Annotated in this window: 58 protein-coding genes (2 of these 58 cut by a window edge); 26 read left to right on the forward strand and 32 right to left on the reverse strand. The window is 73.3% G+C overall.

Annotated elements, in window-relative coordinates; genetic code table 11:
• Positions 1-748, forward strand: the 3' portion of a protein-coding gene (locus tag MRBLML1_RS16445; protein ID WP_364517860.1) for a LysR family transcriptional regulator. Its footprint begins 140 nt before the window's first position; only the last 748 of its 888 coding nucleotides appear in the window; its start codon lies beyond the left edge, outside the window; its stop codon occupies positions 746-748.
• Here MRBLML1_RS16445 and MRBLML1_RS16450 read toward each other — a convergent pair.
• Positions 735-1238 (reverse strand): acyl-CoA thioesterase, encoded by a 504-nt coding sequence (locus MRBLML1_RS16450; RefSeq protein WP_364517862.1) that lies wholly within the window; start codon positions 1236-1238, stop codon positions 735-737. The genes MRBLML1_RS16445 and MRBLML1_RS16450 overlap by 14 nt on opposite strands.
• Positions 1239-1261: 23 nt before the next feature.
• Between MRBLML1_RS16450 and MRBLML1_RS16455 the strand changes: the two genes are divergently transcribed.
• Together MRBLML1_RS16455 and MRBLML1_RS16460 are read left to right on the forward strand one after the other, a co-directional pair.
• Complete coding sequence (locus MRBLML1_RS16455) at positions 1262-2458, forward strand: LCP family protein (RefSeq protein WP_364517864.1); 1197 nt, start codon at positions 1262-1264, stop codon at positions 2456-2458.
• A gap of 16 nt (positions 2459-2474) precedes the next feature.
• Positions 2475-3338 (forward strand): crotonase/enoyl-CoA hydratase family protein, encoded by an 864-nt coding sequence (locus MRBLML1_RS16460; RefSeq protein ID WP_364517866.1) that lies wholly within the window; start codon positions 2475-2477, stop codon positions 3336-3338.
• Positions 3339-3347: 9 nt separating this feature from the next.
• On the opposite strand, the gene MRBLML1_RS16465 is transcribed toward MRBLML1_RS16460, so the two are convergent.
• The 5 genes from MRBLML1_RS16465 to MRBLML1_RS16485 all read right to left on the reverse strand — a co-directional run bounded on the left by MRBLML1_RS16465 (position 3348) and on the right by MRBLML1_RS16485 (position 7134).
• Positions 3348-3491 (reverse strand): DUF1059 domain-containing protein, encoded by a 144-nt coding sequence (locus tag MRBLML1_RS16465; RefSeq protein WP_364517868.1) that lies wholly within the window; start codon positions 3489-3491, stop codon positions 3348-3350.
• Positions 3492-3601: 110 nt separating this feature from the next.
• Entirely contained in the window at positions 3602-4180 is a 579-nt protein-coding gene (locus MRBLML1_RS16470) for an LPXTG cell wall anchor domain-containing protein (protein WP_364517870.1), read from the reverse strand.
• Between the two features lie 95 nt (positions 4181-4275).
• A complete protein-coding gene (locus MRBLML1_RS16475) occupies positions 4276-5070 on the reverse strand; it encodes a class E sortase (RefSeq protein ID WP_364517872.1) in 795 nt (264 codons plus the stop codon).
• 116 nt (positions 5071-5186) lie between these two features.
• Positions 5187-5753, reverse strand: a complete 567-nt coding sequence (locus MRBLML1_RS16480; protein ID WP_364517875.1) for an LPXTG cell wall anchor domain-containing protein — start codon at positions 5751-5753, stop codon at positions 5187-5189.
• A 226-nt stretch (positions 5754-5979) separates the two neighbouring features.
• Positions 5980-7134, reverse strand: a complete 1155-nt coding sequence (locus MRBLML1_RS16485; protein ID WP_414691267.1) for an acyl-CoA dehydrogenase family protein — start codon at positions 7132-7134, stop codon at positions 5980-5982.
• Positions 7135-7221: 87 nt separating this feature from the next.
• On the opposite strand from MRBLML1_RS16485, the gene MRBLML1_RS16490 reads away from it, so the two are divergent.
• Both MRBLML1_RS16490 and MRBLML1_RS16495 read left to right on the forward strand, forming a co-directional pair.
• Entirely contained in the window at positions 7222-7902 is a 681-nt protein-coding gene (locus MRBLML1_RS16490) for a TetR/AcrR family transcriptional regulator (RefSeq protein ID WP_364517879.1), read from the forward strand.
• A 41-nt stretch (positions 7903-7943) separates the two neighbouring features.
• On the forward strand, positions 7944-8318 hold the full coding sequence (locus MRBLML1_RS16495; RefSeq protein WP_414691268.1) for a CoA-binding protein: 375 nt from the start codon (positions 7944-7946) through the stop codon (positions 8316-8318).
• Between the two features lie 4 nt (positions 8319-8322).
• On the opposite strand, the gene MRBLML1_RS16500 is transcribed toward MRBLML1_RS16495, so the two are convergent.
• From MRBLML1_RS16500 to MRBLML1_RS16530, 7 genes are all read right to left on the reverse strand, one after another.
• Positions 8323-9507: an acyltransferase family protein gene (locus tag MRBLML1_RS16500; RefSeq protein WP_364517883.1), complete on the reverse strand. Its 1185-nt coding sequence runs from the start codon at positions 9505-9507 to the stop codon at positions 8323-8325.
• 60 nt (positions 9508-9567) lie between these two features.
• The gene (purE, locus tag MRBLML1_RS16505) at positions 9568-10056 is read right to left on the reverse strand and encodes a 5-(carboxyamino)imidazole ribonucleotide mutase (RefSeq protein ID WP_364517885.1); all 489 of its coding nucleotides are present in this window, start codon (positions 10054-10056) and stop codon (positions 9568-9570) included.
• 129 nt (positions 10057-10185) lie between these two features.
• On the reverse strand, positions 10186-11343 hold the full coding sequence (locus MRBLML1_RS16510; RefSeq protein ID WP_364517887.1) for a 5-(carboxyamino)imidazole ribonucleotide synthase: 1158 nt from the start codon (positions 11341-11343) through the stop codon (positions 10186-10188).
• Between the two features lie 19 nt (positions 11344-11362).
• Positions 11363-11686, reverse strand: coding sequence for a winged helix-turn-helix domain-containing protein (locus tag MRBLML1_RS16515; protein WP_364517889.1), 324 nt, complete (start codon positions 11684-11686; stop codon positions 11363-11365).
• A gap of 81 nt (positions 11687-11767) precedes the next feature.
• Positions 11768-12730 (reverse strand): adenylate/guanylate cyclase domain-containing protein, encoded by a 963-nt coding sequence (locus MRBLML1_RS16520; protein ID WP_364517891.1) that lies wholly within the window; start codon positions 12728-12730, stop codon positions 11768-11770.
• Positions 12723-13244, reverse strand: coding sequence for a PH domain-containing protein (locus MRBLML1_RS16525; protein ID WP_364517893.1), 522 nt, complete (start codon positions 13242-13244; stop codon positions 12723-12725). The genes MRBLML1_RS16520 and MRBLML1_RS16525 overlap by 8 nt, the downstream gene beginning before the upstream one ends.
• 24 nt (positions 13245-13268) lie before the next feature.
• A complete protein-coding gene (locus MRBLML1_RS16530) occupies positions 13269-14093 on the reverse strand; it encodes a biotin--[acetyl-CoA-carboxylase] ligase (protein ID WP_364517895.1) in 825 nt (274 codons plus the stop codon).
• 68 nt (positions 14094-14161) lie between these two features.
• Here MRBLML1_RS16530 and MRBLML1_RS16535 point away from each other — a divergent pair, with 68 nt between their 5' ends.
• The 3 genes from MRBLML1_RS16535 (at position 14162) to MRBLML1_RS16545 (ending at position 16430) form a co-directional block, all read left to right on the forward strand.
• The gene (locus MRBLML1_RS16535; protein WP_364517897.1) at positions 14162-15766 is read left to right on the forward strand and encodes an acyl-CoA carboxylase subunit beta; all 1605 of its coding nucleotides are present in this window, start codon (positions 14162-14164) and stop codon (positions 15764-15766) included.
• On the forward strand, positions 15763-16011 hold the full coding sequence (locus tag MRBLML1_RS16540) for an acyl-CoA carboxylase subunit epsilon (protein ID WP_364517899.1): 249 nt from the start codon (positions 15763-15765) through the stop codon (positions 16009-16011). The genes MRBLML1_RS16535 and MRBLML1_RS16540 overlap by 4 nt, the downstream gene beginning before the upstream one ends.
• Before the next feature lie 68 nt (positions 16012-16079).
• A complete protein-coding gene (locus MRBLML1_RS16545; RefSeq protein ID WP_364517901.1) occupies positions 16080-16430 on the forward strand; it encodes a DUF4345 family protein in 351 nt (116 codons plus the stop codon).
• Between the two features lie 89 nt (positions 16431-16519).
• Here MRBLML1_RS16545 and MRBLML1_RS16550 read toward each other — a convergent pair whose 3' ends face one another.
• Positions 16520-17638, reverse strand: a complete 1119-nt coding sequence (locus MRBLML1_RS16550; RefSeq protein WP_364517903.1) for an epoxide hydrolase family protein — start codon at positions 17636-17638, stop codon at positions 16520-16522.
• A gap of 54 nt (positions 17639-17692) precedes the next feature.
• Between MRBLML1_RS16550 and MRBLML1_RS16555 the strand changes: the two genes are divergently transcribed.
• Both MRBLML1_RS16555 and MRBLML1_RS16560 read left to right on the forward strand, forming a co-directional pair.
• The gene (locus tag MRBLML1_RS16555) at positions 17693-18670 is read left to right on the forward strand and encodes a helix-turn-helix transcriptional regulator (RefSeq protein ID WP_364517905.1); all 978 of its coding nucleotides are present in this window, start codon (positions 17693-17695) and stop codon (positions 18668-18670) included.
• A 10-nt stretch (positions 18671-18680) separates the two neighbouring features.
• Positions 18681-20351: a DUF885 domain-containing protein gene (locus tag MRBLML1_RS16560; protein ID WP_364517907.1), complete on the forward strand. Its 1671-nt coding sequence runs from the start codon at positions 18681-18683 to the stop codon at positions 20349-20351.
• A gap of 42 nt (positions 20352-20393) precedes the next feature.
• On the opposite strand, the gene MRBLML1_RS16565 is transcribed toward MRBLML1_RS16560, so the two are convergent.
• Positions 20394-20810: a hypothetical protein gene (locus MRBLML1_RS16565; protein ID WP_364517909.1), complete on the reverse strand. Its 417-nt coding sequence runs from the start codon at positions 20808-20810 to the stop codon at positions 20394-20396.
• A 57-nt stretch (positions 20811-20867) separates the two neighbouring features.
• On the opposite strand from MRBLML1_RS16565, the gene MRBLML1_RS16570 reads away from it, so the two are divergent.
• The gene (locus MRBLML1_RS16570) at positions 20868-21467 is read left to right on the forward strand and encodes a Maf family protein (protein WP_364517911.1); all 600 of its coding nucleotides are present in this window, start codon (positions 20868-20870) and stop codon (positions 21465-21467) included.
• The gene (locus tag MRBLML1_RS16575) at positions 21443-22801 is read left to right on the forward strand and encodes a hypothetical protein (protein ID WP_364517913.1); all 1359 of its coding nucleotides are present in this window, start codon (positions 21443-21445) and stop codon (positions 22799-22801) included. Before MRBLML1_RS16570 ends, MRBLML1_RS16575 begins: the two co-directional genes overlap by 25 nt.
• A gap of 106 nt (positions 22802-22907) precedes the next feature.
• Here MRBLML1_RS16575 and MRBLML1_RS16580 read toward each other — a convergent pair whose 3' ends face one another.
• Positions 22908-24107 (reverse strand): acyl-CoA dehydrogenase family protein, encoded by a 1200-nt coding sequence (locus MRBLML1_RS16580; protein WP_364517915.1) that lies wholly within the window; start codon positions 24105-24107, stop codon positions 22908-22910.
• Between the two features lie 125 nt (positions 24108-24232).
• On the opposite strand from MRBLML1_RS16580, the gene MRBLML1_RS16585 reads away from it, so the two are divergent.
• Entirely contained in the window at positions 24233-24829 is a 597-nt protein-coding gene (locus tag MRBLML1_RS16585) for a class I SAM-dependent methyltransferase (protein ID WP_364517917.1), read from the forward strand.
• 26 nt (positions 24830-24855) lie between these two features.
• Here the strand turns inward: MRBLML1_RS16585 and MRBLML1_RS16590 are convergent, their stop codons facing one another.
• The 3 genes from MRBLML1_RS16590 to MRBLML1_RS16600 are packed head-to-tail and all read right to left on the reverse strand — an operon-like array spanning position 24856 to position 27619.
• Positions 24856-25605 (reverse strand): class I SAM-dependent methyltransferase, encoded by a 750-nt coding sequence (locus tag MRBLML1_RS16590; RefSeq protein ID WP_364517919.1) that lies wholly within the window; start codon positions 25603-25605, stop codon positions 24856-24858.
• The gene (locus MRBLML1_RS16595; RefSeq protein WP_364517921.1) at positions 25602-26582 is read right to left on the reverse strand and encodes an NAD-dependent epimerase/dehydratase family protein; all 981 of its coding nucleotides are present in this window, start codon (positions 26580-26582) and stop codon (positions 25602-25604) included. The genes MRBLML1_RS16590 and MRBLML1_RS16595 overlap by 4 nt, the downstream gene beginning before the upstream one ends.
• A complete protein-coding gene (locus tag MRBLML1_RS16600; RefSeq protein WP_364517923.1) occupies positions 26579-27619 on the reverse strand; it encodes a glycosyltransferase in 1041 nt (346 codons plus the stop codon). The genes MRBLML1_RS16595 and MRBLML1_RS16600 overlap by 4 nt, the downstream gene beginning before the upstream one ends.
• A 110-nt stretch (positions 27620-27729) precedes the next feature.
• Between MRBLML1_RS16600 and MRBLML1_RS16605 the strand changes: the two genes are divergently transcribed.
• From MRBLML1_RS16605 to MRBLML1_RS16620, 4 genes are all read left to right on the forward strand, one after another.
• On the forward strand, positions 27730-29949 hold the full coding sequence (locus MRBLML1_RS16605) for a hypothetical protein (protein ID WP_364517925.1): 2220 nt from the start codon (positions 27730-27732) through the stop codon (positions 29947-29949).
• Positions 29946-31169 carry a hypothetical protein gene (locus MRBLML1_RS16610; RefSeq protein WP_364517927.1) on the forward strand — a complete coding sequence of 408 codons (1224 nt, stop codon included), beginning with the start codon at positions 29946-29948 and terminating at the stop codon, positions 31167-31169. Before MRBLML1_RS16605 ends, MRBLML1_RS16610 begins: the two co-directional genes overlap by 4 nt.
• 68 nt (positions 31170-31237) lie before the next feature.
• Positions 31238-33010 (forward strand): acetyl/propionyl/methylcrotonyl-CoA carboxylase subunit alpha, encoded by a 1773-nt coding sequence (locus MRBLML1_RS16615; protein ID WP_414691269.1) that lies wholly within the window; start codon positions 31238-31240, stop codon positions 33008-33010.
• Positions 33011-33040: 30 nt separating this feature from the next.
• Positions 33041-33937, forward strand: a complete 897-nt coding sequence (locus MRBLML1_RS16620) for an alpha/beta hydrolase (RefSeq protein ID WP_364517931.1) — start codon at positions 33041-33043, stop codon at positions 33935-33937.
• A 10-nt stretch (positions 33938-33947) separates the two neighbouring features.
• Here the strand turns inward: MRBLML1_RS16620 and MRBLML1_RS16625 are convergent, their stop codons facing one another.
• Complete coding sequence (locus tag MRBLML1_RS16625; RefSeq protein WP_364517933.1) at positions 33948-35111, reverse strand: GGDEF domain-containing protein; 1164 nt, start codon at positions 35109-35111, stop codon at positions 33948-33950.
• 162 nt (positions 35112-35273) lie between these two features.
• Here MRBLML1_RS16625 and MRBLML1_RS16630 point away from each other — a divergent pair, with 162 nt between their 5' ends.
• Genes MRBLML1_RS16630 through MRBLML1_RS16640 form a run of 3 tightly spaced genes read left to right on the forward strand, consistent with a single transcriptional unit; the run spans position 35274 to position 37596 of the window.
• On the forward strand, positions 35274-35756 hold the full coding sequence (locus MRBLML1_RS16630; protein ID WP_364517935.1) for a PH domain-containing protein: 483 nt from the start codon (positions 35274-35276) through the stop codon (positions 35754-35756).
• Positions 35753-37204, forward strand: a complete 1452-nt coding sequence (locus MRBLML1_RS16635; protein WP_364517937.1) for a PH domain-containing protein — start codon at positions 35753-35755, stop codon at positions 37202-37204. The genes MRBLML1_RS16630 and MRBLML1_RS16635 overlap by 4 nt, the downstream gene beginning before the upstream one ends.
• Positions 37201-37596 (forward strand): type II toxin-antitoxin system PemK/MazF family toxin, encoded by a 396-nt coding sequence (locus MRBLML1_RS16640; protein WP_364517939.1) that lies wholly within the window; start codon positions 37201-37203, stop codon positions 37594-37596. The genes MRBLML1_RS16635 and MRBLML1_RS16640 overlap by 4 nt, the downstream gene beginning before the upstream one ends.
• A 13-nt stretch (positions 37597-37609) precedes the next feature.
• On the opposite strand, the gene MRBLML1_RS16645 is transcribed toward MRBLML1_RS16640, so the two are convergent.
• Positions 37610-38302 carry a TetR/AcrR family transcriptional regulator gene (locus tag MRBLML1_RS16645; RefSeq protein ID WP_364517941.1) on the reverse strand — a complete coding sequence of 231 codons (693 nt, stop codon included), beginning with the start codon at positions 38300-38302 and terminating at the stop codon, positions 37610-37612.
• Between the two features lie 111 nt (positions 38303-38413).
• Between MRBLML1_RS16645 and MRBLML1_RS16650 the strand changes: the two genes are divergently transcribed.
• Positions 38414-39349, forward strand: coding sequence for an NAD-dependent epimerase/dehydratase family protein (locus MRBLML1_RS16650; RefSeq protein WP_364517943.1), 936 nt, complete (start codon positions 38414-38416; stop codon positions 39347-39349).
• On the opposite strand, the gene MRBLML1_RS16655 is transcribed toward MRBLML1_RS16650, so the two are convergent.
• Positions 39339-40259: an AurF N-oxygenase family protein gene (locus MRBLML1_RS16655; protein ID WP_364517945.1), complete on the reverse strand. Its 921-nt coding sequence runs from the start codon at positions 40257-40259 to the stop codon at positions 39339-39341. The two genes, MRBLML1_RS16650 and MRBLML1_RS16655, sit on opposite strands and share 11 nt — an antisense overlap.
• A 64-nt stretch (positions 40260-40323) precedes the next feature.
• On the opposite strand from MRBLML1_RS16655, the gene MRBLML1_RS16660 reads away from it, so the two are divergent.
• Both MRBLML1_RS16660 and MRBLML1_RS16665 read left to right on the forward strand, forming a co-directional pair.
• On the forward strand, positions 40324-41010 hold the full coding sequence (locus tag MRBLML1_RS16660; protein WP_364517947.1) for a TetR/AcrR family transcriptional regulator: 687 nt from the start codon (positions 40324-40326) through the stop codon (positions 41008-41010).
• Positions 41007-41285 (forward strand): DUF4873 domain-containing protein, encoded by a 279-nt coding sequence (locus MRBLML1_RS16665; RefSeq protein ID WP_364517949.1) that lies wholly within the window; start codon positions 41007-41009, stop codon positions 41283-41285. The genes MRBLML1_RS16660 and MRBLML1_RS16665 overlap by 4 nt, the downstream gene beginning before the upstream one ends.
• A 4-nt stretch (positions 41286-41289) precedes the next feature.
• On the opposite strand, the gene MRBLML1_RS16670 is transcribed toward MRBLML1_RS16665, so the two are convergent.
• Positions 41290-41805 (reverse strand): helix-turn-helix domain-containing protein, encoded by a 516-nt coding sequence (locus MRBLML1_RS16670; protein WP_364517951.1) that lies wholly within the window; start codon positions 41803-41805, stop codon positions 41290-41292.
• A 65-nt stretch (positions 41806-41870) separates the two neighbouring features.
• On the opposite strand from MRBLML1_RS16670, the gene MRBLML1_RS16675 reads away from it, so the two are divergent.
• Entirely contained in the window at positions 41871-43022 is a 1152-nt protein-coding gene (locus MRBLML1_RS16675) for a benzoate/H(+) symporter BenE family transporter (RefSeq protein ID WP_364517953.1), read from the forward strand.
• On the opposite strand, the gene MRBLML1_RS16680 is transcribed toward MRBLML1_RS16675, so the two are convergent.
• Together MRBLML1_RS16680 and MRBLML1_RS16685 are read right to left on the reverse strand one after the other, a co-directional pair.
• A complete protein-coding gene (locus tag MRBLML1_RS16680) occupies positions 43019-44197 on the reverse strand; it encodes a calcium-binding protein (RefSeq protein WP_364517955.1) in 1179 nt (392 codons plus the stop codon). The two genes, MRBLML1_RS16675 and MRBLML1_RS16680, sit on opposite strands and share 4 nt — an antisense overlap.
• Before the next feature lie 44 nt (positions 44198-44241).
• On the reverse strand, positions 44242-45390 hold the full coding sequence (locus MRBLML1_RS16685; protein ID WP_364517957.1) for a SpoIID/LytB domain-containing protein: 1149 nt from the start codon (positions 45388-45390) through the stop codon (positions 44242-44244).
• A gap of 59 nt (positions 45391-45449) precedes the next feature.
• On the opposite strand from MRBLML1_RS16685, the gene valS reads away from it, so the two are divergent.
• Entirely contained in the window at positions 45450-48080 is a 2631-nt protein-coding gene (gene valS, locus MRBLML1_RS16690) for a valine--tRNA ligase (protein ID WP_364517959.1), read from the forward strand.
• Positions 48077-48355 carry a hypothetical protein gene (locus MRBLML1_RS16695; RefSeq protein ID WP_364517961.1) on the forward strand — a complete coding sequence of 93 codons (279 nt, stop codon included), beginning with the start codon at positions 48077-48079 and terminating at the stop codon, positions 48353-48355. Before valS ends, MRBLML1_RS16695 begins: the two co-directional genes overlap by 4 nt.
• On the opposite strand, the gene MRBLML1_RS16700 is transcribed toward MRBLML1_RS16695, so the two are convergent.
• The 7 genes from MRBLML1_RS16700 to tig all read right to left on the reverse strand — a co-directional run.
• Complete coding sequence (locus tag MRBLML1_RS16700; RefSeq protein WP_364517963.1) at positions 48356-49441, reverse strand: PQQ-dependent sugar dehydrogenase; 1086 nt, start codon at positions 49439-49441, stop codon at positions 48356-48358.
• Positions 49442-49493: 52 nt separating this feature from the next.
• A complete protein-coding gene (clpX, locus tag MRBLML1_RS16705; RefSeq protein WP_364517965.1) occupies positions 49494-50774 on the reverse strand; it encodes an ATP-dependent Clp protease ATP-binding subunit ClpX in 1281 nt (426 codons plus the stop codon).
• 135 nt (positions 50775-50909) lie between these two features.
• Positions 50910-51515 carry an ATP-dependent Clp protease proteolytic subunit gene (locus MRBLML1_RS16710; protein ID WP_364517967.1) on the reverse strand — a complete coding sequence of 202 codons (606 nt, stop codon included), beginning with the start codon at positions 51513-51515 and terminating at the stop codon, positions 50910-50912.
• A gap of 11 nt (positions 51516-51526) precedes the next feature.
• Positions 51527-52132, reverse strand: coding sequence for an ATP-dependent Clp protease proteolytic subunit (locus tag MRBLML1_RS16715; RefSeq protein ID WP_364518188.1), 606 nt, complete (start codon positions 52130-52132; stop codon positions 51527-51529).
• A gap of 114 nt (positions 52133-52246) precedes the next feature.
• Positions 52247-52720 carry an SRPBCC family protein gene (locus MRBLML1_RS16720; RefSeq protein WP_364517969.1) on the reverse strand — a complete coding sequence of 158 codons (474 nt, stop codon included), beginning with the start codon at positions 52718-52720 and terminating at the stop codon, positions 52247-52249.
• Positions 52721-52734: 14 nt separating this feature from the next.
• Complete coding sequence (locus MRBLML1_RS16725; protein WP_364517971.1) at positions 52735-53916, reverse strand: hypothetical protein; 1182 nt, start codon at positions 53914-53916, stop codon at positions 52735-52737.
• Positions 53917-53979: 63 nt separating this feature from the next.
• Positions 53980-55147: the 3' portion of a trigger factor gene (gene tig / locus MRBLML1_RS16730; protein WP_364517973.1), read on the reverse strand. It continues 215 nt past the right edge of the window; the window shows 1168 of its 1383 coding nt (coding positions 216-1383); the start codon falls outside the window, past its right edge; its stop codon occupies positions 53980-53982.

Genomic DNA, 55147 nt, shown 5'->3' on the forward strand with positions numbered 1-55147 from the left:
GCTGCTGCAACGGGTCGGCCGGGGCGTGCGGCTCACCCCCGAGGGCCTGCTCCTGGCCCGTCGCGGCGAGGAGGTCCTGGGCCTGCTCGGGCGCGCGGAGGCCGAGCTCGCCGCCGCGACCAGCCTGCAGGCCGGCCGGGTCCGGCTCGCCGCGTTCCCGTCGGGCGCGGCCACCCTCGTCCCGGACGCGCTCGCGCTCCTGGCGACCCGCCACCCGGGCATCGACCTGGAGCTCACCGAGGCGGAGCCGCCAGAGGCCTACGAGCTGCTGCGGGCCGGCAACGTCGACCTCGCGCTCACCTTCGCCTATCCCGACCAGCCCGAGCCCGACCAGATCACCTCGGTGCCGGTCCTCGACGACCCGCTGCACCTCGTGGAGCGCGCCGGCGCCGACACCCCCGTCGACACCCCCGTCGACCTCGGCGCGCTCGCCGAGGACGACTGGATCGCCGGCTGCGAGCGCTGCCGGCGCGAGCTGCTCGCGCTGTGCGCGGACGCCGGGTTCACCCCCGCGATCGCCTTCGCCAGCGACGACTACGTCGCCGTGCAGTCGCTCGTCGCCGCCGGTCTCGGCGTGACGGTGCTGCCCGGGCTGGTCCTGCGCGCCCACCAGCACCCGGGGGTCGCGTCGCGCCGGTTGGCGGCGCACCGCAGGGTCCAGCTGTCGACGTACGGCGCCCCGCCCCGGCCGGCCGCCGTGGACGCGGTCGCCGCGGCGCTGGGCGAGGTGGCCCTCAGGACCGCCTGACCGCCTCGATCTCCCGGCGCTTGGCGAGCCGGTGCGCCCGGCGGATCTCCGCCTCGCGCATCCGGCGCCGGTCCTCCTCGGTCTCCGCCTCCAGCGCGGGCACCGGGCGGGCCAGGCCGGCGCCGTCGATCGCCACGAAGACGAAGTACGCCGAGCCGACGTGCCGCAGCTCGGTCGTGGCGTCCCACGGCTGGGTCTCGATCCGCACCCCGATCTCCATCGAGGAGCTGCCGACCCAGTTGATCTGGCCGAAGGTGCGCACGATGTCGCCGACCCGCACCGGCTCGAGGAAGGCCATCTCGTCGAGGGCCGCCGTGACGGCCGGTCCCCCGCTGTGCCGCTGCGCCACCACGCCCGCGGTGGAGTCGGCGAGCTTGATCACCTCACCGCCGTGGATGTTGCCCAGCAGGTTGGCCTGGGCGCGCGAGGTCACCGACGCCAGCTCGATCCGGGAGTACGACGGCGTGCGTGCCGCAACGATCTCGCTCACGCCCTGACGGTAGCGTCCCTCTCATGGCTGGCAAGGACGGCACCGGGGACGACGACCCGGACTACGACTGGATCTACGGTTCCGGCTCGGGCACCGGCTCCGCGCGCCCCCCGCGCGGCGACGACCCCGAGCCGACCCGGCGGATCCCGGTGCAGCCGCGTCCGGGCACCCCGCCCCCGCGGCGGCCCGACCGGCTCCCGCCGGCGCAGCAGTACGGCGCCACCCCCGAGCCCGCCGGCCGCCCCGCGTCGCCGTCCTGGGCGCCGCGCACCAGCCGCTGGAAGCGACCGCGCACCTACGTGCGCCTGGTCGTGCTGCTGCTCGTGGTGTGGCTGGCGTTCCTCGTCGCCGTCCCGCTGTTCACCTGGAGCAAGGTGGACAAGGTGGCCTTCGAGCCGAAGGGCGACCGTCCCGCGGACCAGCCCGGCACGACGTACCTGCTGGTGGGCAGCGACTCACGCGCCGGGCTCTCGCCAGCGGAGCGCAGGAAGCTGCACACCGGGAACGCCGCCAGCGAGCTGACCGACACGATGATGCTCCTGCACACCGGTGACGGCCCGACGACGCTGGTCTCCATCCCGCGCGACTCCCCGCTCGACATCCCCGGCCACGGCGTGTCCAAGGTCAACTCCGCGTTCAGCAAGGGCGGCATCCCGCTGCTGGTGCAGACCCTGGAGAAGGCCACCGGCGTGCGCATCGACGGCTACGTCGAGATCGGCTTCGGCGGGCTGGTCGGCGTCGTCGACGCGGTCGGCGGCATCGAGATCTGCCCGAAGCGGAACATCCGCGACAAGCCCTCCGGCCTCAACGTCAAGAAGGGCTGCCAGGAGGTCGACGGCGCGACCGCGCTCGCCTACGCGCGGGCCCGCAAGTACAGCCCGATCTCCGACCTCGCCCGCGTGCAGCAGCAGCGCGAGGTGGTCGCGGCGGTCGGCAAGAAGGTGCTCTCACCCTGGTCGGTGGCCAACCCGGTGCGCTACTGGAGGCTCAACGCCGCCGTGCCCGACTTCTTCCGCTTCGGCGAGGGCATGGGCCCCTGGGGTGCCGCGCAGTGGGCGCTGGCGATGACCGACACCCCGAAGTCCTGCACCGTGCCGCTGGCCGGTGCGGACGCCTCGTGGGACCGCAAGCGCGCGGGCCAGCTCTTCGACATCATCGCCGAGGACCGCACCGACGACATCACCCCCCAGCTGTGCACCGCCACCGGCCTGGCCGACTGAGACCGAAGGAACACCCGTGTACGAGACCCTGACCTGGGAGGTCGACGCCGACGGCGTCGCCCTGCTCACCCTCCACCGCCCCGACGCGCTCAACGCGTTCAACCTGACGATGGCGCGAGAGCTGGAGCAGGTCTTCCTGACCGACGCCCGCGACGACGCGGTCAAGGCGGTCGTGGTCACCGGCGACGGCCGCGCGTTCTGCGCCGGCATGGACCTGAGCGCGGAGGGCAACGTCTTCGGGCTCGACGAGACGCTGTCACCGACGCCCGAGCAGTTCCGGGCGTCGTACGACGCGGCGCCGTGGGACACCGGTGTGCGCGACACCGGCGGCAAGGTCACCTTGGCGATCCACGCCCTGCCCAAGCCGGTCATCGCCGCGATCAACGGGCCCGCGGTCGGCATCGGCGCCACGATGACCCTGGCGATGGACATCCGGCTGGCCTCGGAGAAGGCCCGGATCGGCTTCGTGTTCGGGCGCCTGGGCATCGTGCCCGAGGCCTGCTCGAGCTGGTTCCTGCCGCGGATCGTGGGCGTCCAGCAGGCCCTGGAGTGGGTCTACTCCGCCGACATCCTCACCGCCGAGCAGGCCCTCGCCGGCCGGCTGGTGCGCAGCGTGCACCCGCCCGAGGAGCTACTGCCCACGGCGCTGGAGCTGGCCCGCTCCTTCGTCAAGGACCGCTCCCCCGTCGCGCTCGGCCTGGCCAAGCGGATGCTCTACCGCAACGGCGCCGCCGCCGACCCGCTGGAGGCGCACCTCACCGACTCCCTGGCGATGTACTGGACCTCGATCGGCGACGGCAAGGAGGGCGTGGCCGCCTTCTTGGAGAAGCGCGCGCCGCGGTTCACCGGCAAGGCGTCGACGCTGCCGCCCATCGAGTGACCCAGGCGCTCACAGCGCCATGAAGAGGATCTCCTCGCGGCTGTACTCCCGGCCCGGGTGCTCGGCCGCGAGGTGGGCCTGCGCCTTCTCGACCAGCTCGTCGTCGGTGTCGGCACGCAGCGTCGTGTCGCAGGGGCAGCGCAGTGAGGGCATCGGGACCTCCCGGGTCTCGTCGGTGACGTCCCCACTGTAGAACCTGTTCCACGCGAGAAAAAGACCACCGGCCGCCCGTGGGCGGCCGGTGGGACGAACAGGTGGTGCGCTCAGGCGGGGACACCCAGCTGGCGGCGACGGCCGTAGCCCACGCCGCCGACGCCGGCACCGACCAGGGCGCCGCCGAGGACCAGCCACAGCAGGTTCGGGCCGCCGGTGTTGGGCAGGCCGCCGTTGTCGCTGTCGTCCTGGCCGCCGGTCTCGCCGTCGGCACCCATCCGGAACGCGATGGTGGTCTCCGACGGCAGGAAGAGCGCGCCGTTGCTCGGCGTCAGCGCCGCCGAGGCGGTGTAGCGACCGCGCGGGAGGACCGGACCGGTGATCTTCACCGGCTCGTCCACGAAGTGCACGGTGGTGCTCAGCAGTGGCGCGGCCTGGACCGCGCGGGCGCCGCGAGCGGTGCCGGACGCGGCGGACAGCGAGACCGCGATGTCACCCTCGGGCGGCGTCGGGTAGTTCGCGCTCGCGCTGACCTGCAGCACCACGCGCTCACCCGGCTCGGCCTTCAGGACCTGGATGTGGGTCACCGTCGGGATCTGCGGGGTGTACGGGTCGGCGTGCGCCCCCGTCACCGGCGTCACGACCACGGCCACCGAGAGCGCGGCGAGCGCGGCAATCTTCCTCAGCACAATTTCCTCCTAGAGCCCTCTCCCCATGCAGCGTCCCGGCTCGTCATCAGTGACGGGGAGTGCTGGAAGTTGCATATGGAGATGACTGTAGTGGGTTATCGCTCTTTTGCGGGAGTCGTCTCGACCAGGTGTCCGAAGACGATCGACCGGTTGTCGGTGTGGAAGATCTCCGAGCACGTCAGCAGGGTGAGGATGTGGTCGTTCGGCTGGCCGTCGATCGTGGCCGGCGGCTGGACCCCACCCTCCTTCGGGTTGACCGGCTTCCCGTCGAGCGGCCAGACCTGGGTGAACGGGATGACGAGGTCCTCACCCCCGGTGTCGAGGACGTACTCGTAGGTCGCCGAGCGGGTCAGCACGTAGACCTTGTCGCCGGCCTCCAGGCTCGGGAACTCGGCGAACGGCTCGCCGTGGGTCACCCGGTGCCCGGCGAGGGCGTAGTTGCCCTGGGCACCGGCCTCGGCCGTGTTCTCCATGTGGCCCACCCCGGCCGCGAGGACCTCGTCGGTCGAGCCCACGAGGACCGGGATCTCGTAGTCCTTGCCGAACCGCGGGATGCGCAGCAGCGCGCTGGCGTTGCCGAAGTCGGTGCGCACGACGTCCTGGCCGTCGGACCAGCCGTCCTGCAGCGCGCTGCGGACCTCGTTCTGCTTGCGCTCGGACTGCCAGTTGGTGCCCCAGAACTGCCAGGCCACCCACGCCAGGATCGCCAGGCCCGCGGCGATCAGGCCGCAGCCGATCCAGAACGAGATGCGCCGCCTCGTCGAGGGCGCCTCGGCCGGCGTGCCGTGGGGACGGCGTCGCCGCCGGCGGACCCGCTCGGTCGACACGGCACCGGACTCCTCCGGAGCGGTGTCACCGTCGTGCGTGGTCTCGGGGTTCTCCTCCGCCATGGGTGTGCCTCCTCAGCCGGCCCTGGGCGGCCGGCAGCCCCCATCCAACGCCATGACGGCGCGCGACGTCACGCGAACACGCGGACCCGCGGGACGGGCGGTCGATCAGCGGGTGGTCAGGCGGTGGCGCCGAGGCGGCGGCTGCCGCCCACGAGACCGCTGCCGCCGAGGACCAGGGTGAGGCCGGCGAGCAGCAGCCACAGGTGCGGGCCACCGGTGTTGGGCAGGCCGCCGGTGCCGTTGCCGTCGTCCTCGCCACCCACGTCGCCGCCCGCGCCGACCCGGAAGGCGGCGGAGTTGCGGCAGCCGACGAGCTCGCCGCCGTCGGGCGTGAAGGCCATCGCGACGGTGTAGCGCCCGCGGGGCAGCTTCGGGCCGACGACCTCGAGGGGGGTGCCGACGTAGCGCACGGTCTTGGTCCACACGACGCCGCGAGCGGCGATCCGGGCGGCCTTGCGGGCCGCGGCGGTGGAGATGGTGAGCTTGACCGAGCCGACCTCGGGCGTCGTGCTGTTGGACGAGACCTCGATCGTCAGGCGCACGCGCTGGCCGACCTCGATCGTCGGCGCGCCGATGTGACAGCTCGTCGGGATCGTGGGGGCATAGCTGTCATCGGCCTGCGACGGCGCGACGGGCGCGACGAGCAGTCCGGCGAGGAACAGCACAGTGAGGATGCGGCGCATCAAGGCCCCCAACTCCCGATCTCGGTGAAACAGGCGTCCGAACCAACCCCCGATGGCGGACCGGATACCCAAGACAACCACAGTCCCGGGGTCCGGGTTACGCGGAACGCGCAAGTTGAGGGCCCGAAATATTCTCGGATCCGATGACATGCGTGACGCAGGACACGTCAGGTCGTCGCCAGGGGGGCGACGGCGCCCCGCCGCGGCAGCGTCGCTCAGGTGTCGCTCAGATGTCGCTCTGCACGCCCGCCAGCAGCTGGCGGGCCATCACGATCCGCTGCACCTGGTTGGTGCCCTCGTAGATCTGGGTGATCTTCGCGTCGCGCATCATCCGCTCGACGGGGTAGTCGCGGGTGTAGCCGTAGCCGCCGAGCACCTGCACGGCGTTCGTGGTGACCTCCATCGCGACGTCGGAGGCGAAGCACTTGGCCGCGGCGCCGAAGAAGGTGAGGTCGCTGTCGCCACGCTCGGAGCGGCCGGCGGCGGCGTACGTGAGCTGGCGGGCGGCCTCGACCTTCATGCCCATCTCGGCGAGCAGGAACTGCAGGCCCTGGAAGTCGGCGATCGCCTTGCCGAACTGCTGGCGCTCCTTGGCGTAGCCCAGCGCGTAGTCGAGCGCACCCTGGGCGACACCGACGGCCTGCGCGGCGATCGTGATCCGGGTGTGGTCGAGGGTCTTCATGGCGTACTCGAAGCCCTTGCCCTCCTCGCCGATGATCCGGTCGCCGGGGATCCGGACGTTGTCGAAGTAGACCTCGCGGGTGGGCGAGCCCTTGATGCCGAGCTTCTTCTCCGGGGCACCGAAGGAGACGCCCTCGTCGGACTTCTCGACCACGAACGCGGAGATGCCCTTGGTGCGGGCGTCGGGATCGGTGGTGGCGAGCACGGTGTAGAACTCCGACTCGCCCGCGTTGGAGATCCAGCGCTTGGTGCCGTTGATGATCCAGTCGTCGCCGTCGCGCACGGCGCGGGTCTTCTGGTTGGCGGCGTCCGAGCCGGCGTCGGGCTCGGAGAGGCAGTAGGAGAAGCCCCCCTCGCCGGCCGCGAGCTTGCTCAGGTACTTCGTCTTGATCTCCTCGCCGCCGCCGATCATCACCGGGAGCGAGCCGAGCTTGTTGACGGCCGGGATGAGCGAGGCGGAGACGTCGGCGCGAGCGACCTCCTCGATCACGATGACCGTGGCGAGGGCGTCGGCCCCGGCGCCGCCGTACTGCTCGGGGACGTGGGGGGCGTGGAAGTCGGCGGCCTGGAGCGCGTCGTGCGCCTCCTGCGGGTAGCGGGCCTCCTCGTCGACCGCCGCGGCGAAGGGGGCGACCTTGGCGTCGCAGATCGCGCGGACGGCCTCGCGGATGGCCTGGTGCTCCTCGGAGAGGGCGTACATCGGGTGGTCGCTCACGGCGGGCTCCTTCGACGGTTGGTACTCAGTATCGTAACTATGAGACTCCGTTCCGTCGAGTTAGCCTGAGGCGTGCCCACCACCGCCCGCGACCGCCTCGTCGCCGCCGCCTTCGAGCTCTTCGAGGGCCAGGGGTACGACGCCACCACGGTCGAGGAGATCGCCTCCCGGGCCGGCACCGGGCGCAGCACCTTCTTCCGCCACTTCCGCGGCAAGGAGGACGTCGTCCTGCCCGACCACGAGGCCCTGCTCGGCCGCGTCGCGGACCGCCTGGCGACGGCCGGTGCCGGCGGCCGCGAGGTCGCGCTGCGCGAGGCGGCGGGCATCGTGCTCGCGCACTACCTCGCCGAGGGCGCGACCGCGCGGGCCCGCTACCGGCTGGCGAGCACCGTCCCGGCGATCCGGGACCGCGAGATCGCCAGCGTGCAGCGCTACGTCCGGCTCTTCTCCCAGCACATCCACACCTGGCTCGACGCCGAGCCCGACGGCCCGTTGCGCGCCGAGCTGGTCGCCTCCTCGGTCGTGATCGCGCACAACCACGTGCTGCGGCGCTGGCTGCGCGGGGAGACCGACGCCCCCGAGGCCCTGCTCGACCAGTCGCTCGCGGTGGCCCTGCCACTGCTGCGCGGGCCGGCGGCGCCCGCACCGACCATCGTGATCACCGACGGCAGCGCCGACGTCGAGCAGGTCGTGGCGCAGGTCCGCGACGCGCTCGGGAAGAACGGCGCCCGCGCCGGCCTTGGGCCTGCATGACCTCCGCGCCCGCGCACCTGTCCCCCGAGGCCATCGACCTCATGCTCGACGAGTCCGAGACCTGGGCCGTCGTCGGCCTGTCCGGCAACCCGGACCGCACGGCCTACCGGATCGCCGCACTGCTCCAGCAGCGCGGCAAGCGGATCGTGCCGATCCACCCCTCCGCACCCACCGTGCTCGGCGAGCAGGGCTACGCGACGCTGGCCGAGGTGCCCTTCCCGGTCGACGTGGTCGACGTCTTCCGGCGCTCGGAGGACGCCGGTCAGTACGCCGACGAGGCGGTCGCGATCGGCGCCAAGGGCGTGTGGTTCCAGCTCGGCGTGGTCGACCGGGCCGCCTTCGAGCGGACCCGGGCGGCCGGCGTACCGATGGTGATGGACACCTGCCCCGCGATCGAGTGGGGCCGGCGCGGCTGAGCCGTCAGCGCCCCGACGACGCCCGCGGCTTGAGGACGCGGTCGGCGGCCTTGAGGATCCACTGCCGCGCGGGCAGCTCGACGTAGCGGTGCGCACCCTCGGCGACGGCGAGCGCCAGCGCGATGACGACGAGCACGGCGACGTAGCCCCAGTGACCGGGCGCGCTCTCGACGTAGCCGCGGCCGAACGCGGGGAGCAGCCCGCGGTGGGTGATGTAGAGGGCGTACGACGCGGTGCCCAGCATGACCATGCCGCGGACCGAGAGGAACCAGGCGAAGAACCCGCGGTTGGAGGCCAGCGAGAGGATCAGCAGGCCGAACGGGATGGTCCACAGGGTGCCGAAGAAGGCCGCGCCCAGCGGGCCGCTGGTCAGGTCACGCGTCGCGCACATGACCAGCACGAAGGCGATCACCGCGGCCTGGGTGAGGTGCGCCAGCAGCCGGGGCATCCGCACGCCCCGCACGAGCAGGAAGGCCAGGCACATGCCGACCACGAACTCCGGCAGCCGGGTCAGCGGGTTGCGGTAGAGCCAGCGGTGGGCCGAGTTCGGGTCGACGGCCGGCAGGTCGGCGTTGCCGTTGATCACGAAGACCGCCCACAGGGCGAGCTGCACCGCGAAGGCCAGCCCGGCGAGCGCGAGCAGGCCGCGCACGCCGAACCGGCGGGCGGCGTAGGCCACCACCGGCACCAGGAACGGGAAGAGCGCGTAGAGGAACAGCTCGACGCAGATCGACCAGCCCGGTGCGTTGTACATCTGCGCGCCGACGTTCAGGTCGCCGGACCAGGTCTGGAAGCCGAGGAAGTGCAGCGGCAGGCTGGAGTCCTGCGGGATGCCCTTGAACTCGCGCATGCACACGGCCCAGATCAGCACCACCCAGTAGAGCGGCATCACGCGGGCGACGCGCGCCACCCAGAACCGGACCACCTTGCGCCACCCGCTGCGCGGGCTCAGCGCCGGGTAGTTGTAGGCCAGCACGAAGCCCGAGAGCATGAAGAACAGCGGCACGCCGATGAACCCGCACTGCGCGATCTTCGCCATCCACTCCGGCGCCGACGGCGGCAGCTCGGTGTGGTGCACCACGACCGCGATCGCCGCGACCGCACGCAGGCCGGTCAGCGAGAGGATCTCGCCCTTGGGCGGGACGTGCTCGGTGGTCGTCGGGACGTCGGTCGTGGCGGCGGAAGTCATATTTCCTCGGGTGGTCGCGCGCGGAGCGGCTCGGGCGGGCACAGGCTAACCGGTGCGGGCTCAGCCTCCGCGGACCACGGCACCCTTCGCCTCGGCAGCCGCCTTGAGCTCGGCCTGGAAGGCCGTCATCCGCTCCTGCAGCGTGGTGTCCGTCGCCCCCAGGATCCGTACGGCGAGCAGGCCGGCGTTGCGCGCACCGCCGATCGCGACCGTCGCGACCGGCACCCCGGCGGGCATCTGCACGATGGAGAGGAGCGAGTCCATGCCGTCGAGGTACTTCAGCGGCACCGGCACCCCGATCACCGGCAGCGGGGTGACCGCGGCGAGCATCCCGGGCAGGTGCGCGGCCCCGCCGGCGCCGGCGATGATCACCGACAGGCCCCGCTCGGCGGCCTCCTTGCCGTAGGCGATCATCTCCTCCGGCATCCGGTGCGCGGACACGACGTCGGCCTCGTAGGCGATGCCGAACTCCTCCAGCGCCTCGGCCGCGAGCCGCATCACCGGCCAGTCGGAGTCCGAGCCCATCACGATGCCCACGCGCGCAGTCATGGACAGGGAGCCTAGAGCGTCGGCGCCCCGCGCTTGTAACTCGGTGTTCGTGCATCTGCCAGGGGGTCGTGACCGGTCACGACACCGTGGTGGATGCACGAACACCGAGTTACATGGCAGGCGGCCGGCCTACTCGCTGTGGTTGCCCAGGTCGCCCCGGAACCACGCCGCGGCGTGCCGGGCCCGCTCCAGGCAGTCCTCGAGGTCGTCGCCGAAGGTGTTGACGTGGCCGACCTTGCGGCCCGGACGCAGGTCCTTGCCGTAGAGGTGCACCCGCAGCCGGGGGTCCCGGGCGAGCGCGTGCGGGTAGCCGTCGTAGAGGCGGCCGACGTCGGGGTGGTCGCCGCCGAGGATGTTGACCATCACCGTCCAGCGGGCCCGCGGCGCGGGCGAGCCGAGCGGCAGGTCGAGAGCGGCGCGCAGGTGGTTCTCGAACTGGCTGGTGACGGCGCCGTCCTGGGTCCAGTGGCCGGTGTTGTGCGGGCGCATCGCGAGCTCGTTGATGAGGATCCCGTCCGCGGTCTCGAAGAGCTCGACCGCGAGGATCCCGGTGACGCCCAGCTCGCCGGCGATCCGCAGCGCGAGCTTCTGGGCCTCGGCCGCGAGCCGCGGGTCGAGGTCGGGCGCCGGGGCGACCACCTCGGCGCAGATCCCGTCGACCTGCAGCGTCGCCACGACCGGGTACGCCGCCGCCTGCCCGCTGGGCGAGCGGGCCACCAGCGCGGAGAGCTCGCGGCGGAAGTCCACCAGCTCCTCGGCCAGCAGCCGCACGCCCGCCTGCTCCGCCGCGGCCAGCGCCTCGGCCGCGTCCTCGGGCGTGCGCGCGAACCAGACGCCCTTGCCGTCGTAGCCGCCCCGGGAGGTCTTGAGCACGCAGGGCAGGCCGAACGCCTCGGCCTCGGCGACGGAGGCGACCACCGCCCAGCGCGGCTGCGGGGCGCCGAGACGGGTCATCGCCTCGCGCATCACGATCTTGTCCTGGGCGTGCACCAGCGCCTCCGGACCGGGGTGGGCGACCACGCCGTCGGCGGCCAGCGCCCGCAGGTGCTCGGTGGGGACGTGCTCGTGGTCGAAGGTCACCACCGAGCAGCCCTCGGTCACCGCACGCAGGGTGTCCAGGTCCCGGTAGTCCCCCACCTGCTGGTCCGGGATCACCTGCGCCGCGGAGACGCCCTCGGCCTCGGCCAGCAACCGGAGCGGTACGCCGAGCGCGATCGCGGGCGGGGCCATCATCCGGGCGAGCTGGCCGCCGCCGATGACGGCGATGCGGGGAGAGCGTTCGGTCACGGGCCGAACTCTAAGAGACTCAGGCCGTGCCGGTCAGATCGGCCTCGTCGGCCTCGAAGCGCAGGCCCTGGCCACGGATCGTGGTGATCAGGCGCGGCTGGCGGGTGTCGTCGCCGAGTTTGCGTCGGACCCAGCCCAGGTGCACGTCGATCGTCTTCGAGGAGGTCCAGAAGGTGACCCCCCAGACGTCACGCATCAGCTCCTCGCGGGTGACCACCGAGCCGGCACGGGCGATGAGGGCGTGCACGAGGTCGAACTCCTTGCGCGAGAGCAGGACCTCGCGGTCCCCCCGCCACGCGCGTCGGGTCGAGGGATCGACCCGTACGTCCTGCACCTCGATCACAGGGCTCAAGGTAAGGACGCCGAGCCCGGCTCGGAGGGAAATGCCGAGAATTTTGCCTAACGACGCCTCGGGCGAGGCAGGTCAGGCGCGGCGTACGGCGACCGGCTCGACGACGCCGAAGCCGCGCACCGGGCGCGGCGGCAGCGGCCGGGACTCGATCTGGTCGGCGGGGAGCAGGTCGGCCGTGGCGTGGTCGACGATGATCCGGTTGCGGCGGGCCACCTGGGTGAGCCGGGCCGCGAGGTTGACCGGCGGGCCGAAGACGTCGCCGAGCCGGAGCACGACACCGCCGCTGGCCAGGCCGACCCGGACGTCGGGCATCCGCGGGTCGCGGCCGATCACGTTGATGATCCCCTCGGCGGTGGTGAAGGCGGCGAGCGGGTCGTCGTTCACGAAGAGCACGGCGTCGCCCATGCTCTTGATCAGCCGCCCCCGCTCGCGGGCGATCACGTCGCCGCAGCGGGCCTCGAAGATCTCCACCAGCTCGCCGATCCGCTCGCGGGAGACCTCGTTGGACAGCGCCGTGAAGCCCACGATGTCGGCGAAACCCACGCTCAGGTCGGTGGTGTGCGGGTCGGCGTCGACCGCGCGGACCGCCTGCATCCGGGCGACCGCGGCGGCGAGGTGGCGCCGCCAGGAGTAGACCAGCAGGTCCTCGAAGCGGCCGCCGAAGCGCTCGAGCACCCACGCGGTGGGGTCGCCGTCCTCGGTGCCGCCCTGCTCGACGAAGGCGTCGTCGACGTGGTGGACGAGCTCGCCGACCTCCCAGTCCGCGAGCCGGGCCATCGACAGGCCGACCCCGCGCGCGACGTTGAGCGCGACGTCGAAGCCGATCACCTTCTCGCCGAGCAGGTCGGCCATCAGCCGCAGGGCCTCTACGTCCGCCTCGGTGTAGGCGCGCGCCTCGCCCCGCTCGGGGAAGCCGAGGGTGCGCCACAGCCGGCGCGCCTTCTCCACGGGCAGGCCCGCGCGCTCGGCGACCTCGGCGGCGGTGAGCTGCGGCTCCTCCCCGAGGAAGGTCAGCTCGGGGTCGGGGTCAGACACCTTCGTCGCGCCGCGAGCCCGGGCCCTGGTGCAGGTCGTGCAGCAGCTCGTTGAGCTGGCGCTGGGTGGCCTCGACGTGCGGGATGTCGTTGAGCCGCACGGTGCCGAAGGTCGAGGCGTCCGCGATGACCAGGCTGCCGCAGCCGAACGGGCGGTCCATCAGGTTGATCTCGATGGAGACGTCACTGACCCGGGCCAGCGGGATGTCGTGACCGCGCCGGGTGATGATGCCGTTGCGGGTGATCAGCCGGCGGTCGGTGAAGGCGTGCACCGTGGTCAGCCAGACCAGGAACGGGCGCACGGTGAACCACAGGATGCCGATCAGCGCCAGCACCCACACGATGTAGGTCAGCGTCTGCTGGAACCCGTCGTCGTCGAGCTTCACCTGGGCGAGCACGGCGACGGCGAGCAGCAGGACCAGCACCAGGATCGGCCCGAACAGCGCCTTGGGGTGCTGGCGGGTGCTGATGATCAGGCGCTCACCGGGGTTGAGCAGCTTCTTGGAGATGGCCACGGCGAGATCATCCCACCTCGGGGGTCAGTCCGTCGCCCGTACGTGCACGACGTCGCCCGCGCCGACCCGCTCGGTGCCGTCGGCGGTCTCCACGACCAGCCGCCCGTCGGGGTCCACGTCGACCGCGCGACCGGTCAGCGCGCCACCGCCCGGCAGCTCCACCCGGACCTCGCGTCCCAGGGTCGCGCAGTGCGAGCGGTACGACGTCGCGAGCCGCGCCGTGCCCAGGTCGCCGCCCGCCTGCCACAGGTCGTAGCCCTCGCGGATCGCGGCGACCACCTCCAGCAGCACCTGGGTCCGGTCCGGGGCACCCGGCGCGGAGATCGCCAGGCTGGTGGCGGTCTCGACCGGCAGCTCCTCGGCGGTCATCGTGACGTTGATCCCGACGCCGATGATCGCGGCCGGGCCCTCAGGCGTGTCCACCCGCTCGACGAGGATGCCGGCGACCTTCTTGTCGCCGTCGAGGAGCACGTCGTTGGGCCACTTCACCCGGGCGTCGTGGCCCAGCGCGGTGAGCGCCTTCGCGACGTTGTGCCCGACCAGCAGCGGCAGCCACGGCCAGGACGCCGCGGGCACCGTCGGGCGCAGCACGAGCGAGAAGGTCACCGCCGTGCCGGGCGGGGTCTCCCAGGTGCGGTCCAGGCGGCCGCGGCCGGCGGCCTGGTGGTCCGCGGCCACCACGAGGCCCTCCGCCGCACCGGCGCGGGCGCGCTCGCGGGCGACCTCGTTGGTGGAGGGGGCGACCGGGAGCAGCTCCAGGGAGAAGCCGGGGGTCAAGGCGAAGGCCGCGGTGATCCGCTCCCCGTCGAGGGGTCCACGGTCCGGGTGCTGGGTCGAGCCGAGAGTCACGGGCACTACCCTGGCGCAGCAGGCGCCCTGAGGAAACCCCGGGGTGTCCGGAGAACGAGGAGGCCCCCTTGACCGCCCAGCCGCAGCCGGCAGAGATCGACCTTCACACCACGGCCGGAAAGATCGCCGACCTGGACCGTCGTACCAACGAGGCGGTGCACGCTCCCGCCGCGAAGGCGCAGGAGAAGCAGCACGCGAAGGGACGCAAGACCGCACGTGAGCGGATCGAGCTGCTCTTCGACGAGGGCTCCTTCGTCGAGCTCGACGAGTTCGCCCGGCACCGCTCCACCGCGTTCGGGCTGGAGAAGAACCGGCCCTACGGCGACGGCGTGATCACCGGCTACGGCACCGTCGAGGGCCGCCAGGTCTGCGTGTTCTCCCAGGACTTCACCGTCTACGGCGGCTCGCTGGGCGAGGTCTACGGCGAGAAGATCACCAAGGTCATGGACCTGGCGATCAAGACCGGCTCCCCGATCATCGGCATCAACGAGGGCGCGGGCGCCCGCATCCAGGAGGGCGTCGTCTCGCTCGGCCTGTACGGCGAGATCTTCCGCCGCAACGTGCACGCCTCCGGCGTCATCCCGCAGATCTCGCTGATCATGGGCAACTGCGCCGGCGGGCACGTCTACTCCCCCGCCGTCACCGACTTCACCGTGATGGTCGACCAGACCTCGGCGATGTTCATCACCGGCCCCGACGTGATCAAGACCGTCACCGGCGAGGACGTCACGATGGAGGAGCTCGGCGGCGCCCGGGCCCACAACACCAAGTCCGGCAACGCGCACTACATGGCCTCCGACGAGGAGGACGCCATCGAGTACGTCAAGGCGCTGCTGTCCTTCCTGCCGCAGAACAACCTCGACGAGGCCCCGGCCTACGACGAGGAGGCGGACCTCGCGGCCTCCGAGACCGACCTGACGCTCGACACGCTGATCCCGGACTCGCCGAACCAGCCCTACGACATGCACGACGTCATCGGCGCCGTGGTCGACGAGGGCGACTTCCTTGAGGTGCAGCAGCTGTTCGCCCCGAACATCATCACCGGCTACGGCCGCGTCGAGGGCCGCCCCGTCGGCATCGTCGCCAACCAGCCGATGCAGTTCGCCGGCACCCTCGACATCGACGCCTCGGAGAAGGCCGCGCGCTTCGTGCGCTTCTGCGACGCGTTCAACATCCCGGTGCTGACCTTCGTCGACGTCCCCGGCTTCCTGCCCGGTGTCGACCAGGAGCACCTCGGCATCATCCGCCGCGGCGCGAAGCTGATCTACGCCTACGCCGAGGCCACCGTCCCGCTGGTCACCATCATCACCCGCAAGGCCTACGGCGGCGCGTACGACGTGATGGGCTCCAAGCACCTCGGTGCCGACATCAACCTCGCCTGGCCCACCGCGCAGATCGCCGTGATGGGCGCCCAGGGCGCGGCCAACATCGTGCACCGCCGCACCCTCGCCCAGGTCGAGGCCGACGGCGGCGACGTCGAGGCCCGCCGTGCCGAGCTGATCGACGAGTACGAGACCACCCTGGCCAACCCCTACATCGCCGCCGAGCGCGGGTACGTCGACGGCGTGATCATGCCCTCGGAGACCCGCGCCGAGGTGGTCAAGGCGCTGCGCCTGCTGCGCACCAAGCGCGAGTCGCTGCCGCCGAAGAAGCACGGGAACATCCCGCTGTGAGCGCCGAGGAGCCGGCCGAGGCGGTGGCGCCGCAGGCGCCGCTGCTGCGGATCGTGACCCCCGAGACCACCCCGGAGGAGGTCGCCGCGATCGTCGCGGTGCTCTCCGCCCTGGGTGGCGGGGAGCCCGCGCCCGAGCCGCCGCGCTCGGAGTGGGCCTCCCCCGAGCGCGGGGTGCGCTCCTTCCCCGGCCGCGGGCTGCACGCGGGCCGGGGCGCCTGGCGGGCCAGCGGCCTGCCCCGCTGAGCCCTGCCGACCTCTGCTGACCCCGGAGGTCATGGCCTCCGGCACCCACGCCGGTCCACGATGACGGGATGAACCCGCTCCTCGCGGCCGGCGCGGCGTCGTACGGCGCCCTCGGCCTGGTGTCCTTCCTCAAGCCGGACGTGGTGCCGGCCGTCGTCGGCTTCACCGCGCCGGGCGCCGACGCGCGCACCGAGATCCGGGCCGTCTACGGCGGCCTGCCGCTCGCCTTCGCCGCGACCCTCGCGCTCTCCCCCGCCTCCGGCACTGCGATCGGCGCGGCCACCGCCGGGATGGCGGCCGGGCGGGTCGGCTCGGCGCTCCTCGAGGGCCGGCTGAGCCCCACGATGACGGGCCTCGTCGCGCTGGAGAGCACCGTCGCGGTCGCGCTGGTCGCCGGCGCGCGGGCCGTCAGGCGCTGAGCCCAGACTCCGCCCGTCGTCGCCGGCGGACGCGGGACGCCCCTCCCCGCGAGCACGGGGAGGGGCGGTCCGGGCGTCGTCCGGGGACCTCAGGCGTCGGCGAAGAACACCCGCAGGTCGGCAACGACGTCCTCGGGCACCTCCATGGCGGCGAAGTGGCCGCCGCGGGGGTGCTCCGACCAGTGCGCGATGCCCGCGTTGTCCCGCTCGGCGAGCGAGCGGATCGTCTGGAAGTCGTCCTTGAAGACCGCGACCCCGATCCGGCCGGTGCTGACGACCGGCTCGGCACCCGCGTGCTGCTCCTCGTAGTGGTAGCGCGCCGCGGAGCCGTAGGTGTTGGTCAGCCAGTAGAGCGTGGCCTGGGCCAGCACCTGCTCGGGGGTGACCAGGCTGGTGCCGTTGCCGAAGCTCTCGAACAGCTCGCTGTAGGCCAGCACCGCCACCGGGGAGTCCGCGAGCCCCGCGGCGACCGTCTGCGGGCGGGTGCCGTTCATCGAGTTGTAGCCGCCGACCGACTGGAACCACTGCATGTGCTCCAGCGCGGCGTACTCCTTCGGCCCGAAGCCCTCGAACTCCGCCGGGTCGCCGGAGGGGAAGGAGAACAGGTGCAGCACGTGCGCGCCCCGGAAGCCCTCCGGGTCCGCCACCGCGAGCTCACGGCCGACCATCGCGCCGCCGTCGCTGCCGTGGATGCCGTAGGCGTCGTAGCCGAGGCGGCGCATCAGCACGTCGTACGCCGCCGCGACCCGCTTCATCGTCCAGCCGGTGTCGGCCACCGGGGTCGACCAGCCGAAGCCCGGCATCGACGGGATGACCAGGTGGAAGGCCTGGTCGGCGGTGCCGCCGTGCGCCTCGGGGTCGACCAGCGGCTCGATCATGTCGAGGAAGTCGAGCACCGAGCCCGGGTAGGTGTGCGCGAGCAGCAGCGGGGTGGCGTCCGCGTGGCGCGAGCGGACGTGGAGGAAGTGGAGGCGCTGGCCGTCGACCTCGGTCACGAAGTTGTCGTAGGCGTTGAGCCGGGCCTCGACCGTGCGCCAGTCGAAGGACTTCCAGCGCTCGACCATGTCGCGCAGGTAGGACTCCGGGGTGCCGTACTCCCAGGAGTCGCCGGGCACGGCGGGGGCGAAGCGGGTCCGGTCGAGACGGTCCCGGAGGTCCGCGAGGTCGGCGTCGGCGATGTCGATGGTGAAGGGCGTGATCTGGTTCATGTCACGCACGTTATGAGCGATACCGGAACGGTTCTTTCCTGTTAGAACGGCCTCGTGCAGAAAACTTCCGGACGAGTCCTCGCCCTTCTCGGACTGCTCCAGTCGCGGGCCGAGTGGACCGCTCCCGAGCTCGCCGAGCGGCTGGCCGTGACCGAGCGGACGGTGCGCAACGACGTGACCCGGCTGCGCGACCTGGGCTATCCCGTGGAGGCGCTGCGGGGGCGCGCCGGGCACTACCGGCTCGGCGTCGGCGCCCAGCTGCCGCCGCTGCTGCTCGACGACGAGGAGGCCGTCGCGGTCGCGGTCGGGCTGCGCACGCTGACCGGCGTCGCGGGCTTCGAGGAGAGCGGCGCCCGGGCGCTGACCAAGCTGGAGCACGTGCTGCCCGACCGGCTGCGCCGCCACCTGGCCTCGCTGCGCGACGCCACCGAGGCCGGCCCGGTCAACACCGACTCCAACGTCGAGGACCCCGAGGTCGACGCGGGTGTGCTCACCGAGATCGCCGCCGCGATCCGCGACCACCGCGGGCTGCGCGCGTTCTACGGCGCCGGCCCCGAGGAGGACCGGGAGCGGATCGAGGTCGAGCCGTACCGGCTGGTGGCCTGGCAGCGGCGCTGGTTCGTGGTGGGCCGCTCCCCCGGGACGGGCGGGTGGGCGCCGTACCGGGTGGACTGGCTGACCCTGCGCCTGCCGGGCGGGCGCTCCTTCACCCCGGCCGAGCTGCCGGGCGACCTCACCGAGCTGGTCGTGCGCGAGGTGGCCCGCACCGGCTGGTCGGTGCACGCCCGCCTGGTGATCGACGCCCCCGCCGAGGAGGTGCTGGCCCGGATCAACCCGGCCGTCGGCGTCGTCGAGACCCGGCCCGACGGACGCAGCGTGCTGGTCACCGGCGGCGACAGCCTGGAGGTGGTCGCGGTGTGGATCGGCATGCTCGGCCTGGACTTCACCGTCGAGTCGCCGCCAGCGCTCGTCGACCACCTCCGGGTGCTGGCGCGGCGTTATGCGGATGCCGTGGTCGGCTCCGCCCCCTAGGGTCGGCAGCATGACGCGACTCGTGGACGCCCGGACCGACCAGTTCGTCGAGGACCTCGCCGCCCTCGACCCGATCACGGCCACCTATGCCGGGATCCCCGGGCACGACGGCGACCTGCCCGACCTCTCCCCCGACGGCTTCGCCGCTCGCGAGGAGCTGCACCGCACCGCGCTCGCCGAGGTGGCCGCGCTCGACGTCGCCGACGAGCGCGAGCAGGTCGCGAAGGACGCCTTCCTCGAGCGGGTCGGGCTGACCGTCGAGCGTGCCGACGCCGGGGTCGAGCGCAGCGAGTTCTCCGTGATCAGCAGCGCGATCCACGCCGTGCGCGAGGTCTTCGACCTGATGCCGACCGAGACCGCCGAGGACTGGGAGGCCATCGGCTCCCGGCTGGCCGCGATCCCGGCGGCGCTCGACGGCTACCGCACCACGCTGCTGGAGGAGGCCGACCAGGGCCACCTCGCCGCCCGCCGTCAGTACGCCGAGGTGGCGAGCCAGGTCCGCGGCTGGACCGGCCAGGAGGGTGCCGCCGGCGACTACTTCCTGCGCGCGGTCGCCGCGGCCCCGGAGCCGGTTCGCGACGGGCTGACCAAGGCCGCGGAGGCCGCGTCCGCGGCGTACGCCTCCTTCGGGCGGTTCGTCGAGACCGACCTCCAGCCGCGCGGGCGGGAGACCGACGGCGTCGGCCGGGAGACCTACGCGCTCGCGTCCCGCTACTTCCTCGGCGCCACCGTCGACCTCGAGGAGACCTACGCCTGGGGCTGGGAGGAGCTCAAGCGGATCGAGGACGACATGGCCGCGACGGCCCAGCGCGTCGTCCCCGGCGGCACGGTCGCCGACGCGGTCGCCGCCCTCGACGCCGACCCGGCGCGCGACTGCGGCAGCCGCGAGGCCTTCCAGGAGTGGATGCAGGCCCGCTCCGACGAGATCCTGCGCACCTTCGACGGGGTGCACTTCGACATCGCCGAGCCCATCCGCACCCTGCAGTGCAAGGTCGCGCCGGTCAACGACGGCGGCGCCTGGTACTCCCCGCCCGCCGAGGGCTTCACCCGGCCGGGGACCATGTGGTTCTCCTTCACCGACGAGAACCGGCTCTTCTCGACCTGGCGCGAGACCACCACCGTCTTCCACGAGGGCGTCCCCGGCCACCACCTGCAGTGCGCCCAGGTCGTGCACCAGGCCGAGCTGCTCAACCGCTGGCAGCGGCTGCTGTGCTGGGTCAGCGGGCACGGCGAGGGCTGGGCGCTCTACGCCGAGCGGCTGATGGACGAGCTCGGCTACTTCGCCGACGCCGGCGACCGGCTCGGCTTCCTCGACATGCAGGGCTTCCGGGCCGCGCGGGTCATCGTCGACATCGGCGTCCACCTCGGGCTGGAGGTGCCGCAGGACAACCCGTTCGGCTGGCGCCCCGGTGAGGTGTGGGACGCCGACCGGGTCTTCGAGTTCATGCGCGCGCACTCGCGGATGGACGACGGCTCGCTGCGCTTCGAGGTCAACCGCTACCTCGGCTGGCCGGGCCAGGCGCCGTCGTACAAGGTCGGGGAGCGGATCTGGCTCGACGCCCGCGCCGACGCCCAGGCCCGGCACGGCGACGCCTTCGACCTCAAGGCCTTCCACACCGCGGCGCTCAACCTCGGCTCGCTGGGGCTGGACCCGCTCAAGGCCGCGCTCGGGCGGCTGTGACTCTCGGGCCCCTCCTCGTCCACTCCACCGGGGGTGCGTGGCTCAGCGCCCGCCGGCGTACTGGTCCGCGGTGTAGGTGATCCGCGACCCGGTCCCCGCGTCGCTCACCTCGATCCGCTGCGCGAGGGCCGACCAGTCGACCTCGAGCGGGTCACCGGCGCCGCTGTCGGTGAAGGGATAGGCCGCGACGAAGCGGTAGTCGTCCGGTTGCCCGTCCCGCACCGGGGCGATCTCCAGGAAGGTGCGCCGCGAGTGCACCGGGGTGGCCGGGTAGCGGCTGACGACGACGCAGTAGCCCTGCAGGCCCGAGAGCGAGGCGTCGGTCGAGCAGTCCCGCCACAGCTCCTCGCGGCCCCAGCCGTCGGCCAGCTTGAGGCCGGCCCACGCACCGGAGACGAGCAGCAGCAGGGTGCACGCCGTCACCACGCTGGCGAGAACGGCCACCTTCGTCCGGGTCACGCGGGGCACCCTGCCCACCGCGGCGTCGTACCAACCCCGGATCAGTAGGGTGGCCGCGTGCCGAAACTCGTCCTGGCCTCCGCCTCCCCCGCCCGGCTGGCGACCCTGCGCAGCGCGGGCTTCGACCCGCAGGTCGTCGTCTCGGGGGTCGACGAGTCCCAGGTGAGCGGCGTGCCGCCGGCCGAGCTGGCACTGCGCCTGGCCGAGCTCAAGTGCGCCGCGGTCGCCGAGGGCGGCCAGGTCCCCGCCGACGCGCTGGTGCTCGGCTGCGACTCGGTGCTGGAGCTCGACGGCGAGGCGCTGGGCAAGCCCGGTGACCCCGAGGAGGCCGTACGACGCTGGCACGCCATGCGCGGCCGGTCCGGCGTCCTGCACAGCGGTCACTGCCTGCGCGACGTCGCGGCCGGCACCCAGGCGGCGGCCACCGCGTCCACGATCGTGCACTTCGCCGACGTCACGGACGAGGAGATCACGGCGTACGTCGCGACCGGCGAGCCGCTGCACGTGGCCGGGGCGTTCACCGTCGACGGCCTCGGCGGCGGGTTCGTCACCGGCATCGAGGGCGACCACCACAACGTCGTCGGGGTCAGCCTGCCCCTGCTGCGCGGACTGGTCGGGGAGCTCGGACACCGGTGGACCGATCTCTGGGCGCGCTGACGCGGCTCGCCGCCGCCCTCGCCGGGCTGGTCCTGGCCGCTGCGGGCGCCCCGGCCGCGGCCGCCGACGACCCCGGGCCGGCGCTCGCCGGCACCCCGGTGACCGGCACGCCGACCGAGGCGCGTGCCCCCGCGCTCGCCACCGGCCGCTACCTGGACCGCCTGCCCGCCCGCGGCAGCCTGCACTACCGCCTGCCGCGCACCGCCACGGGCAGCACCTTCCACGTCGCGGTGATGTTCGTCGGCTCGGGCGGATCGGTGGGCGAGGGCGTCCGCGTGCAGGTCGGCACGACACCGGGCGACCAGGGCTGCGGCAGCGGCGGCGTGTTCCGCCCGACCGTCGGCGAGCCCGCGCCGGTGCTCTTCACCGGCCTGACGACGTGGACCGACGTCGAGGACCATCCGTGCGCGGTCGCCACGGAGCTGTACCTGAGCGTCGGTGAGCCCGACGAGGACGCCGACGCGGGCCGCCCCATGGAGATCCTGGTCTACGAGGAGCCCCCGCTGTCGGCGTACGGCCTCGACCTGCTGCCGACGCCCGAGCCGGTCCCGTGGACCGCGCAGCGCCCGGCGCGCAGGCCCCGGGACGTGCCGGCCGGGACCACGCCGACCAACGCACCGGTGGTGGGCGACGGGACCTACGCACTGACCCTGCGGCCGGGACGGACCCGGGTGCTGGCCGTGCCGCTCGACTGGGACCAGACGCTGCAGGCCCAGCTCGACACGCGGCTGCCGGCCGGCGTGCCGACGCCGGAGGGGATCGCCGTCGACGTGGTCTCCCCGCTGCTCGGCACCAGCGAGCGGCCGTTCACCGCGGACCGGCCCGCGGACTGGCGGGTGCCCGGGACGGACGGCGGCCGGCTGCGCACCGGCGCGCAGTCGCAGGTGGTGTCCTACGCCAACCGCAACTCCTACGACGCCAGCATCACCACCGAGGCGCTGGCGGGGATCCACTACGTGCTGGTCCGCTGGACCGGCACCGGGAACGCCGCCGGGCCGGACGTCCCGGCGACGCTGACGCTGCGCACCACCGGTGTGCCGGGCGACGGCGTGCCGTCGTACACGCCGGTGGACGGGTTGATCGGACCGCAGCCGGCCTCCCGCCTGGTCGACGGCACCTTGCAGGCCCCGGTCGCGACCGCGCCGGAGCGCGCACCGCGGACCGACGACGACCCGCTCCTGAGCCGCCGGACGCTGGTCGCCGGCGGCGGGGTCGCCGCGCTGCTGCTGGTCGTGCTGCTCGGTCGGGCACGCCGGCACAGCCGGAACCACCCGCACGCGGGGGCGGCCCGGCCGTTGAGCCACCACGAGCGCGGCGGCCGGCACCGCGGCTGAGCAGGTGACCCGGCGTGGTGCCCCACACACCGCCGCCGGGTCAGGTTGTCCCACCGCCCAGACTGCCGCGTCGGGCAGACCCTGGCAAGTGGGTGTCAGCCAGTGGTTACTCGACAGGCAGGCCGAGCCCGCGGGCGATGAGCATCCGCTGCACCTCCGAGGTGCCCTCGCCGATCTCCAGGATCTTGGCGTCGCGGTAGAAGCGCGCGACGGCGTACTCCTCCATGAAGCCGTAGCCGCCGAACACCTGGGTCGCGATCCGGGTCGCGGTGACGGCCGACTCCGAGGTGTAGAGCTTGGCGACCGAGGCAGCCTGCTTGAACTCCTTCATCGACGGGCCACCGCCGCCGAGCATCGCGTCCTTCATCGCGGCGGCGCGGTAGGTCAGCAGCCGCGAGGCGTGCAGCATCACCTCCAGGTCGGCGATCTGGAAGGCGACGCCCTGCTTGCGACCGATCGGGCCACCCATCGTCTGGCGGTCGAGGGCGTACTCCACGCACAGGTCCACGCAGGCCTGGATCAGCCCGACGGCGAGCGCCGCGATGGCGACCCGGCCGTCGTCGAGGACGCCGAGGAACTGGGCGTAGCCGCGCCCGCGCTCCCCCACCAGGTTCGCCTCGGGCACGCGGACGTCGGTGAAGGTGAGCGGGTGGGTGTCGGAGATGTTCCAGCCGAGCTTGTCGTACGGCGGCTCGGCCACGAAGCCGGGCGTGCCGGCGGGCACCAGGATCGCCGAGATCTCGGGCCGGCCGCTCTCGGACACCCCGGTCCGGGCGGTCACGGTGACCAGGGAGGTGATCGCGGAGCCGGAGTTGGTGATGAACTGCTTGGACCCGTTGATGATCCACTCGCCGTTCTCCAGCTCGGCGCGGGTCTTGGTGGCGCCGGCGTCGGAGCCGGCGCCCGGCTCGGTGAGGCCGAAGCCGGCGAGCCGCTGGCCGGCCACCAGGTCCGGCAGCCACCGGGCCTTCTGCTCCTCGGTGCCATAGGTGAGGATCGGGTTGATGCCGAGGCCGACGCCGGCCTCCAGGGTGATGCCCATCGACTGGTCCACCCGGCCCAGCTCCTCGATCGCCAGGCAGAGCGAGGTGAACGGGCCGTCGGCGGCGTCGAGCCCGGCGCCGCCGTACTCCTCGGGGGCGGTGAGCCCGAACAGGCCCAGCTCGCCCATCTTCTGCACGACGTCGGTCGGGAAGTGGTGGTCCTTGTCCCACGCGGCGACGTGCGGGCGGATCGTCGCGTCGGCGAAGTCCCGCACCGTCCGGCGGAACTCCTCGTGCTCACGGGACAGCTCGAAGGGGGTCATGCTGGCATCCTAGGCGCTGTGGTTAATGGTTGTTAACCCCTTCGGGGGTGTCGGCGTCACGGCCCGGTCCATGATTCACTTCCCCCTGGCTCAGGTCCGGCCGATCTCGACCAAGGGAGACCCTCGTGAAGCAGCTGCTCGGCAACGTGCGTGCCTACATCGCCCTGCAGAAGACGCTCGGTGCCGACCGGCTGCGGTACGCCGCGCTGGACGCCGCCGCCATCCAGTCCGGCGAGAGCGTGCTCGACATCGGCTGCGGCCCGGCGTACTACCTCGACCGGCTGCCGCAGGACGTCACCTACCACGGCTTCGACACCAGCCAGCCCTACCTGGACTGGGCGGGCGAGAAGTTCGCCGGCCGGCCCGCGCACTTCCACCACGGCATCTTCGACGAAGCCGCGGCCCAGGACCTGCCGGAGTTCGACGTCGTGCTCATGCTCGGCCTGCTCCACCACGTGGACGACGCGCACGCCAGCGACCTGATGCGGCTGTGCGCCGGCAAGCTGCGTCCCGGCGGCCGCCTGGTCACCGTCGACACCTGCTACGCACCCGGCCAGGGCCGGATCTCGAAGTGGATCTCCGACAACGACCGCGGCGAGTTCGTCCGCGACGGCGAGGGCTTCCTGCAGATCGCCCGCCAGTCCTTCGAGAAGGTCGACGGGCGCTACCTCGACATCATGCGGGTGCCCGGCGCCATGTGGCTGATGACGAGCACCGCCTGAGCCGGCACCCCGAGCGCCGGGAGCGCTCAGGCCGGACGGGTCGCCGCGACCAGCACCGAGGACCCGAACGGCAGGTCGCGCCGCGGCAGCATCCGCTCGTCGAAGGCGGACGCGCGCAACAGCAGCCGCTCCACCCGCGGTGAGACCTCGGGCAGCGGCGGCACCTCACCCGCGGCCAGCGGCTGGGGCGGGTTGCGCCGCTCGCGCCACCGCTCCACCAGACGCGAGGCGGTGAACATCGGGAAGGTCCCCGCGAAGGCGTACGTCGCCCGGTCGATCTCGAAGCCGGCGGCGCGCACCGCCGCGACCGCCCGCTTGCGGGTGTAGCGCCGGTGGTGGTGGTTCCAGTCGTCGTGCGCCGTCCACGCCCACTGGTAGGCCGGCACCGAGATCAGCAGCCGGCCACCCGGCGCCAGCACCCGGAACAGCTCGCGCAGCACGACCTCCTCGGGCTCGCAGTGCTCGACCACGTCGAAGGCGGCGACCAGGTCGAAGGAGCCGTCGGCGAAGGGCATCTGCAGCGCCGAGCCGCAGACGTCACCGGGGTTCAGCCCACGCGGGTCGAGGTCGAGGCAGACGTGGTGCGGCGCGCGCCCGCGCAACCAGCCCACGCTGGGACCGTCGGCGCTGCCGACGTCGAGCAGCCGGCCGGGCGTGCCGACGTAGGGCTCCAGGGCGACGCGGAGCAGCTCGGAGCGGGCGCGGTACCACCAGTAGCCGCCCTGCTCGATCGACGGCGAGCCGCCCTCCGCCAGGGTCGTGGGGGTCTCGCTCATCGAGCACCTGCCGTGGTCGCGACGAGCGGGCCCCGGCGTACGACGTCCTCGGCGACCGCCTCGGCGGTGCGCTCGAACCCCGCCGCCAGGGTGGTCCGGGCACAGCTCTGCAGCTCGGGCCACACGACGCTGCGCAGCCGCAGGTCGCGCACCTGGCCGGGCGAGCCGGAGCTCACGATCGAGACCGGGGCGCGCCGGTGGAAGACCCGGTTGGACTCCGCGATCATCGTGCTCAACGTGGTGCTCCGTCCGCTCGCCATCACCTTCACGACCACCCGCTCGCCCGTGTCCGCCCGCCGTGCCCGGAGCCCGTCGAGGCCGGTCACGATCATCTCGGCCGCGTCGCTGACGAAGAGGTAGTCGCGGATCGTGTCCAGCGACACCGTCACCGGCAGCGGTGAGCGCGCCAGGTGCGCCACGCACAGCCGCGAGACGACCCCCTGGGCCTTCGCGAGGTTCTGCCCCGGGCCGTAGACGTTGGCGAGCCGGCCCAGCAGCGCAGGTGCGTCGAGCCGCTGCACGGCGGCGAGCAGCTCCTCCTCCATCCGGATCTTCGCCCAGCCGTACGGCGCGAGCGGGCGCGGCTCCGTGCGCTCGTCGAAGGGCGGGGCGCTCGACCCGGCGTACAGCCCGCCGGCGGAGGAGGCGAGGAAGAAGGCGAGGTCCGTCCCGGCCGGCACCTCGGCCTCGAGGTCGGTGAGGAAGGCCCCGAACTGGGCGACCTCGCGGTCGAGGTCGTCCTGGGTCGTCGCGACGGTGCCCGCACCGGCGCACCAGGCGACGTCGAGAGGCCCGCCGCCCGCGGCGGCGAGGGCCTCCACGGCGGCGGCGCGCAGCGCGACCCGCGCGGCGTCGGGCTCGGCCCACGGGACCTGGGCGCGCACCACGACCCGGCGGCGCCGCGCCAGCGCGCGCAGGACGTTGCTGCCGACCAGCCCGCCGCCACCGACGACGAGGGTGGCCCCCGCTGCGCTCACTCCGCCACCGGGGCCGGCTCGGCCGCGGCCTGCTCGGCCGGGGCGGGGGCACGGCGGGCCGCGCTCAGCGGGCCGTCGCCGGGGTCCTGGACCATGACGTACGGCGGCTTGCCGAGCGCCATGTTGACCGCGAGGCCGAGGTACTCCGCGATGACACCGAGCGCGAAGAGGATCGCCCCGGTGCACAGCAGGATCGCGACCATCACCGAGGCCCAGCCCTGGACGTCGGTCTCGCCGAAGATCCGGATGCCGAGCACGTAGGCGGCCAGCACCAGGCCGAGCACGCCCAGCACGGCGCCGGCGAGGCTGACCACCCGCAGCAGCCGGGTGCCGCCGGTGAGGACCATCCGCCAGAAGTGCGAGAGCAGGGAGCGCAGGCTGTAGCCCGAGGGCCGGTCGGACCAGTTCCGCGGCTCGATGGGCGAGGTCGCCACCCGGCCCACGACCCAGCTCAGCGCCACGTCGAGGAAGACGCCGGCGGAGGCGTAGGCGGAGATGCTCCGGGCGTACTCGCCGAGCACCAGCCGGTAGCTGCTGAAGTGCCGCGCGGTGCCCTGGCCGGTGAGGGTGTCGACGACCCGCTTGGCGCTGCGGGACAGCGTGTTGCGCAGCACGCCGTGGGGAGGCTCGCTCGCCGGCGTGCCGTAGACGAGCTGTGCACGCTCGTCGAGGGCGACGTCCAGCATCTGCGGCAGGTGGGCCGGGTCGTGCTGGCCGTCCTCGTCGAGGGTGGCGATCCACTCCCCGCCCGAGGCGGCGATGCCGGCCAGGGTGGCGGCGTGCTGCCCGAAGTTGCGGCTGAGCCAGACCGGGCGGAGCAGGTCGTGCTCGGCGGCGAGGCGCCGGATCACCTCGTCGGAGTCGTCGGGGCCGTTGTCGTGGACGAGGACGACCTCCTCGACGACCGCGGTGCGGCCCCCGGGGGTGACGAAGGGCCGGCCGTAGGGCAGCAGCTCCGCCACGACGCCCGGCAGCGTGGTCGCGCCACGGTAGACCGGCACGACCACCGAGATCGCATGCGTCTTCGTCTCACTCATGGTCCCCGACTATAAGTCGCGCGGCGGGGTCGGAGCGCAACGCCGCGACACGCGGCGCACCGCCAGCACGACATGACAGACGGAGGCCGCCCCGGTGACACAATGCGCCGGTGACCGAACCTCGAACCACGCTCGGGCGTGAGGCGCTCACCGTGCTCCCGCCGGCCGTGGCGCTGCTGGCTGTCCTCGAGGTCGCCACCCGCCACCACGCCCACCACCGCGAGCTGCTGCTGGCGCTGCTCGCCGTCGTGGTGACCCAGGTCCTGCCCGGTGCGGTGATCTGGCGCCTGGTGCGGCCGGTCCACGGGTGGCTGGTCGAGGACCTCGCGCTCGGCCTGGCCGTCGGTGCCGCCTCGGCGGTCGTCGGCCACCTCGCCGGCCTGGCGGTGGGCCTCCCCCGGGTCGGCGGGCTGCTCCCGCTGCTGCTCGCGGTGGTGCTCGTCGCGCTGCCCGCCTCGCGCGAGCGGATCCTGAGCCGTCGTACCGTTCCGCTGCCGCGGCTGTGGGGCGTCCTGGTCACCGTCACCTTCCTCGGTCCGCTGCTGGCGCTGCTGACCGACTACCGCTCGCCGCTGCGCTTCCAGGGCTGGGCCCGGCTCTACGTCGACCTGCCGTTCCACGACGCGCTGGCCGGTGAGCTGATGCACCACTTCCCGCCGCACTACCCGCAGTCCTCGCTGGAGCCGCTGACCTACCACTGGTTCGCGCACGCCTGGACCGCGCAGGTCTCCACCTTCTCCGGCACCTCGCTCGACGTGCTGCTGTGGCGGTTCAACCCGGCGCTGCTGATGGTCGCCGTCCCGCTGCTGACCGCGATCGTCGCGGTGCGGGTCACCCGCACCCCGTGGGCCGGGCCGATCGCCGCCGCGATCGCCTTCCTGCTGCCCGACCTCGCGCCCTGGACCACCACCGGCGTGGACACCCCCCTCTCGACGGCGATGTCGCCCACCCAGCAGTTCGGCATGCTGCTGGTCGTCGGCGTGATCGGCGTGCTGACCGTGCGGTGGCGCGAGCCCGACGCCCGCGGCACCCTCCCGGTGCTGCTCCTGCTGCTCGTCATCACCGGCGGGTCCAAGGGCAGCACCCTGCCCGTCCTGGTGTGCGGCGCACTGCTCGCCACCGCGGCGATGGCGGTGTGCCGCGACCGGGCGCGGCTGCGCGGCGTGGGCCTGGACGCCCTGCTGGCCGTGGTCGTGCTCGGCCTGCTGAGCGTCTTCATGTTCGGCGGTGCCAGCGGCGGGGTCGTGGTGGACCTCGGCGAGGACTTCGTCGGCACCTCGGCGCGCAACATCATCGGCCACGAGGTCTCCGCGACCAGCCTGGCCGGGCTCACCGCCGGCGCGCTCGGCCTGCTCACCCTCGTCCTCGGTGCGGCCGCCGGCCTGGTGCTGCCCTTCCTGCGCGCGACCCGGACCGACCCGGTGGCCTGGTTCCTGCTCGGCACCGGTGCGGCCGGCATCGGCGCCTTCTTCGTGCTCACCCACCCCGGGCTCGCCCAGGGCTACTTCCTCAAGGCCAGCCAGCCCGCGATCGCGATCGCCGCCGCCTGGGGCACGGTCGCGCTCTTCGAGCGCGTCGACGGCGCCGCCGTACGACGGCTCGCCGCGGGCGGAGCCGTGCTCGGGCTGGTGGGCATCGGAGCGTCGTACCTCGTCGGGGACGCGGGGCACGGCCTCGGCCGGGCCCTGGCCGGCCTCGCCGTCTTCGCCGTGCTCGTCGGCGGCGGCGCCTGGGGCGGCTCCCGGCTGGTCCGCTCCGGCGCCCGGGGCGCGCTCGCCGTCGTGGCGGCCGCCCTCGTCACCGCGCCGCTCGTCTCGACCGCTACCTCGGTGCGCGACTGGACCGAGCCGCCCGCACTGGTCGGTCCCGTCCCCTCGCTCGGTGCGATCAGCTCGAAGGACGTCCGGGCGCTGCGCTGGCTGCGCAACCACTCCGACCCCGACGACGTCGTGATCACCAACGACCACTGCCTCGCCGCGCAGGGCACGACCTGCGACCGGCGCCGCTTCTTCGTCGCGGGCTACGCCCAGCGCCGGGTGCTCATCGAGGGCTGGACCTACACCACCAAGGCCTCCGAGCTGTACGCCGAGCACGGCTCCAACGAGTTCTCCGACGACCTGTTCTGGGACCAGGACCTGCTCGCCCTCAACGACGGCTTCATCGAGGAGCCCACCGAGGAGGCGGCACGGAAGCTGTGGAAGCTGGGCGTGCGCTGGGTCGTCGTGTGGCGCCGGGCGCCGCACGCCCGGGACCTCGCACCCTGGGCCACCCGGGTCCACCGCGGCCAGACCCTGACCATCTACCGGCTCGAGCCGCCGGCCGGCACGTGAACGACTCCCGCCGCGACGCCGGCTGGCTCGCCGCGTCGTCCGCGATCGGCGGCGTGCTGGCCTACGTCTTCTTCGCCGGTGCGACCCGGGCGCTCGGCCCGGACGACGCCGCTCCGGTCTCCGTGCTGTGGACCTGGTGGGGCCTGACGGCGGCGGCGATCACCTTCCCGCTGCAGCACTGGATCACCCGGGACGTCGCGGCGCGCGGCGGGTTCGCCGGCGTCCGGGCGCTGCTGTCGGTGCTCAGCCTGCTCGCCGTCGCCGTCGCCGTCGTCGGCGGCGCGGCGACCTGGCTGCTGGGCGAGCCGCTGTTCGGCAGCCGGAGCCCCGCCTTCCCCGCACTGGTGGCGCTGGTGACCCTGGGCTCGGCCGTGATGGGGCTGCTCCGCGGCGCACTGAGCAGCCGCCGGCGCTTCCGTGCCCTCGGCAGCACGCTGCTGGCCGAGAACGGCGTGCGCTGCCTGTGCGTCTTCGCCCTGGTCGCCACGGGCGTCGAGGAGCCGGCGGCCTACGGCGCGGCGATCGTGGTCGGCCACCTCAGCGCGTTCGTGTGGACCTCCGCCCTGGCGCTGCCGCGCACCGGCGAGCCGCCGGCGCGCTCCGGCCTCGGCCTGCTGCTCGGCGCCGCGGGCGGCCAGCTGCTGGCCCAGCTGGTGCTCACCGGCGGTCCGGTCGTGCTCGCCCTCCTCGGCGGGGCGCCGAGCGAGGTGACCGCGCTGTTCGTGGGGCTGGCGATCTACCGGGCGCCGTACATCGTGGCGGTGGGGGTGGTCCCGCAGGCCACCGGCGTGCTGACGACGCTGGTCCTCGAGCGCCGGCACGACCAGCTGCGCCGGGTGCGACGGGTCCTGGTGGCGGTCACGCTGGCGGTGACGGCGGCCGCCGTACCGGTCGGGCTGTGGGTGGGACCGCCCCTCGTCCGGCTGGTCTTCGGCGGCGAGGTGGTCCTGGACCGCTGGGTCAGCGCGATGCTGGCCGCCGGCAGCGTGCTGGCGGTGGCCAACCTGGTCGCGGCCGTCCTCGCCATCGTGCACGCCCGCTCCCACGCCTCCACCACGGCGTGGCTCGCGGGCGTCGTCGTGGCGGCTCCGCTGCTGTTCACCGGCCTCGGCGAGGACGTCCGGATCGGCGCCTGGTTCCTCGCGGTCGAGTCGGTCGCCTTCGCCGTGCTGCTGCTCTCAGTGCGGACCGCGCGGGGACTCCGGGTCGCCGCGCCCTAGACTGCCCGCGTCGCAGAACTGTCGTCACGCCCCGAGCAGGAGATTTCAGCGTGCCCGAGATCAAGCCGTTGCAGAAGGTCCTCATCGCCAACCGAGGCGAGATCGCCGTCCGGGTGATCCGTGCCGCGAAGGACGCCGGCATCGGCAGCGTCGCGATCTACGCCGAGCCCGACGCGAACGCGCTGTTCGTGCGCCTGGCGGACGAGGCCTACTCCCTCGACGGCTCCACCCCGGGCGACTCCTACCTGGTGATCGAGAAGATCATCGAGGTCGCGAAGAAGTCCGGCGCCGACTCGGTCCACCCCGGCTACGGCTTCCTCGCCGAGAACGCCGACTTCGCCCAGGCCGTCCTCGACGCCGGGCTGACCTGGATCGGTCCCCCGCCCTCGGCCATCGAGGGCCTCGGCGACAAGGCCAAGGCCAAGCAGATCGCCCTGGCCGCCGGCGCCCCCCTCGCGCCCGGCCTCAAGGACGCCGTCAAGGACGCCGACGAGATCGTCGCGTTCGCGAAGGAGCACGGCCTCCCGGTCGCCATCAAGGCGGTCTTCGGCGGTGGCGGTCGCGGCCTGAAGGTCGCCCGCACCCTGGAGGAGATCCCCGAGCTCTACGAGTCCGCGACCCGCGAGGCCGTCGCCGCCTTCGGCCGCGGCGAGTGCCTCGTCGAGAAGTTCCTCGACAAGCCGCGCCACGTCGAGACCCAGTGCCTGGCCGACTCCCACGGCAACGTCGTGGTGGTCTCCACCCGCGACTGCTCGCTGCAGCGCCGCCACCAGAAGCTCGTCGAGGAGGCCCCCGCGCCCTTCCTCACCGACGAGCAGAACAAGCGCCTCTACGAGTCCTCCAAGGCCATCCTCCGCGAGGCCGGCTACGTCGGCGCGGGCACGTGCGAGTTCCTCGTCGCCGCCGACGGCACGATCTCCTTCCTCGAGGTCAACACCCGCCTCCAGGTCGAGCACTGCGTCTCCGAGGAGGTCACCGGCATCGACCTGGTCCGCGAGATGTTCCGCATCGCGGCCGGCGAGGAGCTCGGCTACGACGACCCCGAGGTCCGCGGCCACTCCATCGAGTACCGGATCAACGCCGAGGACGGCGGCAACAACTTCATGCCCGCCCCCGGCACCCTGACGAAGTGGAACCCGCCGCAGGGCCCGGGCATCCGCGTCGACGGCGGCTACGAGAACGGCGAGACCATCCCGGGCGCCTTCGACTCGCTGATCGCGAAGCTCATCGTCACCGGACGCGACCGCACCCAGGCCATCGAGCGCTCCCGGCGCGCGATCGCGGAGTTCGAGGTCGACGGCATGCCGACCGCGCTCACCTTCGACGAGGTCATCGTCAACGACCCCGCCTGGGTCGCCGCCTCCAACCCGACCGGTGAGGGCTCCTTCGACGTCTACACGACCTGGATCGAGACCGAGTTCGACAACACCATCGAGCCCTACCAGGGCACCGCGGGTGAGGCCGAGGAGGCGGAGGAGAAGCAGAAGGTCGTCGTCGAGGTCGGCGGCAAGCGGATCGAGGTCGTCCTCCCCGCCGGGCTGGGCGGCATCGCCGCCGGACCGGCCGCGGGCGGTGCGAAGAAGCCCAAGCGCGCCGGCGGCAAGAAGGCCGGCGCCGCGGCGTCGGGCGACTCGGTCACCAGCCCGATGCAGGGCACCATCGTCAAGGTCGCCGTCGAGGAGGGCCAGAGCGTCGCCGAGGGCGACGTGGTCGTCGTCCTGGAGGCGATGAAGATGGAGCAGCCGCTCAAGGCGCACAAGTCCGGGACGATCACCGGCCTGACCGCCGAGGTCGGCGCCACGGTCGGCAACGGCGAGGTCGTCGCCGAGATCAAGGACTGAGCCACCCGCCCAGTCCCTATCGTGTCGGTCATGACGCGCAGCGACGTGACCTTCCGCTCCGGCGACGGCACCTGTGCCGGCTGGCTCTACGAGCCTGCCGGCACGGGGACGACGGCCGGCCCGGTCGTCGTGCTGGCGCACGGCCTCGGCGGCGTCAAGGAGATGCGCCTGGACGCCTTCGCCGAGCGCTTCCGCGACGCCGGCTACCGGTGCCTGGTGTTCGACTACCGGCACTTCGGTGCCAGCAGCGGTGAGCCCCGCCAGCTCCTCGACGTCGAGCGGCAGCTGGAGGACTGGCGCAGCGCCGTCGCCCACGCGCGGACCCTCGAGGGCGTCGACCCCGAGCGGGTGGTCCTCTGGGGGACCTCCTTCGGCGGCGGCCACGTGCTCCGTACGGCGGCCCGTGACCCGCGGGTGGCGGCCGTGATCGCCCAGTGCCCCTTCACCGACGGGCTCGCCTCCACCCTCGCCGTCCCCCCGGTGACCTCGGCCAAGGTCACCGCGCTGGCCGTGCGCGACGTGGTCGGTGCCCGCCGCGGCAGGGAGCCGCTGATGGTCGCGACCTACGGCCCGCCCGGGTCGACCGCGCTGATGACCTCGCCGGACTCCGCCGCCGGGGTGGAGGCGCTCGTCCCCGCCGGGCTCGAGGTCCGCTCCGACGTCGCGGCCCGCTTCGCGCTCGACATCATCCGCTACTTCCCGGGCCGCGACGCCCGCAGGATCGCGGTCCCCGTCCACTTCGCGGTGTGCGAGGACGACGCCGTCGCGCCGACCAGGGCGACCCTGCGGCACGCGGCCAAGGCGCCCCGCGGCGAGGTGAGGATGCAGCCCGGCGGCCACTTCGACATCTACGTCGGCGAGGACTTCGAGCACAACGTCGCCGAGCAGCTCGCCTTCCTCGCCGAGCACGTGCCGGCCGGCGGCTGACCGCCCCGCCTCAGGCCGTACGACGCCGCGGGTCCACCTGCTCCCACCGGACCGCGCGGGCCCGTCCGTGCGCCTTGGCCTGGTAGAGCGCGGCGTCGGCACGCGCGACGGCTTCCTCGATGTCGTCGCGTGCCCGCACCGGCCCGATGCCGAGGCTGACGGTGGTGCCGGAGCCGGCGTAGCGCTGGCCGATGGCGGCGGCCACCTCGTCGGCGTCGCCGTCGGGGGCGAGCAGCACGAACTCGTCGCCACCGAGCCGGCCGACCAGGCCCCGGGCGCCGAGCACCGCCTCGCAGACCTCACCGAAGTGACGCAGCGCCTCGTCGCCGGCGGCGTGGCCCTGTCCGTCGTTCAGCGCCTTGAAGTCGTCGAGGTCGGCGACCAGGACGGCCATCGGCTCGCTGTGCCAGCCACGGTCGATCTCGCGCTGCGCGGTGCGCAGGAACTCGGCGCGGTTGAGCACCCCGGTCAGCCCGTCGCGGGTGGCCCGCACCCGCAGGTCCGAGGTCTGCTGGGCGTGGCCGAGGGTGGCCATGCTGAAGGTCACCACGACGAGCAGCAGCAGGGTCAGCAGCGTGGTCGGCTGCGGTCCGAAGCCGGCGACGAACACCGCGTGGTCCGGACCGACGGCGATGAAGACGAGGGCCCGCAGCAGGTAGAACGCGCCGATGGCACCGGAGGCCAGCCGCATCGCGGAGACCGCGAAGTCGACCGGTCCCTGACCCGGCTCCGGGTCGGCCCGCCGCTCCCGCAGCACGCAGTGCAGCTCCCAGGAGGAGCGGCCGACCATCCCCGCCATCCCCAGCAGGTACGCCGCCCCGCCCGACCACACGTCGTGGACCGGGTCGTCGAGCGCCGACCACGCCAGCACCACCACCGGGACGGGCAGCAGCTGCTGGAGCGGGACCGTGCGCCCGCTGAGCGAGCGGGCCGCCGCCCACACGCCGGCAGCGCCGAGCACGCCGACGGTGTTGCCGAGCGGGTTGGCGACGACCTGGACCGGGGTGCCGTTGCAGAGGTAGAGCGAGGCGCCGACCACGAAGCAGCCCAGCGAGACGCACCACCAGCCGCTGTAGGCCGAGCGGGTGGTCCGGTACGTCGCGAAGTAGAAGAGCACCAGCACGCACGTCGCCACGAGCCCGAAGGCGACGCGGAGGGTGAACGTGTCCAGCACGGCTCCCACCCTAGGCAGGCCGGCGCGGGCGGCACCCGGGAACGCGGAAGGGGTACCCGGATGTGGTCAGCCCTCCCCGAAGGACTAGGCCGGACCATCCACCGGGAGGGCCACCGGCCCGGGACCAAGGTCCCGGAGCGTCCCGGCCCGTAGGCTCGGCGCGTGAACCAGCTGCGCGACCCCGCCCACCGGGTCAGTCCCCGCGCCCGCACCATGTGGCAGCTCGAGGCGGCCATCGAGGCCCTCGTCGCCATCGTCGTCGGGGTCGTGGCCGCGCTGCTCTGGGCGCCGGACGGGCTGCGCTGGCCGCTCGTCGGGCTGGTGGTCGTGGTGTGCGGCGGGTCCGCGGTCGTCGTACCGCTGTGGCGCTATGGGGTGCACCGCTGGGAGGTGTCCGCCACCGCGGTCTACACCCAGCGCGGCTGGTGGGCGCGGGAACGACGGATCGCGCCGATGTCGCGGGTGCAGACCGTCGACTTCGCCCAGGGCCCGCTGGCCCGGGTCTTCGGGCTCGCGACGGTCACCGTGACGACCGCCTCGGCCGCCGGCCCGCTGCAGATCGAGGGCCTCGACCGCGAGGTCGCGCTGCGCCTGGTCGACGACCTGACCCGCAAGGCCGACCTCGTCGAGGGCGACGCCACGTGAGCGCTCCCGCCCCCGAGGCGCCGTGGCAGCGGCTGGACCCACGGATGCTGCTGGTGCACCCGATCACCGAGCTGGTGAAGTTCCTGCCGGTGCTCGTCGGCCTGCTCATCGCCGGCGGCGCCTCCGGTGGGGGGCCGTGGGCGCTGCTCGGTGTCGGGATCCCGGTCTCGCTCGGCGTGGTCCGCTACCTGACGACCACCTTCCGGGTGACCGGTGCCCGGGTCGAGCTGCGCCGCGGGCTGCTCCAGCGGCACACGCTCTCGACCCCGCTGGACCGGGTGCGCACCGTCGACCTGACCGCCTCGCCGATCCACCGCGTGCTCGGGCTGACGACGGTCGTCATCGGCACCGGCAGCGTCGCCACCGACGCCGACGACAAGCTCAGCCTCGACGCGCTCCCCCGCGAGCAGGCCGACGCGCTGCGCCGCCACCTGCTCGCGGCCCTGGACGCCTCGGCGGCCACGCCCGGCGTACCCCCGCCCCCGGAGACGGTGGTGGCCCGGTTCAGCCCGCGCTGGCTCTGGTACGCCCCCTTCACCGGCACCGTGCTGGTCGCCGCCGGTGCCCTGGCCGGCACCGCCGCGCCACTGCTGGAGTCGATCGACATCCGGGTCTCCGAGGACGACCTGGCGTTCTTCTCCCCCGCCGTCGTCGCCGGGCTCGCGCTCGGTGCGCTGCTGCTGGTGGCGGGCCTGGCGGTGGCGGGCTACCTGGTCGTCAACGGCGGTTTCGTGCTGGCGCGGCACGGCGCCGCCTGGCACGTACGACGCGGCCTGCTCACCCAGCGCGAGACGAGCATCGACGTCGCCCGGCTGGCCGGCGCCACCATCGGCGAGCCGGCCGTGCTCCGGCTGGCCCGCGGGCGCCGGGTGAACGCGATCGTCACCGGCCTCGGCGGCAGCCAGGAGAGCGCGACCGTGCTGCTCCCGCCCGCGCCGCGGCAGACCGCCGTCACGACCACCACCGCCGTGCTCGGCCACCCCGAGCCGGTGACCGGAGCCCTGCGCCGGCACGGCCGGGCCGCCACCACCCGGCGGTTCAGCCGGGCCCTGCTCGGCGCCGCCCCGGTCGCCGCCGCGGCCGTCGTGGCCGTGCTCGCCGGCGCACCCCTCGCCGTCGCGGGCGTCGCGGTCCTCGCCGTCGCGCTCGCCCTCGCGCTGGCCACCGACCGGGTCCGGGCGCTCGGCCACGGCCACCTGGCCGGGCACGTCGTCGCCCGCTCCGGCTCCGTGCTGCGGCGCCGGGAGGCGCTCGCGGACGCCCACGTGATCGGCTGGAACCTGCGCGCCACCTGGTTCCAGCGCCGGGCCGGGCTGGTGACCCTCGCCGCGACCACGGCCGGCGGCAGCGGCCGGGTCGAGGTGCTCGACGTACCCGTGCCGGACGCGGTGGGGCTCGCCCTCGCGGCGACGCCCGGCCTGCTCGAGGAGTTCCTGGAGGCCCGATGAGCGCACCCGACGGCACCTACGCACCCGCGGCCGACGGCCGGCCCGACCCGGGCGAGGTCGTGTGGGCGTGGGTGCCCTACGAGGACGACCCACGGCAGGGCAAGGACCGCCCGGTGCTGGTCATCGGCACCGTGGACGGCCCCGAGGAGCTGCTCCACTGCCTGGTGATGACCAGCAAGGACCACGACCGCGACGCCGAGCAGGAGGCCCGTGCCGGGCGCTGGTGGATGGATGTCGGCACCGGGGGCTGGGACCCGCGCGGGCGGCCCAGCGAGGTGCGGCTCAACCGGCTGCTGGTGATCCCGGCGGCCACCGTGCGCCGCGAGGGCGCGGCCCTGCCCCCGGACGTCTACGCCGCGGTGATCGCGGCCCGGCAGCGCTTCGCGGACTGAGTCGTCCTCCGGCTCACACGCCGAGGTCCGCGGCCAGCGCGGCGAGGTGCCGCTCGAAGAGGGCAGCGGGGTCGCCGAGGCCGTCCGGTCCGTACTGGCCGAACACCTCGAAGCTGACGCACCCGAACAACGCGGCCCACACGAGCACGCCGCGGGTCAGCACCGCGTCGGGCAGCGCCACGCCGAACTGCTCGCGGACGCCCTCCAGCCCCGCGGCGAGCGCGGGCGGCGCCGCCTCGTCCTGCGGTACGACGAGCGTGCCGGCCTCGTGCGCCCGCGCCGCGACGTCCAGCAGCAGGCGCACCACCCGGGTGCCCGGCTCGGTCGTCCGCTCCGCGGGGGCCCGGTAGCCCGGGACCGGAGCGCCGTAGAGCAGGGCGTAGGTCGCGGGCTCCGCCAGCGCCCAGGAGCGCAGCGCGCGGCCGAGGACCCGGAAGCGCTCGCCCGGGGCGGCGTCCGGGACGTCGTCGAGAGCGGCCGCGACGGCGTCGGCCAGGTCGTCGTACCCGTCGACGAGGAGCAGGGTGAGCAGCTCGTCGCGGCTGGCGACGTAGCGGTAGACGGCCGAGGAGACCATGCCGAGGTCGCGGGCCACGGCCCTCAGCGAGAGCGCGGCGGCGCCGTACCGGGCGAGGTGGTCGCGGCCGATCCGGGTGATGTCGGCCATCGTCTGGGCCCGGGCCTGCTCGCGGGGAGTTCCGGTCATGGCGACAGTCTGCCAGAAAAAGAGAGCACTGCTCTTGCTTTGTGGGCGCGGCGGTCCTATCGTCGATTCCGAGAGCACTGCTCTCGTTTCCCTTCGAGTCCAGGAGCACCCATGCACCAGCACCACGTCGTCACCGGCGCCGGCCCCGTCGGCAGCACCGTCGCCCTCCAGCTCGCCGAGGCCGGCCAGCACGTCGTCCTGCTCACCCGCTCCGGCAGCGGCCCCGAGCACCCGCTGATCGAGCGGCGCGCCGGCGACGCCGGCCGCGCCGAGGTCCTCGACGCCGCCCTCGACGGCGCCCGGGCCCTCCACCACTGCGTCCACGCCTCCCGGTACGACGCCGCGACCTGGCGCCGCGAGCTGCCGGCCACCGAGCAGGTCGTCCTCGCCGCCGCCGGCCGGGCCGGCACGGTCGTCGTCTTCCCCGAGAGCCTCTACGCCTACGGCGCCGTCACCGGCCCGATCACCGAGGACACGCCCCGCACCGCGACCGAGGGCAAGCCCGGGGTCCGCACCGCCCTGCTCGCCGCCCGGGCCACCTCGGCCACCCCGACGGTCAGCGTCGCGGCCGGCGACTTCTACGGCCCGCGGGTGCTCACCTCGCACGCGGGCGAGCGGATGGTGCCGACGATCCTCGCCGGGCGGACCATGCGGGTGGTCGGCAGCCTGGACCAGCCGCACGCCTTCACCTACGTGCCCGACCTCGCCGCCGCGATGGTCCGGGCCGCGGAGGACCCGGGGCTGTGGGACAGCGTGCTGCACGCCCCGACCGCGCCGGCGCTCACCCAGCGCGAGCTGGTCGCGGCCTTCGCGGCCGCCGGCGACGTACCGGTGCCGAAGGTCGGGGCGATCCCGGCCGGGCTGCTGCGCACGATCGGCCTGGTGCACCGCGACACCCGGGAGCTGGCCGAGATGGCCTTCCAGTTCACCGCGCCCTTCGAGCTGGACTCCCGGCGCAGCGAGGAGCGGCTCGGGCTGAAGCCGACCAGCGTCGAGGACGGCGCCCGGGCCACCGTCGCGTGGTGGCGCGAGCGCCTCAGCGCATGAGGAAGGACGCCCGCCAGATCTTGCGGTCGCGCTCGGAGACCATGTGGTGCTCCTCGAGGACCGGCACGACCTTCTCGCCCATCCACGCGATCGTCTCGCGGTAGGCCTCGTTGCCGAGCGCCTGCCGGCGGGCCTCGCGCGGGTCGAGCCCCACGGCGGCGTAGACGTCGGGATGGACCAGGGAGCGCATGGTCACGTAGGCGACGCGGGCCGTCAGGGTCTGGTGCCAGCGCAGCTGGGCGCGGCTCAGGCCGCGTGCCGACTTCGCGAGCTCGTCGCGGGCGAAGGTGACGTGGCGGGCCTCCTCGGTGACGTGGATCCGGGCCACCATCCGGGCCAGCGGCTGGACCCGCTCGTCGCGCATCAGCTCGCGCTGCCACCGGTCGACCGGCTCCTCGCCGATCAGGATGCCGGCGTAGGCGCTCGCGCCACGCAGGGCCAGCGGGCCGAGCTTGCCCAGCCGACGCGACGCCTGCCGGGGCCCGTACGCCGGCACGCCCATCGCCGCGATGGCGCGGCCGAACATCACGGTGTGCCGGGTCTCGTCACCGACCTCGGTCAGCGCGAACTGGGTGCGTGCCGAGCGCGGGTCGGCGGCGTAGGCGTCGCGCAGCAGGATCTGCATGAGCACGATCTCGAACCAGATGCCGACGCTGGCGATGCTCGCGAGCTCGTGGGCCGACAGGGTGATCCGCTGCTCCTCGCTGAGCCGGTCCCACAGCGGCGTGCCGTAGAGCGACATCCGCTCGGGCTGCATCCACCACAGCCCGGGGACCGGCGGCGCCTCCCAGTCGAGGTCGACCTCGGGGTCGTAGGACTGCCGGGCGGCGGAGCGCAGCAGGCGCTCCGCCAGTGCTTCGGAGGGGGCCTCCGCCGGGGCGGCGGGGGTCGCCGGGTCGAGCAGCGTCATCGAGAAGAGGCCTCTCCGAAACTAGATGCAACCATCAGTAACGGTTAACGGTACTCTGGGCGCCATGGCCAACGTCAAGAGCGACGGACGCACCACCCGCTGGGACGACCACCGCGCCACCCGGCGCGCGGAGTTCGTCCAGGCCGCCGTGCGCGCGATCGACGCGCTCGGCCCGGACGCCTCGGTCGCGGACATCGCCGCCGAGGCCGGGGTCAGCAAGCCGGTCCTCTACCGCTACTTCTCCGACAAGGCCGAGCTGCACGCCGCCGTCGGCGCCTGGGGCTCCGAGCTGGTCCTGGACCGGGTGCTCGCGGCGCTGCTCGAGCCGGCGCCGGCACGCGAGCGGATCACCGCCGGCGTCGAGGCCTACCTCTCGACCATCGCCGAGCACCCGCAGGCCTTCCTGCTGCTCACCCGCCAGCACGCCGGCGGCGACCCGCTCGCCGCGGGCAAGGAGCTCATCGCCTCCAAGCTGTCCCGCCTGCTCGGCGACGTGCTGCGCCTGCTCGGGGGCGACACCGGCGCCGCGGAGCCCTGGGCCCAGGCGGTCGTCGGCCTCGGCAGCTCGGTCGGGCAGTGGTGGCTGGAGCGCCGCACCCTCTCCCGGGCGGCGGCCGCGGGCTACCTCGCCGAGTTCGTCTGGCACGCCCTCGCCGGCGCCGCCGCCGAGCACGGCGTCGACCTCAGCGCCCTCGACCCGGACGCCGGCATGGCGACCGTCCACCCGCTGCGCCAGGACGCCGACGAGTGAGCCACGAGCCCCAGGAGTCGTACGACGGCCCGGCGAGCGTGCTCGTCGACGGCACCGAGCACCCGGTGGCCGTCACCCTGCGCGGCGCCTTCCAGCCGGTCGACGGGCTGTTCCACTGGTACGGCCGGATCACCCACCCGGCGCCGCTGCCGGGCGTGCGCAGCGGCGCCGCGGTGACCCTGCGCACCGCCGTCGGCGAGGCGCCGGCGAAGCTCTCCGACGAGGACCCGTGGGGCCGCTTCCGGGTGACCGGGACCGGCCGGCCGCCGTTCTGAGCGATCAGCCGGGCGTGACGATCACGTTGACGGCCTCGAAGCCGTCCGCGCCCGCCCGGTAGGCGTGCGGCCGGTCGGCGGCGAAGGACACGTGCTCCCCGGCGCCGAAGGCCTGCACCGTGCCGTCGTGCTCGACCTCGCCGGAGCCGGTGAGCACGACGAGCCGCTCGGTGACGCCGGCGACGTGGGCGGGCGAGCGACGCTCGACCCCGGCCGCGAGCCGGAGCAGGTAGACCTCGGTGGTCCGCCCCTCCTCCCGCACCACCCGCAACCGGACGGTGACGATGCCCTCGTCGAGGATCACTGCGCCGTCGTGGTCGTCCATCAGCGCGGCCATCGGCACGCCGAGCGGGGTCGCGACGGCGTACAGCGTCTCCAGGGTGGGGTTGCGCTGCCCGGTCTCCAGCTCCGACAGGGTGCCCTTGCCGATGCCGGCCTCGCCGGCGAGCGCGGAGAGGGAGAGCCCGCGGGCCTCGCGCAGCGCACGGATCCGCGCGCCGACCCCGGCCGCTCGCGTCATCGGCGCTTCCTCACCTAGAGTGTTCTGTATACAGAACGCCGCCGGTGCGTTCGGCAGGAGGCGACGTGTCCCAGGAGAGTACCCACGGCCCCGTGGTGGCCGGCGTGGTCACCGCCGTCGTCGGGTTCAGCAGCTCCTTCGTCGTCGTGCTCGCGGGGCTGACGGCCGTCGGCGCCTCCCCCGCCCAGGCCGCCTCCGGCCTGCTCACCCTGCTCGTCACCCAGGCGCTGGGGATGCTCTGGCTCTCGGTGCGGCACCGCACGCCGCTGATCCTGGCCTGGTCCACCCCGGGTGCGGCGCTGCTGGCCTCCTCGGCCGGGGTCGCCGGCGGCTGGCCCGCGGCCGTCGGCGCCTTCGTCGCGACCGGCGTCCTGGTCGTGCTCACCGGCCTGGTCCCCCGGCTCGGCGACCTGGTCGCGGCCATCCCGCAGAGCCTGGCCCGGGCGATGCTCGCCGGCGTCCTGCTCCCGCTGTGCGTCGCCCCGGTCACCGCGCTCGTCGACGCGCCCGCCGCGGTCGCCCCGGTCGTCCTCACCTGGCTCGTGCTGCTCCGGCTCGCGCCGCGCTGGGCGGTGCCGGCCGCCCTCGCCGTCGCGCTCGGGATCGTGCTCGCCACCGCGCACGTCCCCACCGACGCGCTCGCGCCGAGCCTGGCCTGGACGACGCCGCACTGGACCGCCTCCGCGCTGGTCGGCCTCGCCCTGCCCCTGTACGTCGTCACGATGGCCTCGCAGAACGTGCCGGGCGTCGCGGTGCTCGGCACCTACGGCTACCGCGTGCCGTGGCGCGAGTCGCTGACGGTCACCGGCATCGGCACCATCGCCGGGGCGCCGACCGGCGGGCACGCGATCAACCTCGCCGCCATCAGCGCGGCCCTCGCCGCCGGCCCGGCCGCGGGCCCGGACCGGGCGCGCCGATGGGTGGCCGCGGTCAGCGCGTCGGCGACCTACCTCGTGCTCGCCGTCGCGAGCAGCGCGCTGGCCGCGATGGTGGCCGCCGCCCAGGACGGGCTGATGCAGGCCGCCGCCGGCCTGGCCCTGCTCGGCACCCTCGGCAGCGCGCTCGCCGAGGCGCTCGCCGACCCGCGCGAGCGGGAGTCCGCCGCCGCGACCCTCGTGGTCGCCGCCTCCGGTGTCACCGTGCTCGGGATCGGCGCCGCCTTCTGGGCGCTCGTGGTCGGGCTCGTGTGCCGCGCGGTGCTGCGCCGGCCCGCCTAGACCTCGCAGCCGCGGCGGACCTCGGTCGAGCAGATGTCGCTGCCCGCGCCGCCGAAGCCTGCGTCACGGGCCTTGCCGCCGTCGAGGATGTCGGTGCCGCCGAGGCCGTAGAGCGCGTCCCGCCCGCCGTTGCCGGAGAGGTAGTCGTTGCCCGAGGTGCCCCGGATGGTGTCGCCGAAGCGGGTGCCGTAGGCGATGTTGATCGAGCGCAGGGTGGCCTTGCCGGTGCGCGCCCAGGTCGCCACGCCGCGACCGAGCGCGATCCGCACCGCGCGGTCGAAGGTCTCGAAGCTGACCTGGTCGTCGCCCGCCCCGCCGTTCAGGTACGGCGTCGCCCGCGGGGTCTGCACCAGGAAGGAGTCCAGCCCCGCCTCGCCGTACGCCGAGGAGGAGCCGATGCCGGCCCGGAACAGGTCGTCGCCCTCGCCGCCGTAGCCCCGGGCGCCGAGGGAGAGCTGGAGGACGTCACGCCCCGCGTCGCCCCGGGCGACCCCGCGCGTCACGATGAGCAGGTCGTCGCCGGGTCCGCCGGACGCCGTACCGCCCGCGGCCTCGAGGATGTCCGCGCCGCCGCCACCGCTGATCCGGTCCGCGCCGGCCGCGCCGACGAAGTGGTCGCTTCCCGGGCCGCCGACCATGGTGTCCGCGTCGGCCGTGCCCTGGACCGTCTCGACCAGGGCGTAGGTGTCGTGGCCGTCGCCGTCGACCGTGCCGGTGGCTCCGTTGACGGTCACCGCGTGCAGCGAGGTCAGGTAGGTCAGCAGGTCCCGGTCGCGTCCGCCGTTGATCCGGTCGTCGCCCGCCCCGCCGGCGAAGGCGTCCGCCCCGGTGCCGCCAGACAGCGAGTCGTCGCCCGGGCCGCCCGCCAGCCGGTCCGCGCCACTCTCGCCGAGGATGATGTCGTTGCCGTACTCGCCGTTGATCGAGTCCCGGCCCGCGCCACCGCAGATGATGTCGTTGCCGCTGTCACCGCGGAACCGGTCGTTGCCCGGCCCCAGCCACACCACATCGGGCAGCGGGGTGCCCTGGAGGTCGTCGTCACCGGCGGTGCCGACGATCGTCGCCGTCCGCCCGGCGCAGGTGGGCGCGGCCGCCTGCGCGGGGGCGATCGCCGCGAGGGCACCGACGACGACCAACGACGCCCCGGACACCAGGGCCAGCAACCTCGCGCTCATGACCGGTACCTGTCACGGCACCGGCCCGGCGTTACATCGCCGGCTCAGGTCAGGAAGAAGAAGGTGGACTTCAGGCCGAGGTAGGAGCGGAAGGTGTCGCCCGCGACGTCGATGGTGCGCTTCGTGCCGATCACCCGGATGGTCACCACCCGCCCGCCCCCGGCGCCGTGCCCGTCCCGCTTGACCACCTGCAGGCGGGTCGCCGTCCCGAGCGAGGGCCAGGCCTTCTCCAGCTCGGCCGAGGTCACGGTGTCGGTCCAGGTCCGGACCGGGTCGTAGAGGTCGGCCCGGGCGACGAGGTAGGGCCGCGAGCCCTGCGTCGTCCAGCCGCCGTTGCTGGAGGAGAACTGGGTGAAGGCCGGCTGGCCGCCGTAGCTGCGGACCTCGGTCCGCGTCGCGGTCACCGCGGCGTTGGTCTGGGTGGTCTCCGCGGCGACGCCGCCGTAGACCTGCGACCGGGTGGTGTCGTCGACGTCGTAGCGCGCGCCGGTGCGCGAGCCGCGCTCGAAGGCGGCATAGCTGCGCGCGGCGACCGCCTGGGCCCGCAGCGCCTGGGCGTGCCACAGCGACGGCATCTCCCGGGCGATGACCCCGCGGACGTAGTACTCCAGCGGCACCACGTTGACCACGTCGCGGTGCGCGCCGGTGACCGACGAGCGCAGCGTGCCGCGGTAGAGCGCCGAGCCGGACGGCGTGTAGAGCCGCAGCGTCGGCGCCACGAACTCCGCCTGCCCCTTGATCTGGCGCACCAGGGTCCAGGTGCCCTTGACCGCCACCCAGACCCGGCTGGTCGCGTTGTCGGGCGTCGGCGCGATCATCCAGTGCGTGGCGCCCGTGCGCGCCAACGGGTACGACGTCGTGCTGCCCGTCGCACGCACGCTCAGCCCGCTCTGCGCGCCCACCACGAGCACGTCACGCGTCTCCTTGGTGAGCAGCACCCGGATCGCCCCGCCGGCCGTGCCGACCTTGGTGCCCGGGTAGTAGAAGTTCACGATCTGGCGGTACGTCAGCCCGCGGGTCGCGGCGCCCTGCGCGCCGTACTGCGACATGCCGTGGCCGTGGCCCCAGCCCCGCCCGCTGAGCGGGAACGAGGTGGCCGCGGTGGCCGGCGAGGACTCGACCGCGACCGGCGCGACCACCAGCCCGAGGACGGCGGCGAGGACGGTCACGAGGGTCCGAGAGAGCGCGCGCATCGTCCGAGACTAACCCGGGTTTCAAGCCTTGACAGTCGTCCGAACTAGGATTGACGACCATGACCGACCTCGACAGCCAGCCCACCCCGGACCCGACGGCCGCGGAGCCCCGCGCCGTCGTCGTACCGGACAAGCCGGCCCTGGAGGGGCTGGAGGCGAAGTGGGCCGAGCAGTGGAAGAACGACGACACCTACGGCTTCGACCGCACCCAGCCGCGGGAGAACGTCTACGCCATCGACACCCCGCCGCCGACGGTCAGCGGCAGCCTGCACGTGGGCCACGTCTTCTCCTACACCCACACCGACCTGATCGCCCGCTTCCAGCGGATGCGGGGCAAGTCCGTCTTCTACCCGATGGGCTGGGACGACAACGGCCTGCCGACCGAGCGCCGCGTGCAGAACTACTTCGGCGTGCGCTGCGACCCCTCGCTGCCCTACGACGCCGACTTCACCCCGCCGGAGAAGCCGGACCCCAAGCGCCAGGTCCCGATCAGCCGGCCGAACTTCATCGCGCTGTGCGAGCAGCTCGTCGAGCAGGACGAGAAGGTCTTCGAGGACCTGTGGCGCACGCTCGGCCTCAGCGTCGACTGGAAGATCAACTACACGACCATCGGCGCGAAGGCGCAGACCGTCAGCCAGCGCGCCTTCCTGCGCAACCTGGGCCGCGGCGAGGCCTACCTCCAGGAGGCGCCGACCCTGTGGGACGTCACCTTCCAGACCGCGGTCGCCCAGGCCGAGCTGGAGGCCCGTGACTACGCCGGCGCCTACCACCGCGTCGCCTTCCACCGGACCGACGCCTCGACGGGCTCGGCCACCGACAAGGTCTACATCGAGACGACCCGCCCCGAGCTGATCCCCTCGGTCGTCGCGCTGATCGCGCACCCCGACGACGAGCGGTACGCCGACCTGTTCGGCCAGAGCGTCACCTCGCCGGTCTTCGGCGTGGAGATCCCGGTCCTCGCCCACCCCGCGGCGGAGAAGGACAAGGGCGCCGGCATCGCGATGTGCTGCACCTTCGGCGACCTGACCGACGTCACCTGGTGGCGCGAGCTGCAGCTGCCGGTGCGCACCGTCATCGGGCGCGACGGCCGGTTCACCCGCGAGACCCCGGAGTGGCTCGCGAGCGAGGCCGCCGCGGCGGCGTACGAGGACCTCAAGGGCAAGACGGTCCACTCCGCCCGTGAGGCGGTGGTCGCCAAGCTCAAGGAGAGCGGTGACCTCGACGGCGACCCCAAGCCCACCCAGCGGATGGCGAACTTCTACGAGAAGGGCGACAAGCCGCTGGAGATCGTCTCCACCCGCCAGTGGTACATCCGCAACGGCGGGCGGGACGCGGGCATCCGCAACCAGATGCTGGAGCGCGGCGCGGAGATCCAGTGGCTGCCGCCGCACATGAAGCACCGCTTCGACAACTGGGTCGGCGGCCTCAACGGCGACTGGCTGATCTCGCGCCAGCGCTTCTTCGGCATCCCCTTCCCGGTCTGGTACCCCCTCGACGCCGAGGGCGAGCCCGACTACGGCAGCCTGCTGCTGCCGACCGAGGCCGAGCTGCCCGTCGACCCGTCGACCCAGGCACCCGCGGGCTACACCGAGGACCAGCGCGGCAAGCCGGGCGGCTTCATCGGCGACCCGGACGTCATGGACACCTGGGCGACCTCCTCGCTCACCCCGCAGATCGCGGGCGGCTGGGAGTCCGACCCGGACCTGTTCTCGCGGGTCTTCCCGATGGACCTGGCCACCCAGGCCCACGACATCATCCGCACCTGGCTGTTCTCCCGCGTCGTCCGGGCGCACTTCGAGAACGGCGCGGCGCCGTGGTCGCACGCGATGATCTCCGGCTTCATCGTCGACCCGGACCGCAAGAAGATGTCGAAGTCCAAGGGCAATGTCGTCGTCCCCGACGAGATCCTGGGCAAGTACGGCGCCGACGCGGTCCGCTGGCGGGCCGCGATCGCCCGTCCCGGTCTGGACTCGCCCTTCGACGAGACCCAGATGAAGGTCGGCCGCCGGCTGGCGATGAAGGTCCTCAACGCCTCGAAGTTCGTCCTCGGCAGCGTCGGGGCCACCGAGTTCAGCGCGGCCCGGGTCAGCCAGCCGGTCGACACCCACCTGCTGGGCCGGCTCGCCGGCGTGGTCCGCAAGGCCACCGAGGCGTTCGAGGCCTACGACTACACGACCGCGCTCGAGGTCACCGAGAAGTTCTTCTGGGAGTTCTGCGACGACTACCTCGAGCTCGTCAAGGAGCGGGCGTACGCCGACACCGGTGACGCCTCGGACTCGGCGCGGTCCACCCTCGCCGCCGCCCTGCAGGTGCAGCTCCGGCTGCTGGCGCCCTTCCTGCCGTACGTCACCGAGGAGGTCTGGTCCTGGTGGCAGGACGGCTCGGTGCACCGCGCGCCGTGGCCGAGCGTCACCGAGCTGGGCTCCCCGGCCGCCTCCGACGGCACCGCGATCGACGCGGTCGCCGCCGCGCTGGCCGGCATCCGGGGCGCGAAGTCGCAGGCCAAGGTGAACATGAAGACCCCGCTCGCGCGGGTCGAGGTCAGTGGCCCGGAGAAGCTCGTGCGCGACGCCGAGTCCGCCTCCACGGACCTGGTGGCCGCCGGCAAGATCACCGGCGACCTGGTCTTCACCGTCGTCGCCGACGCCACCGAGCTGTCCGTGACCGCCGAGATCCAGCCTGCGGAGTGAGGCGGGCAGGAGCGGCGGCCGCCGTCGCGGCCGTGCTGGCGCTCACCGCGGGCTGCGCGGCGACCGAGTGGCCCTCGGACGCCGACCAGTCGGCGTTCTGCGAGAAGGTCGGCCAGCACTACCTGCACGGTCCCGACGAGGAGCTGCGGCGACTGGGGACCCCGGAGAACCTCCCGTTCGAGGCCCGGCGCTACCTGCTCCACCGCGACGAGGGCAAGGAGCCGGTCCCCGGGGACCAGGAGATCCTCCAGGACTACGTCGCCGACCGCTGCTGATCAGGGCACCAGGCGCAGGACCAGGTCGCCGTCGGCGTCCTTGCGGTCGTTGGTGAGCACCCACAGCGAGCCGTCCGGCGCCTCGGTGACCAGGCGCAGCCGGCCGTACTCGTGGGCGAGCAGCTGCTCGGCGGAGTCGGCCGAGCCGTCCGGGTCGATCCGGTAGAGCCGCTCGCCGCGCAGGCAGGCGATCCAGATCTTGCCGTCGTGGAACGTCATCCCGCTCGGCGAGGCGTCCTCCGGCCGCCAGGTGGCGATCGGGTCGGTGAGGTCGTCGTCGTCCGCGGGCCCCTCGGCCTCGGGCCAGCCGTAGTCCTGGCCCGGCTCGACCACGTTGAGCTCGTCGAGCTTGTTGAAGCCGAACTCGGTGGCGTACAGCGTGCCCTGCTCGTCCCAGGCCAGGCCCTGCGGGTCGCGCCAGCCCCACGCGTAGACCGGTGAGGCGGGGTCCGGGTTGCCCGGCGCCGGCCGGCCCTCCGGGGTGACCCGCAGGATCTTGCCGCCGAGGTCGGCCCGGTCCTGGGCCGGGGCGCGTCGGTCCGCCTCCCCGGTGGTGACGTAGAGCATCCCGTCCGGGCCGAACCGGATCCGGCCGCCGTTGTGGATGTTGCCGGCCGGGATCCCGGTCAGCACCGGCTCCGGATCCGCGGTGGAGCCGAGCCGGAACCGCACCACGCGGCTGTCCTCGCGGCCGGTGTAGTAGACGTAGACCCAGCCGTCCTCGGCGTACGACGGGGAGAGGGCCAGCCCCTGCAACCCGCCCATCGAGGCGCTGTCGGGATCGATCTCCTCGAAGGTGCGCACCTCCGAGACCTGCCCGCTGGGGCTCACCCTGCGCAGGCGGCCGGTGATCCGCTCGGTGACCAGCGCGGAGCCGTCGGGCAGGAAGGCCAGGTCCCAGGGCACGGCGAGGCCCTTCGCGACCGTCTCCACCGACGCGGGCTCCGCGTCGGGGGCGTCCGCCACGCTCGGGTGGACCCACCAGCCGGCGCCGTCGCCGTACCGGTAGCCGGCCACGCCGCCCGCCACGAGGAGGGCACCGAGGATGCCGAGAACAGGCCACTTCCACCGCACGAGCCAGCGCACGGCTCGACCCTAGGCGCGCTCGCGCCCCGGGTCGCCGGTCGTCACCGACTCGTCAGGCAGACTTCTTCTTCGGTTTCGCATCGCGCAGCACCAGGGTCGGCGCGACGTCGTCCTCGACGGTCTCCTTCGTCACCACGACCTGGGCCACGTCGCCGCGGCTCGGCACGTCGTACATCACGTGGAGGAGGACCTCCTCGATGATGGCGCGCAGGCCACGGGCGCCGGTGCCGCGCTCGAGCGCCTTGTCGGCGATCGCGGCGACGGCGTCGTCGGTGAAGTCGAGCTCCACGCCGTCGAGGTCGAAGAGCTTCTTGTACTGCTTGACCAGGGCGTTGCGCGGCTCGGTGAGGATCTGGATCAGCGCGTCCTGGTCGAGCGGGCTGACGCTCGCGATGAGCGGCAGACGGCCGATGAACTCGGGGATCAGGCCGAACTTGGTGAGGTCCTCGGGCCGGACCTGGCCGAGCAGGTCGTCGGCGGCACGCTCGGCCTCGCCGCGCGGCTCGGCGGTGAAGCCGAGGGACTTCTTGCCGACCCGCTGCTCGATGATGTGCTCCAGGCCGGCGAAGGCGCCGCCCACCACGAACAGGATGTTCGTGGTGTCGATCTGGATGAACTCCTGGTGCGGGTGCTTGCGGCCGCCCTGCGGGGGCACCGAGGCGGTGGTGCCCTCGATGATCTTGAGCAGGGCCTGCTGCACGCCCTCGCCGGAGACGTCGCGCGTGATCGAGGGGTTCTCCGCCTTGCGGGCCACCTTGTCGATCTCGTCGATGTAGATGATGCCGGTCTCGGCCTTCTTGACGTCGTAGTCGGCGGCCTGGATCAGCTTGAGGAGGATGTTCTCGACGTCCTCACCGACGTAGCCGGCCTCGGTCAGGGCGGTGGCGTCGGCGATGGCGAACGGGACGTTGAGCATCCGGGCCAGGGTCTGGGCGAGGTAGGTCTTGCCGCAACCGGTCGGGCCGATGACGAGGATGTTGGACTTCGCGACCTCGACGACCTCGTCCTTGCTGTGCTTGCCCGACACGGGCTGCACACCCGCCTGGACCCGCTTGTAGTGGTTGTAGACCGCCACCGCGAGGGACTTCTTCGCCTGCTCCTGGCCGATGACGTAGGAGTTCAGGAACTCGAAGATCTCCTTCGGCTTCGGCAGCTCGGCGAGGTCGACGTCAGAGCCCTCGGCGAGCTCCTCCTCGATGATCTCGTTGCACAGGTCGATGCACTCGTCGCAGATGTAGACACCCGGACCAGCGATGAGCTTCTTGACCTGCTTCTGGCTCTTTCCACAGAACGAGCACTTCAACAGGTCGCCACCGTCACCGATGCGTGCCACGGGTCCTCCTCAGGTCCGAACCCCCCGACGGTACCCCCTGCCACGCTCCAACGGGAGCGTGACACGAGGGCAACCGGGTCGGGATCGGGGAGCTCAATGGTCGTACGTCGTTCTCTTCGGCAGCCGGGGCCCGGATCAGACCAGTGCGGGGGTCTTCAGCGACTCGAGCACCGAGTCGATGAGGCCGTACTCGATCGCGCCCTGGGCGGTGAGGATCTTGTCGCGCTCGATGTCGCGGCTGACCTCGTCGATGTCCTTGCCGGAGTGGTCGCTGATCATCTTCTCGAGCAGCTCGCGCATCCGGAGGATCTCGTTGGCCTGGATCTCGATGTCCGAGGTCTGGCCGAAGGTGCCCTCGGTGTAGGGCTGGTGGATCAGGATCCGGCTGTTGGGCAGCGCCAGGCGCTTGCCCTTGGCGCCCGCGGCCAGCAGGATCGCCGCCGCCGAGGCCGCCTGGCCGATGCACACGGTCTGCACGTCCGGCTTGATGAACTGGATCGTGTCGTAGATCGCGGTCAGCGCCGTGAACGAGCCACCGGGGCTGTTGATGTAGATGCTGATGTCCTGGTCGGGGTTCATCGACTGCAGGCAGAGCAGCTGGGCGATGACGGCGTTGGCGACGTCGTCGGAGATCGGGGTGCCGAGGTAGATGATGCGGTCCTCGAACAGCTTGGCGTAGGGGTCGATCCGGCGGAAGCCGTACGACGTGCGCTCTTCCCACTGCGGGATGTAGTAGTTCATGCCTTGATCACTCAGTCCTTCTTGTGGGCCGGACGACCCTCGTCGACGGCTTCCTTGGCGCTCTTGACCACCTTGTCGACCAGGCCGTACTCCAGCGCCTCCTGGGCGGTGAACCAGCGGTCGCGGTCGGCGTCCTCGGTGACCTGCTCGACGCTCTGGCCGGTGTGCTCGGCGATCAGGTCGAGCAGCACCTTCTTGATGTGCAGCGACTGCTGGGCCTGGATCTTGATGTCCGAGGCCGAGCCGCCCATGCCGGACGACGGCTGGTGCATCATGATCCGCGCGTGGGGCAGGGCGTAGCGCTTGCCCTTCGCGCCGGCGCAGAGCAGGAACTGGCCCATCGAGGCGGCCAGGCCCATGCCGACCGTGGCGACGTCGTTGGGGATGTAGTTCATCGTGTCGTAGATCGCCATGCCGGCGTCCACCGAGCCGCCGGGGCTGTTGATGTGCAGGAAGATGTCGGCCTCGGGGTCCTCCGCCGACAGCAGCAGCAGCTGGGCGCAGATCGCGTTGGCGTTCTGGTCGCGCACCTCGGAGCCGAGGAACACGATCCGCTCGCGGAGCAGCCGGCTGTAGATGTTGTCGTCGAGGAAGTTGATCCCCGCGCCGCCGTTCATCTCATGACCACGCTCGTGGCCACCGGGAAGAGTCTGAGTCACGCAAGCGACACTAGCCGTCCGCCACGGTCAAACCACGTGTCGCACGCCGCTGTTCGCCGACAGCGGAAGGGCTCAGCCCTCCGCGGCGGCCCGGAGCCCGGCGAGGGTGGTGGCCATCCCGCGCTCCAGCTCGTCGGCGTGCTCCTCGGTGCCGCCGAGCGCGAGCGGCGCGACGAGCCGGCTGCCGAGGCTGAGCCGCGCCGGCACCGGCCGGCGGTGCACCACCCGGGTCCGGCCGGGGCCGAGCGCCTCGAGCTCCCAGACCCACTGCGCCCCGCTGGAGGGGGTGTCCCAGACCAGTCGCCGGCCGGGAGTCACCTCGGCCACGACCGAACGGGTCGGCCAGACGAAGGCCTTGCGGCGGTTGACGCCGAGGTACCACTGCCCGACCCGCAGGCCGCCGCGCTTGAGCGGCACCATCCGCACGGTCTCCGGGCTCCAGCTCGCCAGCTGGCCGAAGTCGGTCAGCAGCGCCCACACGTGCTCGGCAGGAGCCGCGATCTCGGTCTCCGCGCGGAGCTCGCGCGCTGCGTTCGGGGTCGCCATGGACCCATCCTGGCTCAGTCGTCGTCGCCGAGCCAGCGCACCAGCGCGGTGTGGACGTCGGGGTGGTTGAGCAGCCCGAAGTGGTCGGTGCGCGGCAGGTGCAGCACCTCGGCCCCGGGGAACAGCTCGGTCCCGCGGCGGTCGCGGCCCACGGCCGAGCGCGGGGTCACCAGCAGGTCCCCGATCGTGCTCGCGACCGGGTGCCGCGGCGAGCGGGTCAAGGTGGCCGAGACGAGGCGGTAGCGCGCGTGCGGCAGCGGGGGCACGTCCTGGGCGAGGCCCTCGATCAGGTCGTGGATCCCCGGCGCCTGCCGGTCGATGACCCGGCCGAAGGCGGCCACCTCGGGCAGCCTGGCGAGGGTCCGGCTGGCGTGGTCGGCGCTCACGGCGAACCAGGAGCCGAGGTGCGGGGTGCCCAGGGTGACCACGTCGGTGACCTGCTGGGTCCAGGCGGCCGGGGCGTCGCCCTCCGCGGTCACCGCCGAGGAGGCCCGGATGACCAGCCCGCCGAGCGAGTGCCCGACCAGCGCGATCCGGGTGACCTCGGTGGGCCAGGCGTCGACGAGGCGCTGCAGGAGCGAGGCCAGCACCACGCCGTTCTCGCGCAGGGGCAGGCCGGTGTTGGCGCGCAGGTAGACCGGCGTCCAGCCGCGCCGGGCCAGCGTCTCGCCGTACGTCGAGCCGAGCCGGTCGCGGTGGCGGCGCCAGTAGTCCTCGGTCTCGCACAGCCCGTGCAGGAAGACCACCAGCTGACCGGTGGCCTCCGGGAAGGCCGCGCGCACGCCGTCGGGGGTGAGCAGCACGTCGCGGCCCTCGCGGCGCACGCCCATCTCGATCGCGAGGTGCGGCCGCTCGCGGCGCAGCTCCTCACCGATCAGCCCGTTGACGGCCGAGCTGACGAAGCGCCCGCGCGGACCCTCCTCCAGGCCGGGGCCGCCCAGTCCGGCGTCGGCGAGGCGGGACAGGCCGGCGCTCGCGCCGCGCAGGGAGAGCCCGAGGGCGCCGTAGACCGTGGTGGCGATGCCGTGGTGCAGGACCTCCGCGGGCCGCGCTGCATGGCCGAGACCGAGCCGGGCCAGGCCGTGCGCACGCCGCGAGATCGCGGTGTGGGTCTCCCGCGCGGTGGCGACGACGAGGTCGTCGAGGACGGAGGTCGCCAGGGCCGCGGCGTCGACGAGGGTGGCTTCGTGCCTCATGGAAAAGCAGGCTACCCCGTTGAGTGCACACTCGTACACTCAACGGGGTAGGTGAGCCGGGACTCAGTCCTCGGTGGTCTCCTCGGCCTCGGCGGGCTCCTCGCCCTCCGCGGCCGGCTCGCCGATGCTGCCGTCGGCCTGCAGGTTCTTCAGCTCCAGGACGTTGCCGGAGCCGTCCTTGACCTCGGCACCCTCGACCAGGATCTGCAGCGCCTTGCCGCGGCGGATCTCCTGGACCAGCTCGGGCACGTGGTTGTGCTCGAACATGTGGTTGACGAACTCCTGCGGGTCCTGGCCGGACTGCTGCGCGCGACGGATCATGTGCTGGGTGAGCTCGGCCTGGTCGATGCCCAGCTCCTCCTTGTCGGCGATCTCGTCGAGCAGGAACTGCGCGGCGACGGCGTCGCGGACCCGGCGCTCGAGGTCGGCCTCGAACTCCTCCTGGGTCTGCTTCTCGTCCTCGAGGTACTTCTCCAGCGTCATGCCGGCGTACTGCAGCTGCTGCTCCAGGTTGGCGCGGCGCGCATTGAGCTCCTCGGTGACCATGGTCTCCGGCAGCGGGATCTCGACCTTCTCCAGCAGCGACTCCAGGACGGCGTCCCGGGCGGCCGCGGCCTGCTCGAGGCGCTTGCCGCGGGTCAGCCGCTCGCGCACGTCGGTGCGCAGCTCCTCCAGGGTGTCGAACTCGGAGGCCTCCTGGGCGAAGTCGTCGTCCAGCTCGGGGAGCTCCTGCTCCTGGACCTGGGTGACCTTGACCTTGACCTCGACGTCCTGGCCGACCAGCTCGCCGCTGACCAGCTGGGTCGTGAACGTCTTCTCCTCGTCGACGCCGACGCCCACGAGGGCCTCGTCGAGACCGTCGATCATGCCGCCGTTGCCGACCTTGTAGGAGAAGCCGGCGATCTCGGCGCCCTCGACGACCTCGCCGTCCTGGGTGGCGACCAGGTCGATGACCACGAAGTCGCCGTCCTGGGCAGGCCGCTCGACGTCGATCAGGGTGCCGAAGCGCTCACGCAGCGCGTCGACCTGCTCGGCGACGTCCTCGTCGGTGACCGCGAGGTCCTCGACCGAGGCGCTCAGGCCCTCGTACGACGGCAGGGTGATCTCCGGCTTGACGTCCACCTCGGCGGTGAACTCCAGCGGGCCCTCGTCGTCGTACTTGAGCACCTCGACCTCGGGCTGGGCCAGCGGGGTGAGGTTGTTCTCCTCGAGGGCCTCGACGTACTTGGCG

Source organism: Nocardioides sp. LML1-1-1.1, from assembly GCF_040676175.1.
Classification (GTDB): domain Bacteria; phylum Actinomycetota; class Actinomycetes; order Propionibacteriales; family Nocardioidaceae; genus Nocardioides.

Coding starts and splice junctions, on each gene's coding strand:
- MRBLML1_RS16455 (WP_364517864.1), top strand. CDS start 1,262: ATGGCTGGCAAGGACGGCACCGGGGACGACGACCCGGACTACGACTGG.
- MRBLML1_RS16465 (WP_364517868.1), bottom strand. CDS start 3,491: ATGCCCTCACTGCGCTGCCCCTGCGACACGACGCTGCGTGCCGACACC.
- MRBLML1_RS16475 (WP_364517872.1), bottom strand. CDS start 5,070: ATGGCGGAGGAGAACCCCGAGACCACGCACGACGGTGACACCGCTCCG.
- MRBLML1_RS16480 (WP_364517875.1), bottom strand. CDS start 5,753: ATGCGCCGCATCCTCACTGTGCTGTTCCTCGCCGGACTGCTCGTCGCG.
- MRBLML1_RS16485 (WP_414691267.1), bottom strand. CDS start 7,134: ATGTACGCCCTCTCCGAGGAGCACCAGGCCATCCGCGAGGCCGTCCGC.
- MRBLML1_RS16495 (WP_414691268.1), top strand. CDS start 7,944: ATGCTCGACGAGTCCGAGACCTGGGCCGTCGTCGGCCTGTCCGGCAAC.
- MRBLML1_RS16500 (WP_364517883.1), bottom strand. CDS start 9,507: ATGACTTCCGCCGCCACGACCGACGTCCCGACGACCACCGAGCACGTC.
- purE (WP_364517885.1), bottom strand. CDS start 10,056: ATGACTGCGCGCGTGGGCATCGTGATGGGCTCGGACTCCGACTGGCCG.
- MRBLML1_RS16545 (WP_364517901.1), top strand. CDS start 16,080: ATGAACCCGCTCCTCGCGGCCGGCGCGGCGTCGTACGGCGCCCTCGGC.
- MRBLML1_RS16550 (WP_364517903.1), bottom strand. CDS start 17,638: ATGAACCAGATCACGCCCTTCACCATCGACATCGCCGACGCCGACCTC.
- MRBLML1_RS16560 (WP_364517907.1), top strand. CDS start 18,681: ATGACGCGACTCGTGGACGCCCGGACCGACCAGTTCGTCGAGGACCTC.
- MRBLML1_RS16580 (WP_364517915.1), bottom strand. CDS start 24,107: ATGACCCCCTTCGAGCTGTCCCGTGAGCACGAGGAGTTCCGCCGGACG.
- MRBLML1_RS16590 (WP_364517919.1), bottom strand. CDS start 25,605: ATGAGCGAGACCCCCACGACCCTGGCGGAGGGCGGCTCGCCGTCGATC.
- MRBLML1_RS16600 (WP_364517923.1), bottom strand. CDS start 27,619: ATGAGTGAGACGAAGACGCATGCGATCTCGGTGGTCGTGCCGGTCTAC.
- MRBLML1_RS16620 (WP_364517931.1), top strand. CDS start 33,041: ATGACGCGCAGCGACGTGACCTTCCGCTCCGGCGACGGCACCTGTGCC.
- MRBLML1_RS16640 (WP_364517939.1), top strand. CDS start 37,201: ATGAGCGCACCCGACGGCACCTACGCACCCGCGGCCGACGGCCGGCCC.
- MRBLML1_RS16645 (WP_364517941.1), bottom strand. CDS start 38,302: ATGACCGGAACTCCCCGCGAGCAGGCCCGGGCCCAGACGATGGCCGAC.
- MRBLML1_RS16650 (WP_364517943.1), top strand. CDS start 38,414: ATGCACCAGCACCACGTCGTCACCGGCGCCGGCCCCGTCGGCAGCACC.
- MRBLML1_RS16655 (WP_364517945.1), bottom strand. CDS start 40,259: ATGACGCTGCTCGACCCGGCGACCCCCGCCGCCCCGGCGGAGGCCCCC.
- MRBLML1_RS16660 (WP_364517947.1), top strand. CDS start 40,324: ATGGCCAACGTCAAGAGCGACGGACGCACCACCCGCTGGGACGACCAC.
- MRBLML1_RS16670 (WP_364517951.1), bottom strand. CDS start 41,805: ATGACGCGAGCGGCCGGGGTCGGCGCGCGGATCCGTGCGCTGCGCGAG.
- MRBLML1_RS16680 (WP_364517955.1), bottom strand. CDS start 44,197: ATGAGCGCGAGGTTGCTGGCCCTGGTGTCCGGGGCGTCGTTGGTCGTC.
- MRBLML1_RS16685 (WP_364517957.1), bottom strand. CDS start 45,390: ATGCGCGCGCTCTCTCGGACCCTCGTGACCGTCCTCGCCGCCGTCCTC.
- valS (WP_364517959.1), top strand. CDS start 45,450: ATGACCGACCTCGACAGCCAGCCCACCCCGGACCCGACGGCCGCGGAG.
- MRBLML1_RS16710 (WP_364517967.1), bottom strand. CDS start 51,515: ATGAACTACTACATCCCGCAGTGGGAAGAGCGCACGTCGTACGGCTTC.
- MRBLML1_RS16715 (WP_364518188.1), bottom strand. CDS start 52,132: ATGAACGGCGGCGCGGGGATCAACTTCCTCGACGACAACATCTACAGC.
- MRBLML1_RS16720 (WP_364517969.1), bottom strand. CDS start 52,720: ATGGCGACCCCGAACGCAGCGCGCGAGCTCCGCGCGGAGACCGAGATC.
- MRBLML1_RS16725 (WP_364517971.1), bottom strand. CDS start 53,916: ATGAGGCACGAAGCCACCCTCGTCGACGCCGCGGCCCTGGCGACCTCC.